The following is a 55732-nucleotide window of genomic DNA, read 5'->3' as shown; positions in this document are numbered from 1 at the left end:
CTTCATCGCGTAGTCGCTCGGGATGGCGAAGCCGATGCCGATGCTGCCGCCGTCGGCGCTCGAGGAGCGGATCGACGAGTTGATGCCCACCAGCGCGCCGGTGGAGTCGACGAGCGCGCCGCCGGAGTTGCCGTGGTTGATGGCGGCGTCGGTCTGGATGGCCTCGTAGGTCACGGGCGGCTCGCCGCTGTCGCCGCCGGCCGTGATCGGCCGGTCGAGCGCGCTGACGATGCCGGACGTCACGGAGTTCTGCAGCGCCAGCGGCGAACCGACGGCGATCACGGCGTCGCCCACCTGCAGGTCGGCCGACTTGCCGATCTGCATCACCACGGGGTTGGTCACGTTGACCTTCACCACGGCGAGGTCGGTCTTCTGGTCGGAGCCGACGATCTTGGCTTCGGTGCGCGTGCCGTCGTTGAAGATGGCGGTGATCTTCACGGTCGGGTCGGCGACGGCGGTGGTGACCACGTGCTCGTTGGTGAGGATGTAGCCCTGCGGGTCGATCATCACGCCCGAGCCCTGCTCACCGGAGTCGGCGCCGGGCTTGAAGACCTCGAGCGACACGACCGCGGGCGACACGCGCTTCGCGATGTCGGCGATCGACCCCGGCGGACGTTCCTTCGACGCTTCGGCCTCGGAGATCGTGGCGCTGCCGGTGAGCGCCGAACCCGTGTCGGCGATCCACCAGCCGACGAGCCCGCCGACCGCACCCACGAGCAGCGCGACCACGCCGAGCAGCGCGAGCGCCTTCGGCTTCACGCGACGGCCGAACAGCACCTCGGGCAGGCTCAGCAGCGCACCGGACGGGCGTTGGCCGGGCTTCTCTTCGTCTTCCGCCGGCATCGCCGGACCGGCCAGCACGGCACCGGCCGCGGGATCACGCCACGGGTCGCGCGTGTCCGTCCACAGCGGATCCTCGGGCGCGGGCTGCTCGCCGGTCGCCTCCCGCGGACGCTCCAGCACCACCCCTTCGGCCCCCGGCGGCCGGCGGAACGCCTCCGCCAGCGACTCGGGCGTGGGCGGGGCCAGGTCGAGGTTCCCCTTGCCGTTGGCGGCGGGCGTGTAGAGCTTGTCGAACGCCCCGTCGACGCCACGCGGCCGGCCGAACACCGCCTCCTGCGCCGGGTCCACGGCGGGGCGATCGAGCGGCCGTGGCCCCAGCCGATCGTCGCCCGCGGCAGGCGGCTGGGCGGAGTTCGCGTTCGGCTGCTCGGTCATCATTCCCCGGGGCTGAGATCAGGTGGCTGGGCGTGACGATACCCAAGCCTCGACGTCCGAGTCTGCCCAGACGACGGTGAAATGGCTGTTGCCCCGCGCTCCCGGCCCGATCTGGCGCAGTGGTCGGGGCCGCTCGTCGAGCCGATTCGCGACCGCCAGCATGGTCCGGGCGACGGCAGTTTGGCTCCGTTGCGGCGGGTCGGCTCGGAGAGCTCGAACGCGGGCAACCGCCCACGTGGCAGTCGGCGGCCGATGGCTGACTCCGCGTGCCGGACCGCCGGAGGCCGACCGGCGCAGTGTCGAACACACCGGCAGCACAGGCTGTTGCCCCGCACCGCTACCTCCCCCTGGAGAAGCGGTGCGGGCGGCTCAGCGAGCCGGGACCGGGGTCAGCCGGTCGACCACCGGCGTGGCTGTCGGCGACGTCGGGGACGGGGGTGGCAGCGTCGGCTCGGAGCGGGGTACGGCCATCTGGGCGGGCAGCAGGTTCGCGTTCGGCTGCGGCACGCCGCCGGTGTCCGGGGCGCCTTCGCCGCTGTCGGCGGTGGTGCCGACCAGGGCCAGGGCGCTCAGCACCAAGCCGGAGACGACGACGCCCGCGCCTTGGGCGGCGCGCTTACGGGTGAGGGTGAAACGGCCGCCGCCGAGCACGTGGGACGAGTGCCCGAGCGGCGTGGACGAGCCCAACGGGGCAGTACCTCCGAGAACCCCCGCGTCTCGCAGGCCCGCGACGCGGTCGGGGCGCTGGATGGCGACGAGCTGGCCGTCGGCCGTCATGGCCAGGTTGTCGGGGGTGCCGGGCAGTTCGGTGTGGTCCGGGATCGACCGCAGGCTCGCGAGGAACCCGGCCGACATCGACGGCTCGCCGGCGCGCTTCACGGCCTCGACGGCCTGCCGCTGGGCGGCGACCTCGGCCGCGCACCCCGGGCAACGGGCAATATGGGCCGACGCGCGGTCCTGCGCGCCGAGCGACAGCTCGCCGTCGACGAGCGCGACCACGACATCGGGAAGCAAGTGCGACTCGGGGAGACCCCACCCTCGCGCAGCGGTCATACCGACACCTTCGCAGACTCGTCGCGGAGCGCACGGCGGCGCTCCAGCGACGCACGCAACGCCTGCCGGCCGCGGTGGATGCGGCTGCGGACGGTGCCGAGCTTGACACCCAGCGTGGCGCCGATCTCCTCGTAGGAGAGGCCTTCGACGTCGCAGAGCACCACGGCGGCCCGGAACTCCGGGGGCAGCTCGTCGAGCGCCTCCTGCAGGTCGGGGTCGAGGTGCGTGTCGGTGTAGACCTGCTCGGGGCTCGGGTCGTCGCCGACGATGCGGTCGGTGTCGTCCGGCAGCCCCTCCATGCGCACGCGCGAGCGGCGGCGGGCCATGTCGAGGAACAGGTTCGTGGTGATGCGGTGCAGCCAGCCCTCGAAGGTGCCCGGCTTGTACGACGCGAGCGAGCGGAAGACGCGGATGAACGTCTCCTGCGTGAGGTCCTCGGCGTCGTGCGTGTTACCGGTGAGGCGGTAGGCCAGGCGGTAGACGCGGTCGGCGTGTTCGCGCACGACCTCGTCCCAGGACGGGGGCGTCCAGGTGGCCTCGCCCGAGTCCACGGTCACCGGCTCGGGTTCCGACTTGTCGGCGTTCTGCATCAGGGGAGCAGGCACCTCCATCTGCGACTCTCCTCTTCTGCTCAGCCAACGCTGCTCTCGGGCACGGTGTTCCCGCGCGGTCGAGATTGAGTTTGTCGGGTTTCCTTATGGTTCTAGTGAGACGGGACTGAGAGCAGCCTGAGAAGTTATTTCGGCGGGCTTACCAGGGAGCCTTCGCTGATTTATCGACAAGCAACGCTAACCTTCGCGCGTGAGTTCCGGGACGCATGCGGCCTCGGCGGCCGAGCCGGTCGGCGCCGAGTACGTCGACGGGTACCTTCCCGACGACGACGTACTGGCCGCGGCGCGGGCGCGCGCGGCCGACCTGGGCTGCGCGCCGCTGGCCTCGGGGGCGGGCGCGACCTTGCGTTTCCTCGCCGCGACGCTCGGCGCGCGGGCCGTGGTGGAGGTCGGCACGGGGGTCGGCGTGAGCGGCCTGCACCTGCTGCGAGGGATGGCTCCCGACGGCGTGCTGACGTCGATCGACCTCGAGCCGGAGTACCAGCGCGCGGCGCGCACGACGTTCCGCGAAGCGGGCATCCCGCCCGGCCGCACGCGGCTGATCGTCGGCCGCGCCCTCGACGTGCTCCCCCGGCTCACCCCCGGTGGCTACGACCTGGTGTTCGTCGACGCGGCGCGCCTCGAGTTCCCGAACTACTACGAGAAGGGCGTCTCGCTGCTGCGCCGCGGCGGGATCATCGCCTTCCACAACGTGCTGGCCGGCGGCCGCGTCGCCGATCCGTCGCGCCGCGACCCGGAGACGCTCGCCCTGCGCGAGGTCGCGCGGGCGATGCGGGAGGACGAACGCCTGGTCCCGGCCCTGTTGCCGGTCGGCGGCGGGCTGCTGGTGGCGGCGGTCGGCTGAGTTCTCACGTGTGCGCGAGCTCGCGCGGGCGGAGCCGGACGGTGGTGCCCACCCCGACGGCGGCCGCCGCGAGCACGAGCCACACGGCCACGGCGGCGATGAGCCAGGCCCAGCCGGCTTCGCCGTAGATCACCGCGCCGACCGCGCCGCCGACGCTGCTGCCGAGGTAGTACATGAGCGTGTAGAAACCGCCGGTCTGCCCGCGCGCGTTCTCCGGCGCCTCCGCGGCGGCCCAGCTGTTGGCGATGGCGTGGGCGGCGAAGAACGAGCAGGTCAGCACTACAAAACCGACGGCGACCATGGCCACGGAGTCCGGAATCGTGAGGGCCGCGCCGACGGCCATGAGCAGCAGCGCGCCGATGATGGCGCGACGGCGCCCGATCCTCGTCGCCAGGCGGTTGGCCGTCGCCGAGGAGACCGAGCCCAGCGCGTAGGCGAGGAAGACCAGTGACGCGATGGCCGGCGAGAGGTGCAGCTCACCGGTGAGGCGGAAGCCGGCGGCGTTATAGAGCGCGACGAACGACCCCATGGCCAGCAGCGCGACGACGTACTGGGCCAGGAGCACCGGTTTGCGCACGGCGTGGAGCAGGCCGATACCGACGTCACGCAGGGTTTGGCGGTCTTCCCGGTGCTGCCGGCCCCTCGGCAGCGCGACGACGGTGACGATCGCGCAGACCAGCGAGATGCCGGCCACGACGTACAGCGCGCCCCGCCAGCCCAGCGGGCCCGCGGTGAAGCCCGTCGCGAGACGGCCGGTCATGCCGCCGATGGAGTTGCCGGCGATCATCGCACCCACCGCCGCCGCCACCCCGACCTTGCCGAGCCGCTCGACGAGGTACGCCGTGGCGACGCCGGGGAACCCCGCGATCGCCACGCCCTGGACGGCCCGCAGCACGAGCATCACCGAGTACGACGGCACGAGCGGCAGCAGCAGCCCCAGCACCGCCGAGATCACCACCGACGCGATGATCACCGACCGGCGCCCGACCACCTCGGACAGCGCCGCGATGGGCAGCACGGAGATCGCCAGCGCCCCCGTCGCCACACTCACCGCGAGCGACGCGCCACCGGGGTCGAGGTGGTACTGCTGCGCGAGCTGCGGCAGCACCGGCTGGGGCGCGTAGAGCAGCGCGAACGACGTGAACCCGGCAGCGGCGACGGCGACCTTGACCCGGACGGTGGTACTGGCGGTAGTGGTCACATCTGCCGAAAGTAAGGAGAGCTAACCAATACGTCCAATACGGTTGTGCGCGATAATCCATACCGTGTCGCATGAAAGCCTGACTTCCCAGCTCGCGCCCCACCTGCTGCTCCTCGCGACCCTGCGGAGCACGAGGAACGTCACACGCACGGCCGAGTTGCTGGGGGTGCCGCAGCCCACAGTGAGCCGTCGGCTGGCCGCGCTCGGCGAGTCGTTGGGCGCGCCGTTGACGGTGCCGGACGGGCGCGGGATCCGGCTGACTCGGGCGGCCGAGTTGCTCGCGGAGGCTTCGGAGCGGGCGCTGGCTTCCGTCGACGCGGGGGCGCGGCTGGCGAGGGAGGAGATCGAGCCGGAGAGCGGACGGGTGGTGCTCGGGTTCCTGCATCTGCTGGGGAGGTCGTTGGTGCCGTCGTTGCTGCGGGGGTACCGGGCGCAGGTGCCGGGGGCGCGGTTCACGTTGGTGCAGGGGTCGCGGCAGGAGATGGTCGACCGGTTGGCGGGTGGGGAGCTGGATTTGGCGTTGCTGGCGCCGGTTCCCGACGATGTGGTGTTCGAGACGGCGGTGTTGTCGACGCAGCCGATTTTGTTGTCGGTGCCGTCCGGGCATCGGTTGGCACGGCGGGCGGGGGTGCGGATGGAGGAGCTGGCGGATGAGGAGTTCGTGATGTTGGAGCCCGGGTATGGGCTTCGGCGGATCACGGACGAGTTGTGTGCGGAGGCGGGGTTTTCGCCGAAGGTGGCGTTCGAGGGGCAGGAGTCGGACACCGTGCGGGGATTGGTGGCGGCGGGCTTGGGGGTGGCGTTGTTGCCGCACTTTGAGCCGGGGGCGCCGGCGGGGGTGGCGGAGGTGCCGATCGAGCCGGGGGTGGGGAGGACGATCGGGCTGGCTTGGCGGAGAGGGGAGCCGGTTAGTCGGGCTGTGGGGGTTTTTCGGGAGTTTGTGTTGGGTGGGGTGTGAGGGGTTCTGGGTCCTGCGCGGGGGCGTGTTGCGTTGGGAGTGCACCCCGAAGCTGGATTGTGTTGACGGCCGGTGAGCCGTCCGCAAGGAGGCTTCGGATCGGGGTGCCGGGGCGGGGCTGGGTGCAGGTTCCGTCGCGTAGGTGGCCGCGGTTGGTGGGGTTTGCGCGGCCTGGGCGGTCCGTGAGTTGGGCAGGCGAGTGGCGGTTGGGTGGAAGCCAGAGCGCCCCAATGCGGCGTTCGGTGCGTTGAGCGCAACCAACGCCGCATGGGGTGTGCGGCCTCGTGAGGGGTCAGGCTGAGTAGGAGGCGGCCAGTTCCACCAGGGTGCGGGCGGCGAAGCCGGAGGCGCCGGGGACCACGTCGTCGTAGGTTTTGTCGGCGCGGGCGGGGCCGGCGATGTCGAGGTGGGCCCAGGGCAGGCCGGCCGTGAATTCGCGGAGGAAGAGGGCCGCCATGATGCCGCCGGGGCCGCCGGGGGCTTGGCGGACGTCGCCGAGTTCGCCTTCGATGGAGGGGGCGTAGTCGTCGACCAGGGGCATGCGCCACCAGGATTCGCCGGCGCGGGTGCCGGCCGCGATGACGCGGGAGGCCAGGTCGTCGTCGGTGGAGAAGAGGCCGCCGGTGCGGAGGCCGAGGGACACCTTCATGGCGCCGGTGAGGGTGGCGGCGTCCACGACGAGGTCGGGTTTGTACGTCTGAATTCCGTAGGCGAGGGCGTCGGCCATGACCATGCGGCCTTCCGCGTCGGTGTTGCCGACCTCGGTGGTGCGGCCGCCGTAGTGGCGGACGATGTCGCCGGGGCGGTACGAACCACCGGAGACGTGGTTCTCGGCGGCGGGCACCAACGCCGTCACGCGCACGGCCAGACCCAGCGCGGCGATGGCGCGCACGGAGGCGATCACGGCCGCGCCGCCCGCCATGTCGGTGCGCATGAGGTGCATGCCGTCGGCGGGCTTGACCGACAGGCCGCCGGTGTCGAACGTGATGCCCTTGCCCACGAACAGCAGGTGGGTCTTGGCGCCGCGCGGAGAATACGAGAGCTCGATCAGGCGCGGCGGCGAGTCCGAACCTCCCCCGACCGCGAGCACGCCACCGAAGCCGTTGTCCGCGAGCCACTTCTCGTCGCGCACGTTCACGGTCACCGCGGCCGAGCCGACGACCTTCGCGGCGGTGTTCGCGAGCCACGCGGGGTTCTTGATGTTCGACGGCGCGTTGGCCAGGTCCCGCGTCAGCGCGGCGGCGGCCGCCAGCTCACGCACGCGCGCGACCTCGTCCGCGTAAGCCGCGGCCGAAGGGCTCACCAGCCGGACGGTCTGCACCGCGGGCTTCGGGTCCTCTGTGGTCACGACGAACCGGTAGCCGCCCAGGAGCAAACCCATCGCGAGCTCGCCGACGTGCGCGGCGGCCACGTCCTCGGGCAGCCCCACCTGGACGGTCCGAGCCGGCTGGTCCACGGAGGACACCGCGCGCGCCAGGGCCGCCCCCGCGCGGCGGTAGTCGCGCGGCTCGCCGGCGCCGAGGCCCGCGACCCAGCGGACCGCGCCGTCGGACGGGACTTCCTGCACGTCGCCCGCTTTGCCGGTCGCCTTCACCCCGCCGAGCTCCAGCTCCGCGGACGAAAGTGCCAGCACCACTTGCGGGGCGCCGCGCCGGAACGCGTCGGCGACCTCGATCTCGGGCAGCTTGGTCGGGACAGGCGGTAGTGAGTTACGCACGGTGAGCAACCTTTGGGCGCAGACGAACCGCGACCCCGGCCTCCATGAGGAGACCGGGGTTCGGTGAGTGGATGGGGAGGGGAGCCGGAATCAGCCGGTGACCTCCTGAAGTGCTGCGCCGAGGTCCTTCGCTTCTTCCGCGGAGAGCTCGACGACGAGACGGCCGCCACCTTCCAATGGCACTCGCATCACGAGGCCCCGCCCCTCCTTGGTCACTTCGAGGGGACCATCTCCGGTCCGGGGCTTCATGGCCGCCATAGCGTGCTCCCTCCGTCTCAACCGGCGCGCCCGGGTCGCGCACTCCCATGCCAGCCGGGTCTTGACCCCCATTGTCCCTCATCAGCGGCCGGGCGCGAACGCGGACCGATCATTTGCCGCCGTATCGGTGCTGGTATGCGCCACGCGGGGCTGAAAGACTCGGCGGAGGACCCACGATTACGCCAAGAGGAGCACCACAGTGACCACACCCGACGTCCTCCTGACCGCCGACGCAGACGGCGTGCGCACCCTGACCCTGAACCGGCCGGAGGCGTACAACTCGCTGACCGTCGAGCTCAAGGAACGGCTGCTCGCCGAGCTGCGCGCCGCGGCCGACGACGCGGACGTGCGCGCGATCGTGCTCACCGGCGCGGGCAAGGCGTTCTGCGCGGGACAGGACCTGAAGGAACACGTCGGGCTGCTGCAGGCCAACGACCCGGCCCCGCTGCACACGGTGAGCGACCACTACAACCCGATCGTCAAGGCCATCGTGGACATGCCGAAGCCGGTCATCGCCGCGGTCAACGGCACGGCCGCCGGCGCTGGCGCCGCCTTCGCCTACGCGAGTGACCTGCGGATCGCCGCCGAGTCGTCGTCGTTCCTCATGGCCTTCGCGAACGTCGGCCTCGGCCCCGACTCGGGTGCGTCGTGGACGCTGCAGCGGCTGATCGGCCTCGGCCGCGCCGCCGAGCTGATGCTGCTGGCCCGCACCGTCGACGCGAGCGAGGCCCAGCGCATCGGTCTGGTCGGCGAGGTCGTGCCCGACGAGGAGCTCGCCGCGCGCGCCCAGGCCGTGGCCGCGAAGCTGGCCACCGGCCCGACGGTGGCGTACTCGAAGATCAAGCACGTGCTGGCCGTCGCCGCGCAGTCCTCTCTGGACGAAGCGCTCGCGGCCGAGGACGAGGCCCAGACCGCGCTCGGCGCCACCGCCGATCACACCGAGGCCGTGGAGGCCTTCGTCGGCAAGCGCAAGCCGAACTTCCAGGGCAAGTAGTCCGCGGGGGTGTTCCGTCCGGCCGAAACCGGACGGAACACTCACGAGCGCTTGGCCCGGAAGCAGCCCGAGACGTGGTCGTCGACCATGCCGGTCGCCTGCATCAGCGCGTAACACGTCGTCGGGCCGAGGAACGCGAAGCCGCGCTTCTTCAGTTCCTTCGCCATCGCCTTCGACTCGTCGGTCACGGCCGGCACGTCGGCCATCGTCCGCGGCCGCTTGTGCTTCGCCGGGGCGAACGACCACAGCAGCTCGTCGAGCGGCACGTCCAGGTCCGCGATCGCGCGGGCGTTGTTGATGGCCGCGAGGATCTTCGCGCGGTTGCGCACGATGCCGGCGTCGGCCATCAGCCGCTCGATGTCGGCGTCGCCGAAGCGCGCGACCTTCGCCGGCTGGAACTTGCGGAACGCTTTGCGGAAGTTCTCCCGTTTGCGCAGGATCGTGATCCACGACAGTCCCGACTGGAACGACTCGAGGGTCAGCCGCTCGTACAGCGGGGCCTCGCCGTGCAGCGGCGTGCCCCACTCCTCGTCGTGGTAGGCCACGTAGTCCGGCGTCGAGTTCCCCCAGGAGCAGCGCTTGACGCCGTCCTGGCCCAGCAGTTCGGTCACTGCTCACCGACCGAATAGTCCTGCACGAACTTCGCGAACCGCTTCATCGACTGGTGCACCCCGAGCGAGAACGCCGGGCGCACCGCGGGCCAGCCGAGGCGCCCGATCAGCCCGAACGGCAGGTCGAGGTGCTCGGCCCAGACGAACGTGGAGCGCGTCGGCCCGTTGGCCACGACCTGGAACGCCGCCGTGCCGCGCACGAGGCTCCCGAGGTGGCGCATCGTCACCCGCAGCGGCGGCTCCCACGCGGTGACCTCCATGGTGTCGGTGAACCCGACGCCGGCGATCCCCGTGGTGGCCGCGATCTTCGAGCCGACACTGCGCCCGTTGCCTTCGAGCACGCGCACGGTGGTGCCGAGCACCCACTCGCTCTGGCGCGGCCAGTCGGTGAGCGCCAGCCACGTCGTGCCCGCCGGCGCCTCGACCTCGACGGACAGGATCAGGTCACTACTCACCCGCGGGCCTCGGCTCCGGCTGGGCCGCTTCGAGCTCCGCGACGCGGCCGCGCAGCTCGTCGAGCTCCACGCCGAGCCGGCGCATCACCCAGTCCACTTCGGACATCTTGTACCCGCGCAGCACGAGCTGGTAGCGCACGTGACGCACGTCCTCGCCGGTGATGTCCTCGGCGGGCAGGCGCGTGGGCGAGCTGCCCGGCGGCAGCGGGGCCAGCTCCTCGCCCCGGCCGAACACCACGGCGGCGAGCAGGAACACCACGGCGGCCACCAGCAGCATGACTACGAGGTAGATCAGCGCGGTCGTCACGCCACGATCGTGGCACACCGGCCCCAGGAACGTCGCGCGAGCACGACCAGACGCACCGACAGCAGTACATACGCCACCATCAGCAACACGCACGGAACGGACAGGAACAGCCGCGAGACGTCCACGAACCCCGTCGCCACCACGAGAGTGAGCACCGAGGCGAGGTTGATCCCGACGGCGCCGGCGATGAAGAACCCGCACGTGCGCGCCAGGCGGACACCGTCGACACGCCGGCTCAGCCACCGCGCGCAGACCAGCGCGACGAGCCCCACGGCCGGCACCACGAACACCGCGCCGTGGGAGAAGTGCGTGGCCACGCGGTACCACTCGGGCGTCGGGGTCGACAGGCGCGTCCAGTCGCCGAACGTGAGAATCCGGGCGAAGTCCCAGGAAAGCTGCATCGCGGGCACGCCGAGCACGAGCTTCCACAGCGTGCGCACGCCGCTGTGCATGGACAGCTCCGCCTGGTAGTCGCCGGCCACCACGTCGACGCCACCGAAGTCGGCCACCGCGCGGCGCTCGGCTTCGTCGTGCGGCCAGCCGCCTTCGCGGTACGCGTCCGCCGCGTCGCGCAGGCCGTCTCGCGCTTCGGCGAGCAGGTCGTCCTTCGTCGACCGGCAGCCGACGAGCCGCCGGTCGAGGTCGCTCAGGTACCCCTCGATCGCGTTCACGCGGACCTCCCCCGCCGTCATGCCTCCGCCCGCAGGACGCCGCCGATCACCGTGGTGAACTCCCGCCACTCGGCCCGCTCGGCAGCGAGCGCCTGCTGCCCGGAGCGGGTGAGCCGGTAGGTGCGGCGCTTGCGTCCCGACACCACGTCCCACTCGCTGGCCAGGTAGCCGGCCCGCTCCAGCCTGCGCAGCGCCGGGTACACGGTCCCGGTCGGCAGGTCGAGCGCGCCGTCGCTCCGCAGCGAGAGCGCCTCGATGATCGCGTAACCGTGCAGCTTCCGGCCGTCGAGCACAGCCAGCAGCAGCGCGTCGAGGTGCCCGCGCAACGTGTCCGCCTTCATAGGTGGGCAGTCTACTCATGTTGTCCCCGGAAGCGTAATCCCCCGTTCCTCCTAGGGGACCCGGGGAAAACCCTGAGATGACCCTGGTCTCATAGATTTCTCTACTACATGTAGCCGCACTACCTATACACTCGCTCGCCATGGACCCCCTACCCATCGCGAGACTCCAGTTCGCGACCACCACGTCGTTCCACTTCCTGTTCGTGCTGCTCACACTGGGTCTGGTGACCGTGACCGCGGTCATGCAGACGCGCGCGACGATCAGCGGCACGCCGCAGCTGCTCCGCATGACCCGGTTCTGGGGCCGGCTGTACGTGATCAATTACGCGCTGGGCATCGCGACCGGAATCGTGATGGAATTCCAGTTCGGGCTCACGTGGACCGGGCTCTCCGCATTCGCCGGTGACGTATTCGGCGCCCCGCTCGCGATCGAGACGCTGGTGGCGTTCTTCCTCGAGTCCACATTCCTCGGCCTGTGGATCTTCGGCTGGGGCCGGCTCAACAAGTGGCTGCACCTGTCGCTGATCTGGCTGGTCACACTCACCGCGTACGCGTCGGCGCTGTTCATCATGGTCGCCAACTCGTTCCTGCAGAACCCGGTCGGCAGCCACCTGCAGGGCGGCGTGCTGCGCCTCGACGACTTCGGCGCGCTGCTCACCAACCCGGCCCTCGTGGCGTCGCTGCCGCACGTGATCGGCGGCGCGCTGATGACCGGCGGCTTCTTCGTGACCGGCGTGAGCGCGTACCACTTCCTCAAGCGCACCGCGCAGGTCGACTTCTTCACCCGCTCGATGCGGTTCGGCGTGGTCACGGCGCTGATCGGCAGCATCGTCACGATCAACCAGGGCTTCGAGCAGTTCGGCGAGCTGGCGAAGTACCAGCCGGACAAGCTCGGCGAGAGCGCCGTCGGGGTGCCGCTGGCCGCGATGATCGGAATCGGGTTCGTCGCACTGCTGTGCTCACTGGCCGGCACGATCCTGCTGATCCGCGGCTGGCTGATGCGCGCCCGGTTCCTGCACTACCTGATGGTCCCGGCGATCGTGCTGCCGTTCGCCGCCGCGATCTGCGGCTGGCTCGTGCGGGAGCTCGGCCGCCAGCCGTGGCTGATCTGGGGCAAGCTGCGCACGGCCGACGCGGTCGCGGACGTGCCCGGCGGCCAGGTCCTGTTCTCCTTCATCGCCTTCGGCCTGCTGTTCGCGGCGCTCGCCGTGGCCGACTGGGTGCTGATGTCGCGGGTCGCGCGGCGCGGGCCCGAGCCGGAAGAGGCGCCCGCGGAACCCGAACTTCCCGTACTGAGCGGAGTCTGACGATGACGACCATCTGGTGGGGTGTGCTCGGGCTGCTGCTCGGTGGGTACTTCGCGCTGGCCGGCTACGACTACGGCGTCGGCTTCCTGCTGCCCGGCCTCGGCCGGGACGAGGCGAAGCAACGGCGGGCGCTGGGTGCGCTCGGGCCGTTCTTCCTGGCCAACGAGGTGTGGCTGATCGCGGCGGTCGGGGTGCTGTTCGGGGTGTTCCCGCACCTGGAGGGCCGGGTGTTCGCCGGCGCGTACGTGCTGGTGGTGGCATTGCTGCTGGGGCTCGTCACGTTCACCGCGTCGGTGCAGCTGCGCAGCCGCCGGCCGGATGGGCGCCGCGGACCGTGGTCGTTCGGCATCACGGCGGGCGCGCTCGTGACCACGCTGGCGTGGGGCCTGTTCCTCGGCAACCTCGTGCTCGGCCTGCCGGTCGACGCCCAGGGCAACCCGGTCGACGACGTGCTCGCGCTCTTCGACCCGTACGCCGTGCTGTGGGGCCTCGGGTTCGTGGCACTGTTCGGGCTGCAGGGGGCGGTGTTCCTCGCCGTGCGCGGGCCGGCGGAGCTCACCGGCCGGTCGGCGCGGCTCGCGAAGACGTTCACCACGCCGGTCGGCACGTTCCTGGTGGTGGCCACGGCGTGGGGTGCGCTTGCCGTTTCGGGGATCTCGTGGGCCGCGGTCGCGGTGACGGCACTGGCGTTCGCCGCGTTCGGCACCGTCCTGTTCGGACTGCGAGCCAAGCGGTACCGGCTCGCACTGCCCGCGGCGATGCTGCTGTCGGCGACCCCGGCGCTGGTGGTCGGTGCGCTGCGGTTCCCGACGATCCTGGTGTCCGCTTCGGACCCTGGGTACGCGCTCACCGTCTCCGACGCGTTCACCGCACCTGAGACGGCGTCGTTGCTGGTGTGGTTCGCGGTGCCGGTGCTCGTGGTGCTGGTGGTCGTGCAGTGGCTGACCTGGCGGGCGAACCGCGGGCCCGTCGACCGGCAGTCGCTGCTGCACTTCTAGAGGGGGAACGAAATGCCGTCACTGCCCGGCTTGCGCCGGTACCTGTTCCTGCTCGGGCTCCTCGGCGCGCTGACCGCCGGCGTGGTCCTGCTGCAGGCCGAAGGCCTCGCGACGCTGCTCACCGGCGGCGGCCTGGGTGTCACGTTGGTCGTCGCCGTGGCCCTGCGAGTGCTGCTGGCACTCGCGATGGGGGTGGTCACGGGGCGGTTCGCGGCCGGCGCCCAGGCCGGGCTGCGCCGGCGGCTGCTCGGGTCGACGGCCGATGCCGGCGTGGTCACCACGCAGGTCACGAAGGGCGTCGACGCGACCACGGCGTACCTCACCGGCTACCTGCCGGCGCTCGTCGCGTCGGTGCTCGTGCCGATCGCCGTGGTGGTGCGGCTGGTCACGACGGACCTCACGTCGGCGTTGATCGTGGTGGCCACGCTGCCGTTGATCCCGGTGTTCGCGGCGCTGGTCGGGGCTCGCGCGAAGGCGCGGACGGAACGGCAGTGGGCGCTGCTGACCCGGCTGGGCGGGCACTTCCTCGACGCCGTGCGCGGCCTGCCGACGTTGAAGCTCTTCGGCCGCGCCCGCGCACAAGCCCAGCACGTGCGCGCGATGGCCGACGCGCACGCCGACGCGACACTGGGCACGCTGCGCGTCGCGTTCCTGTCGTCGCTGGTCCTGGAACTGGTGGCGACGCTGTCGATCGCGCTGATCGCCGTGCCGATCGGCTTCCGCCTGCTGGAGGGCTCCCTCACCGCGCACACCGCGATGCTCGTGCTGGTGCTCGCGCCCGAGGCCTACCTGCCGCTGCGCGCGGCGGGCGCGAAGTTCCACGCAGCGGCCGAGGGGCTCACGGCTCTGCGCGAAGCGCTGGCCACGCCGCTTGCGACTCGACGCGGTGGCACGGTCACCAGGCCGGCGGGGCGGCCGGAGGTCGAGTTCGCCGGCGTTTCCGTGCATTACGGCGAAGTTTCCGCACTGTCCGAAGTGGACCTGGTGATCCGCCGCGGCGAACACGTCGCCCTCACCGGGCCGAGCGGTTCCGGGAAGTCGACGCTGCTGGCCGTGCTACTGGGGTTCGTCACGCCGTCCGCCGGCCGCGTGCTCGTGGACGGCGTGGACCTGCGGTCCCTCGACCACGCGGCCTGGCTGCGCGACACGGCGTGGCTACCGCAGCGGCCGACGTTGTTCAGCGGCACCGTCGCGGAGAACATCGCCCTGGGCTCATCAGCCGACGTGCGCACCGCCGCCCGCGCCGCCGCGCTCGACGACGTGGTCACCGACCTGCCCGAGGGCTACGCGACCCGCATCGGCGAGCTGGGCGCAGGATTGTCGGCAGGCCAACGGCAACGCGTCGGCCTCGCCCGCGCACTCGCCCGCACCGACGCCGGGCTGGTCCTGCTCGACGAACCCACGGCCCGCCTCGACCGCGGCACCGAACAGGCTGTACTCGCCGGAACAGCGGCGTTGCTGCCCGGCCGCACGGCGTTGTTCGTCGCCCACCACCCCGCGCTGGCCGCCATGGCCACCCGCACCATCCCACTCGCGGACGGCCGAGTCCCGCTGGAGGTCCGATGAACACCACACGCCTGCTGCGCGCCGCACTGCTCGCCGCCGGGGCCGAGGTCTCCGGGCTGGCGCTCACCGGCACGGCGGCGTGGCTGCTGATGCGGGCGGCCGAACGTCCGCCGCTCGCCGCGTTGACCGTCGCGATCGTGGCGGTGCGGGTGTTCGCCTTGGCGCGCGGCGGTTTGCGGTACGCCGAGCGGCTGGCCGGGCACGAGGTCGTGCTGCGGTACCTCGGCGCGTTGCGTGCTCGGGTCTACGCGGCGCTCGTGCCGCGGCGCGTCGCCGAGCACTCCGGCGCCGACCTGGTGACGAGGCTGGTGTCCGATGTGGACGCGGTGCAGGACGCGGTGCTGCGGCTGGCGCTTCCGGCCGCGGTGGCCGGACTCGTGGGCCTGGCGTTGGCCGCGGTCACGGCGTTCGTGAGCTTCCCGGCCGCGGCGGTGCTCGTGGCCGGGCTGCTCCTCACGGGCGGGCTGCTGCCGTGGCTGGCGGCGCGAGTCACGGCGAAGAGCCAGGCCCTCACTTCGCCGGCGCGGCAGCAGCTGGCCGAGCGCACGGTCGAGCTGGTCACCGGGCGCCACGAACTGGTGGCCTACGGCGTCGGGCCCCAGGCGACGAAAGCCGCCGGCGCCATCATCGACGGAATAGCCGCAAGGGCCCGCAGTGTCTCGGCCCGGCTGTCCGTGCTGACCGCGGCCGGCGCCCTCGTCCAGCTGGCGACCACCGCAGGCGTGGCTCTGCTCGCCGGCGCGAGCCTGCCGGTGACGGCCGCGTTGACGCTCGCTGTGCTGGCCCTGTTCGAGATCGTCCTTCCCCTGACCGCCGCGGCCCAGCGCGTCCCCGAACTGCGGACGTCGCTGGGCCGCGTGCGTGAACTGCTCGCGACCACCCCGCCGGAGACCCCCGAACACACCGGACCCGGTCACCTGAAGCTGGACAACGTCACAGTCCACCACCCGGGCCGGCAACCCGCTCTCCAGAACGTCGACCTCGACCTCCCGCCCGGCACCCGACTGGGCGTGCTCGGCCCGTCCGGCGCCGGCAAGACCACCCTGCTCCACGTCCTGCTCGGCTTCACCGCACCGACGTCCGGACAGGCCACAGTGGACGGTCACCCGATCCAGGGCCCCAGCCCCCGGGTGGTCTCCGGCGCCCTCGCCGACGCGCACGTCTTCGCCACCACCGTCCGCGAAAACCTCCTCATCGCCGCGCCCGAGGCGACCGACGACGAGCTCCGCACGGCCTGCGCCGTCACCGACCTCGACGTGCCGCTCGACCGCGACGCCACCACCCTGTCCGGCGGCCAGCGCCAGCGCCTGGTCCTCACCCGCGCCGTCCTCGCCGCCCCGCCGGTGCTCGTGCTCGACGAACCGGTGGAAGGCCTCGACGAAACACACGGCGACGAGGTCCTCGCCCGCGTCCTCGCCAACGCCCGAGGGACCGTCGTCCTCGTGACGCACCGGCCTGAGCACCTCGAAAACTTCGACCGCGTGCTCAGCCTCGAGGACGGACGGCCCGCACCTGCACCATCGGTGGCCGGTCCAGCACGGGGATCTCGCTGACGTCGGGCAGCCACTCCCCCGACACCTGCACGAACTGCGTCAGCCGCGCCTCGGCGTCGGTCGGCACGCCGCAGCGCGCCAGGGCCGTGCCGAGGATCTGCCGGGCCATCACGCCCAGCTGCAGCAGCGAGCGGTTGCGGTGCTTGCGGACGCCGAGGTTGACCTGGGCGAGCCCGTCGAGGCCGTAGCGCTGCTCGGCGTCGAGCAGCAGGCCGATCTCCACGCCGTAGCCGCCGGCGAAGGGCACCGACTCGAAGAACTCGCGCGTGCCCGCGTACTCGCCGCCGAGCGGCTGCACGAGCTCGCCCAGCGCCGGGCGCAGCGCGGACAGCACGGGCCGGGCCAGCAGCTCGGTGACCCGGCCGCCGCCCGTGCTCTCCAGCCGCAACGGGCGCCGGTAGAAGCCCTTGACCAGGTGCACGCCGGGTTCGGTGAGCAGCGGCCCGAGCAACGCCGGCACGAACGCCGGGTCCGGGTCGACGAGGTCCGAGTCGAGGAAGACCACGACGTCGCCGGTCGTCGCGGCCAGCGACCGCCACAGCGCCTCACCCTTGCCGGGGCGCGGCGGCAGGTCCGGCAGCACGTCCTCGCGGTGCACCACGCGCGCGCCGGCCGCGGCCGCGACCTCCACGGTGGCGTCGGTGGAGCCGGAGTCGACCACCACGAGCTCGTCGACGACGGTGCCGAGCAGTGGCCGCACCGACGCGACGACGTCACCGACCGTTCGCTCTTCGTCCAGCGCCGGAAGCACCACCGAAACCGTGCGGTCACGCTTGGCCGCGAGGATGTCCGCGGGCGTCCACGCGGGTTCCTGCCAGGTGCGACGTTCGAACCAGCTCATCGGCCGATCGTGCCATGCTGGTGACACCGACCTGCCCGCCGGAGGGAGACCCCTTGCTGCCCCTGCTCGTCCGTTTCGTGCTCGGCCCGCTGGTCCGCGCGATCTACCGCCCCGAAGTCGAGGGTGTGGAGAACGTGCCGACCGACGGACCGGTGCTGCTCGCCGCCAACCACCGCGCGGCACTGGACACCGGCGTGATCACCTTCACCACGCCGCGCAAGGTGCGTTTCCTCAGCAAGGCCGAGTACTTCACCGGCACGGGCCTGAAGGGCCGCTTCATCGCCAACTCGCTCGACGCGCTGGGCTATATCCCCGTCGAGCGCGGCAGCGCCTCCGCCGGCCTCGCCGCGCTGGAAGCTGGGCGCCGCGTGCTCGAAGACGGCGGCGTGTTCGCCATCTACCCCGAAGGCACGCGCTCGCTCGACGGCCGCCTGCACCGCGGCCACACGGGCGTCGCGGCGCTCGCGCTGTCCACCGGCGCGAAGGTCGTGCCCGTCGCGTTGTGGGGCACCGAGGGCATCCAGCCGAACGGCTCGAAGATCCCGCGCGTGTGCAAGATCAAGATCAAGTTCGGCACGCCGCTGGACTTCTCGCGCTACGAGGGCCAGGACTCGTCGTCGGCCATTCGGCGTTCCGTGACCGACGAGGTCATGTACTCGATCCTCGAACTGTCGGGCCAGGAGTACGTGGACACCTACCACAAGCGCCCGAGCGAGGGCGCTGCTTGAGCTGTCAGTTCCACTTCGGGGGCGCGGGCGGGGCGTACTCGGCGAAGCGGTCGAGCAGCGCCGACACGTCGGAGTCGATCAGCAGCAGGTCGCGGTAGCCGGCGCCGAGGAACCCTTCGGTGACCATGTGGTCGGCGAAGGACACGAGCGGGCCGTAGTAGCCGCCGACGTCCACGAGGCCGATGGGCTTCGAGTGCAGGCCGAGCTGGGCCCAGGTCCACACCTCGAACAGCTCCTCCAACGTCCCGGCGCCGCCGGGCAGCGTGAGGAAACCGTCGGACAGCGCCGCCATCTTGGCCTTGCGCTGGTGCATGTCGGGGACCACGTGCAGCTCCGTGAGGCCCGCGTGCGCGATCTCCACGCTGGACAGCGCCTCGGGGATCACGCCGATCACCTCACCGCCCGCCGCCAGCGCGGCGTCGGCGACCACGCCCATGGTGCCGACGCTCGCACCGCCGTACACGAGCCCGATCCCGCGCTGGGCCAGCAGCTTTCCCATTTCGGCGGCAGCCTCCGCGTACGCCGGGGAGAAGCCCATCGAGGACCCGCAGAAGACGCAGATCCGGCGCAACGAGCTCATCAGTGGGTGTCCTCCCAGGCCTGGTACGACTCCTCGACCACGCGCACGGCGTCGTCGATGTCGTCGGTGAGGTGCAGCAGGTCGAGATCCTTCTCGCTGATCTTGCCGCCGTCGAGCACCGACTTCGAGATCCAGTCGTAGAGCCCGCCCCAGTACTCGGTGCCGAAGAGCACCACGGGGAACTTGGTCACCTTCTTGGTCTGCACCAGCACCAGCGCCTCGAACAGCTCGTCGAGCGTGCCGAAGCCGCCGGGCAGGCAGATGAAGGCCTGCGAATACTTGATGAACATCGTCTTGCGCGCGAAGAAGTAGCGGAAGTTCACGCCCAGGTCGACCCACGGGTTCAGGCCCTGCTCGAACGGCAGCTCGATGCCGAGGCCCACCGAGAAGCCGCCGGCCTCGTTGGCACCGCGGTTCACGGCCTCCATCGCGCCCGGCCCGCCGCCGGTGATCACGGCGAAGCCGGCCTCGGCGAGCGCGCCGCCGATCTTGCGACCGAGGTCGTACTCGGGGTCGTCGCGCTTGGTCCGCGCGGAGCCGAACACGGTCACCGCGCGCGGCACCTCCGCGAGCGCGCCGAAGCCCTCCACGAACTCGGCCTGGATGCGGAGCACCCGCCACGGGTCGGTGTGCACCCAGTCGCTCGGGCCGCGCGCGTCCAGGAGCCGCTGGTCGGTGGTGCTGCCCTGGTCACGACGGTCGCGCCGCAGCACGACCGGGCCCTTGTGGCGCTCCACCGGGCGCTCGGGGTACTGGCCGTCCGGAAACTCAGACTGTTCACTCACCAACCCAGCCTACGGGCCGTCCCGCCAGGCAGAACCTCAGCGTCGCCACCATCGGGCGCCGCCGGTGACCGCGAGGTGAACGGTCCCTTGTGGACCACCGGTCCACACCTACCAACGGCCGGTTCACGGCAAGTCCCGACGAAAGTAGCCCCGCGTACCGCGGACCGGGAAACGCCCTGATGTTCAAGGGTTTTTCGCGGTTGATTAATGCCCGAGTAATGCTTTCCTAGGCCGTTCGGAGCATTGCCCGACCCTGTGGCGACTCCTTTACTCACGGTGATCATCCCCGTCCCCGAAGGGAACCCGATGACCGGCAGAAGAGGGATCACCGCAGGCCTGGCCACCGCCGGGCTCGCCCTGTCCGCGTTCACCGTCCCGGCTGCGCCCGCGTCGGCCGCACCCCCACCGGCCGACCCCCTGACCCTGGCCGCCACCGCGTCCGACCAGGCCACGAGCCTCTCCGCGCTGCGTTCGAGCGCCGACGAGGCGTTCCACCGCGTCGGCACCACCGCCGGCGGGGGCGGGCTCTACTACAGCGCGTACGAACGCACCTACCGCGGCCTGCGCGTGGTGGGCGGCGACGCCGTGGTCGTCGCCGACGGCACCGGGCGCGTCCGCGACACCACGGCGGCCGATACCGCGCCGCTGTCGGTCCCGACGATCGCGACGCTCGACGCCACGCGCGCCGCCGACACCGCGCGCCGGCAACTGACCACTGTGGACGGTGTGGCCAAGCCGGACCTCGTCGTCCTCGCCGGGAAGCAGCCCAAGCTCGCCTACGAGGTCGTGGTCACCGGCCGCACCGCGAAGGCGCCGAGCAGCCTGCACGTGTTCGTCGACGCCACCACCGGGGCGGTGCTCCAGCAGCGCGACGACTGGAGGTCGGAGGCGGGCGATCGGGAAGCGGGCACCACGGCGGCGGCCCCGCTCGCCGCCGGCAACAGCTTCTACGCCGGCAACGTCAGCATCGACACCACCGGCTCCGGCTCGTCGTTCTCGATGCGCGACCCCGGCCGTCCCGGCATCAGCTGCGGACGCGAGGGCGGCTCGGTGTTCACCGGCCCCGACGACAGCTGGGGCAACGGCAGCGGCACCGACCTCGAAACCGCGTGCGTCGACGTGCTCTACAGCGTGCAGACCGAGTGGAACATGCTGCGCGACTGGCTCGGCCGCAACGGCATCAACGGCACCGGCGGCGGCTACCCCGCGTCGGTCGGGCTCGACGACGTCAACGCCGGCTGGGACGGGCGCTCCACGCACTTCGGGCACTCGTCGGACAACCAGCGCCAGGCCACGTCGATGGACGTCGTCGGCCACGAGTTCGGCCACGGCATCTTCCAGACGACCCCGGGCGGCGCCGGCGGCAGCATCGAGAACGGCGGCATGAACGAGTCGACCGGCGACATCTTCGGCGCACTCACCGAGGCGTACGCGAACAACCCGAAGGACCGGCCCGACTACGAGGTGGGCGAGGGCGTGAACCTAGACGGCCAGGGCCCGATCCGCTACATGTACAACCCGTCGCTGGTGCGCGACCCCAACTGCTACTCGACGTCGCTGCCGCCCGAGGTGCACGCCGCCGCGGGGCCGCAGAACCACTGGTTCTACCTGCTGGCCGAGGGTTCCGCCCCGGTCGGCAAGCCGGCGAGCCCGACGTGCAACGGCAGCAGCGTGACCGGCATCGGCATCCAGAAGGCCGGCAAGATCTTCTACAACGCGCTGCTGAAGAAGACCTCGTCGTGGAACCACCGCGCCGCCCGCAAGGCGACGCTGGAGACGGCGCTCGCGCTGTACCCGGACAGCTGCGCGGAGTTCACCACCGTGAAGGCGGCGTGGGACGCGGTGAGCGTGCCCGCGGCGACCGGCGAGCCGACCAGCTGCGGCACGACCACCCCGCCCACCGACTGCGCCGCCGTCTCCAACGGCACCGACGTCGCGATCCCCGACGCGGGCGCGACCGTGGCCAGCAGCCTCACTGTTTCGGGTTGCGCTCGCGCCGCCTCCGCTTCGACCCGGGTCGAGGTGCACATCGTGCACACCTACGTCGGTGACCTCGTGCTCGACCTCGTCGCCCCCGACGGCACCGCGCGTACCGCCTGAAGAACTCCAGCAACGACTCCACCGACAACATCGACACCACCTACACCGTGAACGCCTCCACCGAAGCCGCCAACGGCACCTGGCAGCTGCGCGCCCGCGACGTCGCCCGCGCCGACACCGGCCGGCTCGACTCCTGGACGCTGACCGTCTAGCCCGCCCCGGAGGCCGCCGCTCCCCCGGGGCGGCGGCCTCCCCCGTGGAAGGGGAAACCATTGCTGTGGAAGAAAAAAGCCGTCGCGGGCCTGGCAACGCTGGCATTCGCGGTGGGCTCGCTGGCGCAACCGCCGGTCGCGTCGGCCGCGGCCGCGCCGGACATCTCGCTCGCCAATATCAAGACCCACCTCGGCCAGCTGGAGGCCATCGCCCGCCAGAACGGGGCAACCGGTCGGCCGGTGGCGGCTACGCGGCCTCGGTGTCCTATGTGGAGGGTCAGCTGCGCGCCGCCGGCTACACCGTGACGCGCCAGACGTGCACGAGCTGCGCCGGGCGCACGCAGAACCTCATCGCGGACTGGCCGAAGGGCGACTCGAACCGCGTGCTCATGCTGGGCGCGCACCTCGACAGCGTCAGCTCCGGGCCGGGCATCAACGACAACGGCTCCGGCAGCGCGTCAACTCTCGAAGTCGCACTGACGCTGGCCCGCGCCGACCCGGCGATGGCCCAGCGCGTGCGGTTCGCGTGGTGGGCCGACGAGGAGTCGGGCATGCGCGGCTCGAAGTTCTACGTGAACAGCCTCTCGGCGGCCGAGCGCGCGAAGATCACCGCGTACCTCAACTTCGACATGATCGGCTCGAAGAACTGGGGGTACTTCGTCTACGACGACGTGGCTCCGATCAAGAACGTGTTCGACCGGTACTTCGCGTCCGTCGGGATCCAGACCGAGGGCGACCGCGAGGGCGACGGGCGCTCGGACCACGCGTCGTTCAAGAGCGCGGGGATTCCCGTCGGCGGTCTGGCCACCGGCGCGGGTGACGTGAAGACCACCGCGCAGCAACGCAAGTGGGGCGGGACGGCGGGGGCGGCGTTCGACAACTGCTACCACCGCGCGTGCGACACCGTCGCGAACATCCCGGACGCGCCGTTGGAGCGCAACAGCGACGCGATCGGCTACGCGGTGTGGCAGCTGGCGACCACGTGAGGACAAGGCCGAGGGTGGCGACGCGGCGACAGCACCCTCGGCCGGCTTGTCCAGACCACCTATTTGTCTAGACCACCCGTTCGTAGGTAGTCAACTGCTCCATACGCCGCCTACCGTTCGTCGGAACGCCGCGTGCTGGGACAGCGTTGTCGCGAGACGGGAGCCGGGATGTTCGGTCGCAGGTCACGGATCTTCGGTGCGGTGGTGGCCGCCGCGCTCGCCCTGCCGTTGGCAGGGCTCACGGGGACCGCGGGCGCGTCGGTGCAGGCCGACACGTGTGCGGTGAAGTCGAAGCCCGCCGGGAAGGTGCTGCAGGGTTACTGGGAGAACTGGGACGGCGCCGCCAACGGTGTGCACCCGGGCCTCGGCTGGGTCCCGATCACCGACGCGCGCATCAAGTCCCACGGCTACAACGTGATCAACGCGGCCTTCCCCGTCATCCGCTCCGACGGCACGGTGCTGTGGGAAGACGGCATGGACGCCGGCGTGAAGGTGGCGACGCCGGCCGACATGTGCGCCGCGAAGGCCTCGGGCGCCACGATCCTGATGTCCATCGGCGGCGCGGCGGCGGGCATCGACCTGTCGTCGACGGCGGTCGCGGACAAGTTCGTGAGCACGATCGTGCCGATCCTCAAGAAGTACAACTTCGACGGCATCGACATCGACATCGAGACCGGCCTGACCGGCAGCGGGAACATCAACTCGCTCTCGGCTTCGCAGGCGAACCTCATCCGCATCATCGACGGCGTGCTCGCGCAGATGCCGTCGAACTTCGGCCTCACGATGGCGCCCGAAACCGCTTACGTGACCGGCGGCAGCGTCACCTACGGCTCGATCTGGGGCTCGTACCTGCCGATCATCAAGAAGTACGCGGACAACGGCCGCCTGTGGTGGCTGAGCATGCAGTACTACAACGGCTCCATGTACGGCTGCTCCGGAGACTCCTACGAGGCCGGCACCGTGCAGGGCTTCACCACGCAGACCAACTGCCTCGCCAACGGCCTGGTCGTGCAGGGCACAACAGTAAAAGTGCCGCTCGACAAGCAGGTGCCCGGCCTCCCGGCCCAGCAGGGTGCCGGCGGCGGGTATCTGGCGCCGAACCTCGTCTCGCAGGCGTATCGCGCTGTTTCGGGCGTGAAGGGCCTGATGACCTGGTCCATCAACTGGGATGGCTCGAAGAACTGGACGTTCGGCGACAACGTCCGCTCGCTCGAAGGCCGCTGAAATCCGGCGACGGGGCCCCGAACACCAGGCCTCGGCGCCGGAACCGCTCCCGGATACCGCTGTGGCCCAAGGCTTGTCGTTGACGTCGCTGATAACGTGCCCCGACAAAGTCGAGCAGAGGAGACGACGTGTTCGGGCGCAAGCGAAACAACGGACAGCGTGGCGGGCCCGTGACGTTCAACGCCGAAGCCGGACTCCTCAGCGTGCGGGTCGGTGACGAGCACGGCCGCCCGCTCCCGGGCACGCAGATGGTGATGCTGCACAAGCGCACCCAGCGGCAGACGAAGGCCGTCGCGGACGAGTTCGGCCTGGCGGTGAGCACCTTGTCGGCCGGGACGTACGCGGTGACCGTCAGCGCGCGCGGCTACCAGCCACGCAACAGCACGGTCGAGGTCGTGAGCGGCGACCACACCTCCCTCGAAGACCTGCGGCTCGTGCCGGACGACAACCGCCAGCTGCCTGACCCGGGCGAATGGGTGCTCGACCCCGACCACACGGCCATCCGGTTCATCGCGCGGCACATCGGGCTGTGCGAGGTCCACGGCCGGTTCCGCAGCTTCCAGGGCAGCATCGTCGTCGGCAAGCAGATCGAGGACTCCACCGTCGAGGTCGTGATCGACGCCGCGAGCATCGACACCTCCGCCGACAAGCGCGACGACCACCTGCGCTCCCCCGACTTCCTCGACGTGCGCCGCTTCCCGCAGATCCGCTTCCACGGCCACCGGTTCCGCCGCGCGCCCGGCGACCGCTGGAGCATCGACGGCACGCTCAACCTGCACGGCGCCAGCCGCGGCGTCCGCCTCGACGCCGGCTACCTGGGCCTGCGAACGTGGAACGGCGACCGCCTCGGTGCCGTCGCCACGACCGAGCTGCACCGCGAGGACTTCACGATCAACTGGCAGCAGACGCTCGCCAAGGGCCTGGTCATGGTCGGCTCGACGATCGAGATCCAGCTCGACATCCAGGCCGTCCGCGCGGGAACGGCCTAGCCACCCGGCTGCTCACCCCCGGCCACCGGGTCGCGGCGAGCACCCCAATGCGGCGTTCGGTGCACCCAACGCACCGAACGCCGCATTGGGGGCGCAGGACCGGCAAGCGGCCGGGGGTCAGCCCAGGAACTTGCGCAGGACGTCGGCCACCTGGCGGATCTCCGCGACGTGCACGTGTTCCTGCTGCGTGTGCGCGAGGCTCGGGTTGCCGGGGCCGAAGTTGACGGCCGGCATGCCCAGCGCGGCGAAGCGGGCGACGTCGGTCCAGCCCAGCTTCGCGGCGGCGCGGCCACCGGCGGCGGCCACGAGCTCGGCGGCCGCCGGGGCCGAAAGGCCAGGCAGCGCGCCCGGTGAGAGGTCCGTGAGCGTCACGGCGTAGCCGTCGAAGACCTCGCGCACGTGGGCCTCGGCCTGCGCGGGGTTGCGGTCCGGGGCGAAGCGGAAGTTGACCGTGAGCACGGCGGCGTCGGGCACGACGTTGCCGGCCACGCCGCCGGAGATCTTGGTGGCCTGAAGGCCTTCGCGGTAGGTGAGGCCGTCGATGTCGACCACGCGCGGCGCGTACTCGGCGAGCCGGCGCAGGGGTTCGGCCAGGGCGTGGATCGCGTTCTCGCCCATCCACGCGCGGGCGGTGTGCGCGCGGGTCCCGCTCGTGCGGATCTCGACGCGCAGCGTGCCCTGGCAGCCGGCCTCGATGACGCCGTTGGAGGGCTCGCCGACCACCGCCAGGTCGCCGGCCAGCCACTCGGGCAGCTCGCGCTCGATGCGGCCGAGGCCGTTCTTGACCGCTTCGACCTCTTCGTTGTCGTAGAAGACGAACGTCACGTCGTGGCGAGGCTCGGGCAGCGTGGCGGCGAGGTGCAGGAACACCGCGTCGCCGCCCTTCATGTCGACGGAGCCGAGGCCGTGGAGCAGCTCTTCGTCGCCGGAACCGGTGCGGTGCGACGGGAGGTTGGCGTTCTCCGGCACGGTGTCGAGGTGCCCGGCGAGGATCACGCGCGAGCTGCGGCCGAGGTTCGTGCGCGCGAGCACGGCGTCGCCGTTGCGGACCACCTCGAGGTGCGGCGCCTGCTCGGTGAGCGCGGCCTGCACGGCGTCGGCGAGCCGGGCCTCCTCGCCGGAGACGCTGAACGCGTCGACGAGGGCGGCGGTGAGGTCGGCGGGGTCGGCGCGCAGGTCCAGCGAGGTCATACCGGCACCGTACCGACCCGGCGCGAGGGCTACCGTGAGGGACGTGCGCACGCGAAGCTCTCTGGTCGCTCTCGGCGGCGTCCTCCTGTCCCTGGTCCTGACCGGCTGCGGCTCCGAGGCGGGCCCCACGCCCGGCCCGAACCCCGGGTCGCCGGGCCCTGACGCGCTGCCGATCAAGCTCGACGCGCTGTCCGCCGACGCCTGCTACACGAGCCCGCAGACGCAGCTGCCCAAGGGCTGCGAGAAGTTCGTCACGGAGGTCGGCGGCACGGCCGCGTCGGTGCACGAGCGCGCGGCGGCCGGCAAGACCGTCGACGTGGCGCTCGATCACGCGGCGGCCGCGCTCGACCAGGGCGTGAGCGCGTTCCGCGGGGCGGGCTGCACCACCGTGCCCACCGCGGGCGGCGCCTGCACGCAGGCGCTGATCACCATCTCGGCTGCGCTCACGTCGGTGAAGAAGCTCGTGAACCAGCAGGCCACCACCGGTTGAGGCGCGTGGCTCGACTACCGTGACCGGCGTGAGCGAGCAGACCCCTGACCCCGAAACGACCGGCGCCGTCGGCGTCGGGCTGGCCACCGTCGCGTCCGACGGGACGGTGCTGGACACCTGGTACCCGCACCCGAAGCTGACCGGCACCGGCACCAGTGGCACCGAGCGGCTGTCGGCCGCCGAGACCACCGAGCTGCTCGGTGACGCTGCGGCGGCGCTGCTCGGGCCCGACACCGACCGTGGCGTCGAGGTCGTCGCGGTGCGCGTGACGATCGGCAGCCTGGCCGCGGCCCCTGCCGACGCGCACGACGCCTACCTGCGGCTGCACCTGCTGTCGCACCGGCTCGTGCAGCCCCACGGGCAGAACCTCGACGGCATCTTCGGCAAGCTGGCCAACGTCGTGTGGACGAACCACGGCCCGTGCCCCGTCGAGGGCTTCGAGCAGACCCGCCTGCGGCTGCGCTCGCGTGGCGCGGTGGCCGTGTACGGCGTGGACAAGTTCCCGCGGATGGTCGACTACGTGCTGCCCTCGGGCGTGCGCATCGCCGACGCCGACCGCGTGCGCCTGGGCGCGCACCTCGCCTCCGGCACGACCGTGATGCACGAGGGCTTCGTGAACTTCAACGCCGGCACGCTCGGCGCGTCCATGGTCGAGGGCCGGATCTCGGCGGGCGTGGTCGTGGGCGACGGCAGCGACGTCGGCGGCGGCGCGTCGATCATGGGCACGCTCTCGGGCGGCGGCAAGGAGGTCATCGCGATCGGCGAGCGCTGCCTGATCGGCGCCAACGGCGGCGTGGGCATTTCCCTCGGCGACGACTCCGTGATCGAGGCCGGGCTGTACATCACGGCCGGCACGAAGGTCGTCGTCGACGGCAAGACCGTGAAGGCGCGTGAGATCTCGGGTATTTCGGGTGCGCTCTTCCGGCGGAACTCGGCGACGGGCGCGGTGGAGGTCGTGTCGCGCACCGGCGTCGGGATCGAACTGAACGAAGCGCTGCACGCGAACTGATCGTCTTGCCGAAAAGGGCGCGCCCCACCGGGGTGGCGCCCTTTTCGTCACGAGTCACATCCACTCTGCCTGCGTGTTCACTTACCATTCATGTCGTGACCACCGAATCGTTGCCCTCCTCGACCCGCCGCCGCGCACCTGAGCCGACGACCCCGGCCGAGCTCGGCCTGCCCGACGAGCCCGCGAAAGCCGGCCCCCGGGACCCGGCGGCCACTCACATCCGGGCCAAGCTGGACCACGAGCTGCGCGAGCTGCTGTCGCGCGAGCCCGGCACCCGCAGCGGCACGGACCCCGAAGACCTGCACCAGATGCGCGTCGCCCTCCGGCGCATGCGCAGCGTGCTGAAGACCTCCGGCTCGCTGCTGGGCGAGTCCGCCGAGCCCGTGCGCGCCGAGCTGGGCTGGCTCGGCCAGTCCCTCGGCGAGGTCCGCGACTACGACGTGCTGATCGGCCACCTACGCGAGGTGATCGCCACCTTCGAGGTCCGCGACCAGCCCGCGGGCCGCCGCCTGGTCTCGAAGTTCGTCACCGAACGCGGCGCCGCCCGCCGCCGCCTGACGCGCGCCCTGTCGAGCGCCCGCTACGCCACGCTGCTGCAGCGCATCGCCCAGCTCACGCGCATCCCGGACCACGAGCTCGACCCCACGCCGCTGGGCTCGGGCAGCCTGGCGACCGACGTCCGCAAGCCGTACCGCCGCCTGTCGAAGGCCGTCCGCGCCCTGCCCGCGGACCCGCCGGACGACGACCTGCACGCCCTGCGCATCTACGGCAAGAAGCTGCGCTACACCGCCGAACTGGCCCGCTCGTCGGCGAAGAAGAAGCAGGCCACCGCCCTCACCGAACTCGTCAAGTCGACCCGCAAACTCCAGACCGTCCTCGGCGACCACCAGGACGCCGTGATCGCCGCCGAAAGGGTGCGCGCGGTGCTGGCCAGCGTCGACAGCGAGGTCGGCTTCATCGCGGGCCGCATCGCCGAACACGAACTCCTCAAGCGCACCGAGGCCCGCGCGGCCTGGCCGGCGGTCTGGGCCCGCATCGACAAGGCGGCAGACACGGCTCTCTGACCCTCGGCCAGATCACTCCGCCGTGATCGACCAGACGTAGCCGTCCGGGCGGATCAGCACGCGGCGCCCCGCCGTGGCCTCGTAAGCCGCGTACGCGTGGCCGCCCGCGTCCACCAGATCCGAGCCCGAAGCCATCGACCCGGCGGGCAAGATCCGGTGCGCCTCCGGGGAGGAACCCACCGCACCCGAACCAAAGACGAGCTCCGTCGCGTGCGGGCCCCGGAACAGCTCGAACAGCCGCACCGGCTTCCCGTTCGCGTCCACCAACGGCGCGTCCGGAGCCCGGTCCCCAGCCCGAAGCGCGCCAGAACCAGCAGCGGCCAACGGCCCACCCCGATACCCGACATCCAGCTGCTGCGTCTCCGACCCCCGCCGATGGGCGTCCTCGTCGCCGTCGGCGTACTTCTCCATCAGAGCCGTCGAAATGCCCAGCACCCGCGCCGCCACCGCCCGCCGCTCGGGTTCGTAGGTGTCCAGCAGCGAGCGAGACCCGGAGGCCAGCTTCCAGCCCAGGTTGTACGCGTCCTGGACCCCCGTGTTCAGGCCCTGCCCACCCGTCGGCGGGTGCACGTGCGCGGCGTCCCCGGCGAGGAACACGCGCCCGACGCGGAAGGAAGCGGCCAGGCGGATGTTCGGCCGCCACACGGTCGACCAGGCCAGGTCGAACAGCCGGATCCCGCCGCCCGACACCGAGTCCAGCCGCGCCTGCAACGCCGGCAGCGAGGTCTCCACCGCCAGGTCCCCGTCCCCCAGCGGCGCCCCGAACTGGAAGTGCGGTGTGCCGGCCAGCGGCGTGAACGCCACCCCGCTCATCGGCGACGAAGCCGGCGCGAACCAGTACGACGAGTCGTGCGAGAGCCCCGAAGCCTGGACGTCCCCCAGCAACATCCGGATCGACTCGTCGGTCGTGCCCTCGAACGGAATCCCCAGTGCCTTGCGCACGAAGCTCTTCCCGCCGTCGGCACCGACCAAGTAGGAAGCCTCGACCGTCTCCCCCGTCGACAGCGAAGCCGTCACGCCCGAAGCGGACTGCGTGAACCCCGCCAGCCCCACCCCGAGCTCCACCCGCACCCCGAAAGACGACAGCCGCTCGCGCAGGATGCCCTCCGTCTGCGACTGCCCGAGGAACCAGATGTTCGGGTACGGCACCGCGGGCGTCGGCTCGACGGTGTCGCTCATCCAGCGCTCCTGCACGAACTCGCCGTCCAGGTAGACCTTCATCGGGTACTGCGGCGAGCCCGCCGCCAGCACCGCGTCGAGCACGCCCAGGTCCTCGAAAACCTCCAGCGTGCGGGGCTGCAGGCCGTCGCCTCTCGAGCCGTTGAAGAAGGCCGGGGCCTTGTCGACAATCCGGACCGCGACGTCGCGCCGGGCCAGTTCGATCGCCAGGGTCAGGCCGGTCGGGCCGGCTCCCGCGATCAGCACCGTGGTGTCCATTTCCCCTCCAGTGAATTCAAATTCAGTGAATCTGAATTCAGAATGCGCGCTGCTAGCGTTCCTGTCAAGGGAGGTGCCGAGATGACGGCGACGAGCCGCAAGGAGAAGGCCGCCGAGACGGAGACCGCGTTGAAGGAGGCCGCCAAGCGCGTGTTCGCGCGCAAGGGCTACCTGAACACGAAGATCACCGACATCACGGCGGAAGCCGGCCGGGCGGCGGGCTCGTTCTACAACCACTTCGCGAGCAAGGAGGAGCTGCTCGAGGCGCTCCTGGGCGACCTGGCGGCGGCGGGCGACGAGGAGGCGGCCTCCGAGGGCCACCTGTCGGACTTCAGCGACCCCGAGGCCGTACGCTGGCACGTGCGCCAGTACTGGGCCTTCTACAAGGAAAACGCGGCCACGATGCAGGCGCTGCGCCAGGCGTCGATGGTCCACGACGGGTTCGCGAGCACGCTCGCGAGCTTCGGCGTCACGCAGGCGGCCGACATCGCGGGACACCTCGAGCGGGTCACGGCGGCCGGGTACGAGCTGCCCGCGTCGACGCAGCTGAGCATCGTGATGATGTACCAGCTGATCGACAACTTCGCGCAGATGTGGCTCACCGCACCGGCGCCGACGGGCTGGACGGCACCGAGTGACGACGAGGCCGTCGAGGCGCTCACGAGGTTCGTCTACCGGGGCTTCACGGGACGGGATTTCTGAGCGGGCGCACCGAAGCGCGCCCGCTCAGGAATCAGGAGTTCAGCCGCTCCGCGGCGGCGTCGATGCGCTCGTCCGTGGCGGTCAGGGCCACGCGCACGTGGTTACCGCCGGCCGGGCCGTAGAACGTGCCCGGCGCCACGAGGATGCCGCGCTCGGCCAGCCACGCGACGGTGTCCAGCGCCGGTTCGCCGCGCGTGGACCAGAGGTACAGCCCGGCTTCGGAGTGGGAGATCTCGAAACCGTTGTCCTGCAATGCTTTCCGCAACACGAGCCGGCGGCGCAGGTACCGCTCGCGCTGCGCGGCGACGGCCTCGTCGTCGGTCAGGCCGGCCACCATGGCTTCCTGCACCGGACGCGGCACGATCATCCCGGCGTGCTTGCGGATCTCCAGCAGCTGCTTGACCAGCTTCGGGTCGCCGGCGATGAAGCCCGCGCGGTAGCTCGCGAGGTTCGCCGACTTCGACAGCGAGTGCACGGCCAGCAGCCCGTCGAGCCGTCCACCGTGGACGGACGGGTGCAGCACCGACACGGGCTCGGCGTCCCAGCCGAGCGAGAGGTAGCACTCGTCCGACGCCACGATCACGTCGCGCTCACGCGCCCACTCCACGACCTTGCGCAGGTGCTCGACCCCGAGCACCTTGCCGGTCGGGTTCGACGGCGAGTTGAGCCAGATCATCGCCGGCCGCTGCGGCCCGAGCTGCGTGAGCCCGTCCGCGCGGACGACGTCGGCGCCCGCCAGCAGCGCCCCCACCTCGTAGGTCGGGTACGCCAGCTCGGGGATCACCACGGTGTCGCCCTGACCGAGGCCGAGCAGCCGCGGCAGCCAGGCCACGGCTTCCTTCGACCCGATCGTCGGCAGCACCGCGTCCGGCTCGAGCCCCTCGACGCCGTAGCGCCGGCCCAGCGCCTCCACGGCGGTCGTCCGCAGCGCGGGCGTGCCGTGGGTGGCCGGGTAGCCCGGGATCTCCGAGACCGATGCCAGCGCGTCGCGGATCGAGGCCGGAACCGGGTCCACGGGCGTGCCGACGGAGAGGTCGACGATCCCGCCGGGATGCGCCTGCGCGCGGGCCTTGACCTCGGCGAGCGAATCCCAGGGGAAGTCGGGCAGGGGGCGGGTCGTCATTCGCCCTGCGGGGGCAGCGCCTTGATGAAGGCGGGGTCGTGGCTGGTCTTGCCGACCTTGGAGGCACCGCCGGGCGAGCCCAGCGTGTCGAAGAAGTCGACGTTGGCCTTGGTGTAGTCGGACCAGTTGTCGGGGACGTCGTCCTCGTAGTAGATCGCCTCGACCGGGCAGACCGGTTCGCAGGCGCCGCAGTCGACGCACTCGTCGGGGTGGATGTACAGCATCCGCTCGCCCTCGTAGATGCAGTCCACGGGGCACTCGTCGATACACGCCTTGTCGAGCACGTCGACGCAGGGCTCGGCGATCACGTAGGTCACTGCGTACTCCTGCTTTTCTCTGCTTAGCCAGTCCCTGCGGACATTACGCGCTTCCCGAGGCACCGGTGGTGCTTAGGCAACCCTTAGCCATACCCCTGGTATGGGGCCGAATGTCCCGCTCAGCGGTCCCGGCGGCGGGGCTTCGGGGCGTTGCGCGCGTCGCCGGTGATGGTGAACCCCGGGCCGGTGGGCTTGGTGTCGCCCTCGCGCTTCTCCTTGAGCGTGCGTTCGAAACCGTCGGCGATCTCGTCGACCAGGTCGTCGTTGTGCTTGTCGTCCCTGCGCACGTAGCTCATCGGTTCTCCCTGCGAAAATGGGGTGCCGCGTCAAGGACAATCTAACCGTGAACGACTCGGAAATGCTCGAACTCGTGTGTGCGCGGGCCTGGCCCCCGGTGGTCGACGAACCCCTCGGCGACTGGCGCCTGCGCTGGGCCGACGGCTTCACCGGGCGCGCCAACAGCGCACTCGCCGTGGGCGACCCCGGCCGGAGCGTGGCCGCCGCGTTGACGGCCGTCTGTGACTTCGCCCACGATCGGGGGATCCCACCTGTTGCGCAGGTGATCCAGGACAGCGCCACCGAGCGTGCCGTCGCAGCCGCCGGTTGGCGCGAGTGGACCGAACACGCCGCGGGCCACGAGGTGTCGGTGCTCGTCGGGCCGCTGCCGGCCGGGCCCGCGCAGGACGCCGAGATCCTCGACGAGCCGACCACGGCGTGGTGGGAGCTGGCGGCCGACAGCCCGTCGCCGGGCGCGGCCGAACGCCACGTGCTGAGCACGGGCAAGGTGGGTTATGGCGTGGTCGACGTGGACGACGTGGACGACGCTGCCGGTGTCACCGCCGGAGCCGTGCGCGGTGCCATCGTGGACGGGTGGCTCCACGTGTCGCGCCTGGCCGTGCGGCCGGAGTTCCGCCGGCGTGGGCTCGCGTCGGCGCTCATGTCCGCGCTGGCCGGGTGGGGTCGCGCGCACGGTGCGGAGAGGTGGGTGTTGCAGGTGGCCGTGGACAACGAAGGCGCGTTGAAGCTGTATTCCGCGCTCGGCTGTACGGAGCACCACAGGTACCGCTACTGGGGCCCGGGACCGGGCGCGTGCGAGGATCCGCAGTCGTGAAGATCGTCGTTTTGGTCGGTGGAGTCGGTGGCGCGCGCTTCCTGCTCGGCGTGAAGACCGCACTCGGGATGCCCGCGATCGGCGAGCCGGAGAGCCCGTCCCCGCACGAGGTCACGGCGCTGGTGAACACCGGCGACGACGTGTGGATGCACGGCCTGCGCATCTGCCCCGACCTCGACACCTGCATGTACACCCTCGGCGGTGGCATCGACACCGAACGCGGCTGGGGCCACGCGGGTGAGACGTGGGTCGTCAAGGAGGAGCTCGCCGCGTACGGCGCGGAGCCGACGTGGTTCGGGCTGGGCGACAAGGACATCGCGACGCACCTGATCCGCTCGCGGATGCTGCGCGCGGGCTACCCGCTCTCGGCCGTCACCGAGGCGCTGTGCGATCGCTGGCGCCCGGGTGTGCGGCTGCTGCCGATGTCGGACGACCGCGTGGAGACCCACGTCGTGATCGACGACCCCGACCAGCCGGAGCAGCAGAAGGCGATCCACTTCCAGGAGTGGTGGGTGCGCTACCGGGCCGACCGGCCGGCGCACTCGATCGTCTCGGTCGGCGCCGACGAGGCCAAGCCCGGGCCGGGTGTGCTCGAGGCGCTGGGCGAGGCCGACCTGGTGCTGTTCGCGCCGTCGAACCCGGTGGTGAGCGTCGGGACGACGCTCGGGGTGCCGGGTGTGCGCGAGGCGCTGCGCAAGTCGAAGGCCAAGGTCGTGGGGATCTCGCCGATCATCGGCGGCAAGGCGCTGCGCGGCATGGCCGACGCGTGCCTCACGGCGATCGGCGTGGAGACCTCCGCCGAGGCGGTCGGCCGGCACTACGGCGCCCGCTCCGACGGCGGGGTGCTGGACGGCTGGCTCATCGCCGAGGAGGACCACGACGTGACGGTGCCGGGCGTCGACGTGCGCGCGGTGCCGCTGCTGATGTCCGATGTGGACGCCACGGCCGCGATGGTGCGGGCGGCCTTCGACGTTGCGGGAGTGTCCGGTGTCTGAGTTCAGTGATCACGCTTCGGCCAAGGTCGAGATCCTGCCCGTGACCGGGCTGCCGGAGTTCCGCCCCGGCGACGATCTCACCGGCGCCATCGTCGCGGCTGCGCCGTGGCTGCGGTCGGGCGACGTCGTGGTGGTGACGAGCAAGGTGTTCTCGAAGGTCGAGGGCCGGCTCGTGCGCGTGCCGAGCGACCCGGAGGCCCGGGACGCGGCGCGCCGCGAGCTGATCGACCAGGAGACGGTGCGGGTCGTCGCGCGGGTGGCGCGCACGGTGATCACGGAGAACCCGCTGGGGATCGTGCAGGCCGCTTCGGGGATCGACGCGTCGAACGTGCAGGGCGACGAGGTCGCGCTGCTGCCCGCGGACCCGGACGCGTCGGCCCACGCGCTGCGCGGCGGACTGCGGGACCGGCTGGGTGTCGAGGTCGCCGTGGTCGTCACGGACACGATGGGCCGCGCGTGGCGCGTCGGGCAGACCGACGCGGCGATCGGCGCTTCGGGGCTGCGCGTGCTGCACGCGTACGCGGGGCAGGTCGACTCGCAGGGCAACGAGCTGGCCGTGACGGAGATCGCGGTGGCCGACGAGCTCGCCGCCGCCGCGGACCTGGTGAAGGGCAAGCTCGGCGGCCTGCCGGTGGCGGTCGTGCGCGGCCTGCAGCTCACCGACGACGGCTCCACCGCGCGGAACCTGATCCGGCCCGTCGACGAGGACCTGTTCCGCTTGGGCACCAACGAAGCGCTGGCGCAGGGCCGGCGGGAAGCCGTGCCGCACCGGCGTTCCGTGCGCACGTTCTCCGACGCGCCGGTGGATCCTTCGGTCGTCCGGCGCGCGGTCGCGGCGGCGTTGACCGCGCCCGCGCCGCACCACACACACCCCGTGCGGTTCGTGTGGCTGCGCGACGCCGGGCTGCGCGCGAAGCTGCTGGACGCCATGCGCGAATCGTGGCGAGCGGACCTTTCGAACGACGACTTCACGCCGTCGCAGATCGAGAAACGCTTGTCGCGCGGGGACATTCTGTACCGCGCGCCCGAGGTCGTGATCCCGTTCCTCGTGCCCGAGGGCGCCCACACCTACCGCGACCAGCGGCGCAACGACTGCGAGCACACGATGTTCACGGTCGCCGCCGGCGCCGCGGTGCAGGGCCTGCTGGTCGCCTTGGCGGCGGAGGACCTGGGCTCGTGCTGGATCGGGTCGACGATCTTCGCGGCCGACCTCGTGCGCTCGACGCTGGGCCTGGACTCGCGCTGGGAGCCGCTGGGCGCGGTCGCGATCGGGCACCCGCTCGAAACGCCTGCCGCGCGCTCGCTGGGTGAGCCGGGCGAAGGGCTGGTCGAACTGTGACGCTGCATGGGGACGCGGTGAAGACCCTGACGGCGTGGGCTCCTTCCCTGGGCTCGCAGGAGTCGCTGCGCCAGGCGTTCCTGGGTTTCCTGGCCACGCGGGACGACACCGTGCAACGCTCGTGCGCGGCCGGGCACCTCACGGCCTCAGCGGTGGTCCTCGACTCGACGGGTACGCAGGTGCTGCTGACGCTGCACCCGCGTGTCGGCCGCTGGCTGCAGCTGGGTGGGCATTGCGAGCCGTCCGACGTTTCGGTCGCCTCGGCGGCTTTGCGCGAAGCGACGGAGGAGTCGGGCATGACGGGCCTGGAGATCGGCGCCGAGCCGGTGCACCTCGACGTCCACCCGATCACGTGCTCCCTCGGCGTGCCGACGCGGCACTTCGACGTGCGCTACGCGGTCCGCGCGCCGGCCGGGGCGCTGCCCGTCCGCAGCGACGAGTCCGACGACCTGCGCTGGTGGCCGGTCGACGCCCTGCCCGCGGGGTCGGAGGATCTGGCCGAACTCGTGAACGCGGCCGTTTCGTCCCGTTAGCATGGTCGGCATGCCCTTGGTGCTCGCCAACCCGCACATCCACACCGGCGACGGCGGGTTCGTGAGCGGCTGGGTCGTGGCCGTGGGGTTCGGGGTGGCGTTCGTGCTGGTCGTCGTGGGTGTGGTCGTCAGCCTGCGCAGGAAGCGCCGGCGTTAGGGAGGTTTCGCGGTGACCGTGAGCTACGACAGCGCCTCTTCGGTGCCGCCGTTCGAGCAGGTGCGCTCGTCGATCGCCGCGCAGATCAACGCCGGCACCCTCGCCGTCGGCACCAAGCTCCCCACCGTTCGCGCGCTGGCCTCGGACCTGGGCGTCGCCCCGAACACCGTGGCTCGCGCGTATCGGGAGCTGGAGGAAGCCGGCCTGATCGAAACGCGCGGCCGCGCCGGCAGCTTCGTGGGTGCCTCGGGGGACGAGTCGCGTTCGCGGGCCCTGTCGGCGGCCGCCGACTATGCAGCAGTGACGCGACAGCTGGGCCTGTCGACGGACGAGGCGCTGGCCATCGTGACGGCCGCGCTGCGCTGACCGCTCCGGTCTCGCCCAGCCCCCGACGGCCACTCCCCCTACGATGACCATGGGCCGGGGAGAGGGGACTTTTGTCGTGAACGCCGTTCAGCCTTGGCATCTCATCATCTTGCTGCTGCTGGCAGGCATCGTCGCGGCCATCGTGGTGGGCGTGCGGTCTTCGAAGAAACGCCGTCAGCCGCCGATTCCGCCGCCGTGGCAAGGAATGCAACCGTCGGGTTACCCGGGCTACCCCGGTTATCCGCCCGGGCAGGCGGGGTATCCGGGTTACCCGCAACAGCCCGGCTACCCGCCGGGACAGCCGGCGCAGCAACCCGGCTATCCGCAACAGCCGGGATACCCGCAGGGCCAGCCCGGTTATCCACAGCAACAGCCTCCGGTACCCGGCCAGTACCCGCAGCAGCCGTATCCGCCGCAGCCGCCGGGTCAACAGCCGCCGTCCGGATTCGGGAACTGAGGCGACCGGTGAACATTCACAACCTGATCACGCCGATCCTGCTGGTGGCTCTGCTCGTGATCCTTCTCGTCCTGAAGCTCACGGTGTGGCGAAAGCCGAGGCAACCGTCGTATCCGCCGCAGCCCGGCCCTCAGCAGTACCCGGGCCAACCGCCATTTTCTTCGCAACAGCCGGGATATCCCCCGGGCCAGCCCGGTTATCCACAGCAACAGCCTCCGGTACCCGGCCAGTACCCGCAGCAGCCCTATCCGCCGCAGCAGCCGGGTCAAACACCGCCGTCCGGATTCGGGAACTGAGAAGGAGATTCAGCCGTCGTGTTGCGTTTTGTGCTCCCAGCGCTGCTGATCATCGTGCTGGTGGTCATCCTCGTGCTGAAGTTCACCGTGGGGCGGAAGCCGAAGCAGCAGCCTGGGCCGCAGTATCCGCCGCCACAGCAGCAGTATCCGCAGCAGCAGCCGATGCAGCCGGGGCAGTACCCGCAGCAGCCGGGGTATCCCGGGCAGCAGCCAGGGCCGTATCCGCAGCAGGGTTATCCGGCGCAGCAGCCGAATCAGCAAGCCGTGCAGAACTGGCAGCCCTACCCCTCACCGCAACAGCAGCAGTACCCGAACCAGCAGCCCCGCCAGGGTCAGCAGCCGCCGCAGTAGGTCACATCGCGCGGTAGTCGCGGAGTTCGATGCGGGGCCCGTACCGCGGCGCGCGGGCCCCGCCGACTTCCAGGTACCGAATCGCGCGCTGGCGATGGGGGGCGTAGGGCGCGAGCAACTCGGCCATGGTCTCGTCGTCGATGCGCCGGCCCAGCAGTGTGTGGCCGACCATGTTCGGGATGTTGTAGTCGCCGAAGCTGACGGCGTCCGGGTCGCCCCAGGCGCGTTGGGCGATTTCGGCGGCGGTCCACACGCCGATGCCCGACACTTTGCGCAGCAGGGCTCGGCCCGCGGAACCCCGGAGCGCCACGGCTTCCTCCAGCCGCGGAGCCACGCGGGCGGCGTTGATCAGCGCTGTCCGGCGTTTGAGGTCCACGCCGATGCGGTGCCAGTTCCAGTCCACAATGGACCTGATCGCCACCGGGGACGGGGGCACGCGCAGCGAAGCCGGTCCCGGGCCGGGTGCGGGCGTGCCGAACCAGCGGCACAGCTCGGCCCACGACCGGATGGCCTCCTTGCCCGAGACCTTCTGCTCCAGCACCGCGAGCACGAGCGAGTCCCACACGCGCCGCGTCGAGCCGAGGCGCAGGCCGGGGGCGTCGTGGCGCGCGCGGGCGACCACGGGGTGGTGCGCGACGAAGCCGGTGTCGTCGTCCTCGGCGCCGAGCAGCGCCGGCACGCCGTCGAGCAGGAACTCCGCGCCGGGGCCCCACGCGTCGGCCTCGACGACGCCGTCGGGCCGGCGCAGCAGCGCCAGCGTGCCCACGCCGGACGGCGTGTTGGCGGCCAGCCACCAGACGCCACGCTCACCGCGGAAGTTCAGCGAACCGCGCCCGCGGCTGAGCGGGCCCAGCACCGCGGCCAGGTCCAGCGGGAAGGGCGGTCGCCACTCGATCATGCGTCGCTCGAGAACCGGATGCCGCCGTCGGGCAGGGTGACGCCGGGCCAGACGCGGGCGCCGTCGAGGAGCTCGCAGCCGGCGCCGACGGACGCGCCGTCGCCCAGGACCACGCCCCGCAGCACCGCGCCCGCCCCCACGAACGCGCCGCGACCCAGCACCGAACGCTCCACAATGGCCCCGGCCTCGACCACGGCTTCGTCGAACACGACCGAACCGTCGACCGTCACCCCGTCGCCGATCACGGCCTTCTCCCCGATCGTCGTCCCGCCCGTCAGCTGAGCGGACGAAGCCACGGAAGCACCGTCGAGGACCAGCGACTCGCCGGTCGGGCTCGCCAGGGCGGACGTCGGCGCGATGCCGCGCACCAGGTCCGCGCTGCCGCGCACGAACGCCTCGGGCGTGCCGACGTCGAGCCAGTACGAGGAGTCGACAAAGCCGTGGAGGTGCGCGCCGGCTTCGAGGAGCCCGGGGAAGGTCTCGCGCTCCACCGACACGCGCCGGCCCGCCGGGATGGTCTCGACCACCGAGCGGCGGAAGACGTAGCAGCCGGCGTTGATCTGGTCCGTCGGCGGGTTGGGCGTCTTCTCGAGGAACGCCTGCACGCGGCCGTGCTCGTCCGTGGGGACGGAGCCGAACCGGCTCGGGTCGGGCACGCGCTGGAGGTGGAGGGTGACGTCGGCGCCGGTGTCCACATGGGTCTGGAGCTGATGGCGCAGGTCGGCGCCGGAGAGGATGTCGCCGTTGAAGATGATCGCGTGGTCCGCGCGCAACCTGTCGTACACGTTGCGGATGGCGCCGCCGGTGTCCAGCGGCTCGTCCTCGACCACGTACTCGAGTTCGAGGCCGTGGGCCGAACCGTCGCCGAAGTACTCCTCGAAGACTTCGGCGCGATAGGACGTGCCGAGCACGACGTGGCGGATCCCGGCCGCGCGAATTCGCGAGAACAGGTGACTCAAGTAGGGGGTCCCGGCCGTCGGCAACATCGGCTTCGGCGCGGACAGGGTGAGCGGCCGCAGGCGGGTGCCCTTGCCCCCGACCAGCACGACGGCGTCGACCTCGAGCTCGGACGTCACAGAAAACTCCTCTTGTATCACGCACCGCTGAGCGACAAGCCGCGGGAAACGCTGACGGCTGCGCCCCCGAGGGCCTACCCTAGACAGGAAACAGGTGGGCCTTTCCCCAGAGGCCCCGGGTCAGTCGGGAGGCCGAGGGGATGGACCCCCGCGATCGCGCGGACGCTTTGCTCGCACGCGCCCGTTCCCGCGGCGCCTTCGTGGTGACGCCGGACAACATGACGTCGCCGATGGACGCCTCCAACACGCAGCAGATCCCGAGATCCGTGGTCTCGGAGCTCGACCAGCAGGATCCCGACACGACGACGCAGCTCCCGGCGTCGTTGATCGAGGAGAACGACGAGCACCCGCTGGCGAAGCCGAGCACGACCACGCCGCTGGAGGTGCCGGCCGCGCAGGTGACCACTCCGCTGGTGCCGCGTCCGCAGGCCGCGCCCGTGCCGAGCCCGCTGCGGGAGCCGGCCGAGGAAGAGCTGACCGGGCTGGTGCCGACGATCAAGCAGAGCACCGGCCGGTCGAACCTCTCGCGGCGGCTCGACGGGCTGTGATCAGGCTCCTTCGAGCTTGACGCGCACGGCCAGCCCGAGCTTCACCGCCGCCAGCACGGGCTTCCACAGCACGCCCTGGTGCCGGTCGGCGAGGTAGCGGTAGGCGCTGGCGTGGTGCGCGCGCAGCATCTTCTTCGACACGCGCGCCGTCGACACGCCACCGATGTGCATCACGCTCGACGAGGGCGCGTAGACGTTCAGCCAGCCGGCCTTCGCCAGCCGGTCGCCGAGGTCGACGTCTTCGAAGTACATGAAGTAGCGCGTGTCGAAGCCGCCCACCGAGTCGAACGCCTCGCGCCGGAACAACTGGCACGAGCCACTCAGCCACTCCGACGTGCGCTCCTGCGGCGCGGCGTTCTCCTGGCGGTACTGGCGCGTCCACGGGTTGCCGGGCCAGACCTTCGAGAACACGGCGTGCCCGATCCCGCGCCCGAACGACGGCAGCAACCGCGCGGACGGGTAGACGGTCCCGTCGAGATCGTGGATCAACGGCCCGAACGCACCCCCACGCGGCCACCGCTTCGCCACTTCCAGCAGCGCGTCCAACGACCCCGGCTCCCACTCCAGATCCGGGTTGACCACGACGACCCACCCGTAGCCGTCGTCGAGCGCCGCCACGCCGCGGTTGGCGGCCGTGCCGTACCCGACGTTCTCGCCGATGCTGACCAGCTGCACGTTCTCGCGCTCCGCCGCCTTCTCCGGCCCGCCATCCGTGGACGCGTTGTCCGCGACCACCACGCGGACCTCCCGGTCGGTCGCCTTGTCCAACGTGTCGAGGAACTTCTCGAGCATGTCGCCGGGAAAGTAGGTCACGGTCACGACGGCGAGTTTGTCGCCGTAGGTGCGCTGCTGCTCGGTCACGGGCGCCATTGTCCCCCGCTCACGCACGGCTACGGGCGTGGATCAACCCCGTCACCGAGGGTGATGGCAGGGCGGCCAGAATGAGCGGATGTCTGTGCACGCTTTCGTCGACGAATCGGCGCGGAATCGCCAGTTCCTGCTGTGCGTCACCCTCGTCGAACCTGCCCACCTCCGCCCAACGCGGCGCGCGTTGACGGAGTTGCTCCTCCGTGGCGCGCGGGAGCTGCATTTCAAGAAGGAGAAGGAGCCTAGACAACTCATCGATCAAATGGCCAAGATGTCGGTCTCTGTTCGCATGTACACCGGGTCGTGCACACCCAAGACCGAAGAAGCCGTGCGGCAGCAATGCCTGCGCAGGACTGTCGAAGACCTGCTCGAAACCCGCGCGCACCGTCTCGTCCTGGACACCCGGAACGAGCGCGACGACCACGACCGCCGGACGATTCAAGAGACGCTGGGTACTCAACCGTCTAAGACCGAGCTGACCTACGAACACCTGGACTCAACGCTCGAGCCCCTGCTCTGGATCTCCGACGCCGTCGCCTGGTGCTTCGGCGCAGCCGGGAACTGGACGCACAAGATCGAAGGGTTGATCGAGGAGCACATTCGGCTCTGAAAAGGCGAAAAGCCTGTGAGACGACCGTCCGGACGCATCACAGGCTCTCTTCTCGGTCCCACCGGGACCTCGCACGATCATGGTAGCAGAACCTGGCAGAACCGGCTCAATGCATCCTGCGGTGCCGGTCCCACGCTTTCTCATACGCCTCGCGGTGACGTTCCGCCGTTGTGGCCCACGAGAAGTCCTTCGCGCGCTGCTGGGCGGCTGCGGAGAGGAAGGCGCGGCGGGGCGGGTCGGCGAGGAGTTCGGTGATCGCGGCGGCCACGTCGCCCGCGCCGACGCCGCAGTAGGCGACGGCGTCGCCGCCGACTTCCGGGAGGGAGAGGCGGCGGGTGGTCAGGACGGCGGCGCCGCAGGCCATGGCTTCGAGCACGGGGAGGCCGAAGCCCTCGCCCAGCGACGGGTAGGCGACCAGCTCGGCCCCGCCCAGGAAGCCCGCAAGGGTCCCGAAGGGCAGGTAGCCGGCGCGGATCACGCGCAGCCGGTGCGGCACGGCGTCCAGCGCGCGTTCGACCTGCGTGTCCCAGCCGGGCTGGCCGGCGAGCACCAGCGCGGGCGCGTCCGGCTGGCCGGCGACGGCGCGGGCGTAACCGCGGATCAGGGCCGGCACGTTCTTGCGCGGCTCAAGCGCCCCGAGGAACGCGATGTACGGCGTCCGCCCGATGCCGACGGCCGCGCGCGCCGCGGCGATCTCCTCGGGGGACGGTGGGTGAAAGCGTTCCGAGTCCACGCCGTGGTGGATGATTTCCAGTTCCGCGTGCCGCACGGGGGTCACGCGGCCGAGCTCCAGCGCCGTCGCCTGGCTCGGGACGACGCACAGCGTCGCGCGGCGCAGGGCGGCCACCGTCCACGCGCGGAAGAACCGCGCCTTCACCGACGAGTGCAACACGGGGTCGGTGAAGAACGTCGCGTCGTGCAGCGTCACGACCGAAGCCGCGGGGCTCGCGAGGGGCATCGTGTAGTGCGGCGAGTGGACGACGTCCGCCGCCAGGCGACGCACGAGCCGCGGCAACGTCGCCTGTTCCCAGGTCAGCCGGGCCGTCCGAGTGGACGTCGCGGGCGACGCGGGCACCACTCGCGCCCTCGGGGCGAGCCGGTCGTACAGCGACAGATCCCGGGGCTGGCACACGACCGTCAGCCGCGCCCCGTCCTGGTCCAACGCCGCGACGAGCGAGTCCACGTACCGGCCGACGCCACCCCGATCCGCGGGCACCGCGGTCGCGTCGATCAACACACGGGGATCACCGGTCACGTGAGCAGAGTACGGCGATCACCCAACGCATAGGTGAGGAACCGACGAACTGTGCTGTGTTGTCCGCCTCCGGCACTGTGTTGCCTGCCGACGCGGCAAGATCGCCGCAAACGATCTTGCGCGCCACTCACGTTCGCTGCCCAAGCTCAGGCAGCGCCGATGGGGCGCTCGCGCACCGCCCGGCCGTCCGCACTCACGCCGACTGGCGGCGAACCTACGTTCGCGTCGGGTAGCAGCTCACGAAAAGCGCTCACGCAGAGCGACGGTCCCCGCCGAGCCGACACCGGGTCGGCCGCCAGTTCCCACCACACGCCATCCAGCACCGGACCACGTCGATGACTGGCCCGTGTCCGGCTCCCAGCCGACTCCAGAGACCCGGCCCGCGGTCACGTCCGCTTCCGGTGCGCCGCCCACACCGCCTCCGCGGCGGATCGCCACGTGAACTCCCGCGCGCGGTCGCGGCCCAGCCGCGCCAGGTCCGCCGCGCGTGCAGGGGAGCCGAGGACCTCGCGCAGCCCCGCGGCCAAGGCGACCGCGTCGCCGCGCGGTACGACCACGCTCGCGCCGCCGGCGACCTCCACCAGGGCCGGCACGTCGGTGTGCACCACGGGGACCCCCGAGGCCATCGCTTCGAGCACCGGCAGCCCGAAGCCCTCCGCCAAGCTGGGCACCGCCAGCACGCTCGCGCCGCGCAGGGCCGTGGCCAGTTCCGCGTCGGTGACCTTGCCCAGCACGTGCACGTCGGTCAGGCCGCGTGAAGCGGCAAGCGCGACCGGGTCGATGCCGCCCCAGCCCGGCTGGCCGGCGAGCACCAGGGCCACGTCGCCCACCGCGGCGACGGCGTCCACGAGCACGTCGATGCCCTTGCGCGGCTCGATGGTCCCCACCGCGAGGACGTACTTCGACGGCAGGTCCAGCGCCGCCGAGCCCTGGGGCACGGTCACGCCGTGGGGCACCACGCGCACCGGCACGGTCACGTCCACCAGGACGGCCAGCTCGTCGGCCACCGCGCGCGTCGGCACGATCAAGGTCGACGCGCGGCGCGCGGCGCGGGCGATCATCGACCGGTGCCAGCTCACGCCGCGGGCGGTGAGGGTCTCCGGGTGGGTCCACGGCACGGTGTCGTGCACGGTCACGGTCAGCGTCTTGCCCGCGGGCGGGCGCGGCGGCGCGAACGGCGTCGGCGCGTGCACCGCGTCGCCGCCCGGCCACCAGGGCACGCCCAGCTGCCACAGGCCGACCAACGTGCGCGGCGGCACCGGGAGCGCACGCGGCCCCTCGACGCCTTCGACGACGGCGGCAGAAACATCCGCGTGGCGCGCGACCACGCTCGACACCGTCCAGCCCGGCGGCGCGGTGCGCGCCAGCGCGGGCAGCAGTTCGGCGGTGTACCGGCCCGTACCACCCGGGACGGGGGCGAGCAGCTGCTCGGCGAGCACTACCAGTTCGGGCACGCCGCTATTCTCACCCAGGTGACCAGCGCGGAAACCGGCAGCACCGTCGTCGTGGTCACCTGGCGTGGCGCGGCTCACGTCGAGGCCTGCCTCGACGCCCTCGCCGCCCAGACGCGTCCACATCGGACGCTCGTGATCGACAACGCCTCCGACGACGGCACGGCCGCCCTCCTCCAGGCGCACCCGTCGAAACCGCAGGTCATCCGCCTCAAGCGCAACACCGGCTACGCGGGCGCGATGGCCGTGGCCCTCGACCACACCACCACCCCACACGTGGCCTGGCTCAACGACGACGCCGCCCCCGAACCCACCTGGCTCGCCGAGCTCGAAGACACCCTGGCCGAACAGCCGCTCGCCGCCGCCGTCACGAGCCGCCTGGAGCTGGCCGACGGCACCACGCAGTCGACCGGCGTCCGCCTCACCGCCGACGGCCACGGCGCCGACCTCACCGAACCCGCCGACGAGGTCTTCGGCTTCTGCGGCGGCGCCGCCCTCCTGCGCACGGACGCGCTCAAAGCCGTCGGCGGCGTCCCCGCGAGTTTCTTCTGCTACTACGAGGACACCGACACCGCATGGCGCCTGCGGCTGGCCGGCTGGCACGTCGTCTCGGCCCCGAAGGCCCGCGTCCACCACCTCCACGGGGCCAGCACCAAACCCGGCTCTCCCCTGTTCCACCGCTGGAACGAACGCAACCGCCTCCTCATGCTCCTCCGCTGCGCCCCGGCCGCGATCGCCGTGCGCGAAATCGTCCGGTTCGCCCTGATCACCGCGCTGCTCCCGCTGCGCCGCAACAAGCCCGCCGCCGCCAACTTCCGCGTCGGCCTCCGCGCTCGCGTGCTGGCCGAAGTGGCCCTGAGACTCCCCGCCACCCTGCGCGCCCGCAGACGCACAGGCGAGATCACCACCCTCGGTCGAGGGGCGATCTGGGACGCCTGGGCGGGCCTTTAAGCTGGGCGAGGCCCGACATCACGGACAGGAGCTCGTTTTGGCGCTGGGGGAACCGCAACCGCTCGTCTCGGTGATCGTGGTGAACTACCGCGGCGCCGAAGACACGATCACTTGCCTTCGCGCGCTGTCCGACCTGGACTACGAGCACGTCGAGCTGATCTGCGTCGAGAACGCCTCCGGCGGCGACGACGCCGAGCGCATCCGCGCCGCCGTGCCGGCCGTGAAGCTGATCGAGTCGCCCGTGAACAGCGGCTTCGCCGGGGGCTGCAACCTCGGCGCGAAGCACGCCAACGGCACCGTGCTCGCCTTCCTCAACAACGACGCCCGCCCGGCGCCCGCGTGGGTCTCCGCGGCCGTCGCGGAGCTGCAGGCGCAGCCGACCGTCGCCGCGGTGGCCAGCAAGGTCGTCGACTGGGACGGCACCGGCACCGACTTCGTCGACGCGGGCCTGACCTGGTTCGGCATGGGCTACAAGCGCCACGCGGGCAGCCCGCTGGCCGACGTGCCCGAGGCCGAGCGCGAAGTCGCCAAGGACGTGCTCTTCGGCACCGGCTCGGCGATGTTCGTGCGCGCCTCGGTGTTCGCCGAGCTCGGCGGATTCGACGAACGATTCTTCATGTTCTACGAGGACGTCGACCTCGGCTGGCGGCTGAACCTGCGCGGCTGGCGCGTGCGCTACGTGCCGGAATCGCTGGCGTACCACCGTCACCACGGCACGATGTCCGCCGTCGACGCGCCCGAGACCGGCCGCGAGACCTTCCTCCTGGAACGCAACGCGCTCGCCGCGCTGTACAAGAACCTCTCCGACGAGTCGCTCGCCAAGGCGCTGCCCGCGGCGCTCGCGCTGGCCGTCCGGCGCGCCACCGCCCGCGGCGGCCTGGACCCCGAGCAGCTGAACCTCGAAAAGGGCGTCGGCCCGGTCGAGACGGGTGACCTCGCCGTGCCGCGGACGACGGTCGCGGGCGTGCTGGCCATCGACCGGTTCGTGGAAATGATGCCCTCGCTCGCCGAGTCCCGCGCCGAGGAGCAGGCCGCGCGCGTCCGCACCGACGCCGACCTGCTTCCCTTGCTACGCAAGGCTTTGGAGCCCGCATATCCCCTGCCGGACTACCTGCGGGCCCACGAAATCCTCGTCGAGGCCTTCGGCATCGAGGCCGTGTTCGGGCAGCGCCGCAAGATCCTCGTGCTCACGGGCGATTCGATCACCGAGCGCATGGCCGGCCCCGCGATCCGCGCGTGGAACATCGCCTCGACGCTCGCCGCCGAGCACGAAGTGCACCTGATGACCACCAACCCGCTGCTCTCACCGCCGGCCGCGGCGTTCCGCATCAGCTCGGGCAAGTTCCGCGACCTCGACGCCCCCATCGAGTGGGCCGACGTGATCATCCTGCAGGGTCACGTGCTGGAATTGGCGCCGACGCTGAAGAAGCAGCACGCCAACAAGATCGTGGTCGCCGACGTCTACGACCCCATGCACCTCGAGCTGCTGGAGCAGGGCAAGGGCGTGGCCGACGACCAGCGCGCGCTCGACCTCGCGGGCGTCACGAAGGTCCTCGACGCACAGCTGGAGCGCGCCGACTTCTTCCTCTGCGCCTCCGAACGGCAGCGCCACTTCTGGCTGGGCCACCTCGCCGCGCTGGGCCGGCTCTCACCGCGGCTCTACGACGCCGACCCGACCACCCAGTCGCTGCTGGCCGTGGTGCCGTTCGGTCTCTCGCCGCAGGAACCGGTGCGCACCGGCCCTGGCCTGCGCGCGTCGCTGGGCCTCGGCGAGTCCGACCACGTGGTGCTGTGGGCCGGCGGCGTGTACAGCTGGTTCGACCCGCTCACGCTCATCCGCGCCGTGGATCTGCTCCGCCGGAACCGCGACGACGCACGGCTCGTGTTCCTGGGTATGAAGCACCCGAACCCCGAGGTCGCCGAGATGGACATCGGCGCCCGCACGGTCCGGCTGGCCGACTCGCTCGGCCTCACGGACAAGCACGTGTTCTTCAACGAGCAGTGGGTGCCCTACGGCGAGCGCCAGAACTGGCTGCTCGACGCCAACTGCGGCGTGACCACGCACTACGAGCACGTCGAGACCACGTTCGCCTTCCGCACCCGCGTGCTCGACTACCTGTGGGCGGGCCTGCCGATCGTCACCACGGACGGCGACGCGTTCGCCGACCTGGTCCGCACCGAGCGGCTCGGGGTCGTCGTGCCGGCCGAGGACGCGGAGGCGCTCGCGGCCGCGCTGGAGAAGTCGCTGTACGACGAGGAGTTCGCGGCCGGCTGCGTCGAGCGGATCGCCGAGGTCGCGCGCCGCTACGCGTGGCCGGAGGCACTGAAGCCGCTGGTGGAGTTCTGCCGCAACCCGCGCCCGGCCGCCGACCGGCTGCCGGGCGGCGCAGACCTTACAACCACCGCCCCCGTCCGCGGCACGGCGCTGGTCCGCCGCGACGTCGACCTCGTCCGCGAGTACCTCGCTCAGGGCGGCCCGAGCGAGCTGGCCCGCCGCGTCGGCGGCCGCGTCGTGAAGGTCGCCCGGCAACGGTTGCGCCGTGGCTGACCGACCGCTGCGCGTGCTGCTCGACGGCACCCCGCTGCTCGGCTCCCGCACGGGCATCGGCCGCTACACGGCGGCGTTGAGCGAGGAGCTCGCGTCGATGTCCGAAGTGGACCCTCGCGCGGTGGCGTTCACGTTGCGCGGCTGGCGAAAGCTGCGCGGCGTCCTGCCCCACGGCGCGCGGGCGCGCGGGATGCCCGTGCCCGCGCGGTTGTTGCGACGCGCGTGGCTGCGGTCCGAGCTGCCGCCGGTCGAGCTGTTCGCCGGCCCCACCGACGTCGTCCACGGCACCAACTTCGTCCTCCCCGGCCGGCTGCGCGCCGCCGGCGTGCTGACCATCCACGACCTGGCGTTCCTCGACGAACCCGGCGAGCTCGCGCCGTCCGACCGGACGCTGCCGGAGCTGGTCCGCCGCGGCGCCCGCCGCGCCGACGTGATCTGCACCCCCACCGCGGCCGTCGCCGACTCGGTGGCCGAGCGCCTGGACGTTGCTCGCGACAAGATCGTCGTCACCCCGCTCGGCGTGAACCCGGCGTGGTTCACTGCACGTCCGCCGGACGACGGCCAGCGCGCGAAGCTCCGCCTGCCGGAGAAGTACCTGCTGTTCGCCGGTGCCGCCGGGCCACGCAAGGGCCTCGACTGGCTGGCCCGCACGCACGCGTCCGCGCCGGATCTGCCGCCGCTGGTGTTCGCCGGGCCGGGTCCGTTCCCGCGGCTGCCGCGTTCCGGGCAGACGGGTTATCTGTCCGATGTGGACCTCCGGACCGTCGTCGCCGGGGCGGCGGCGTTGGTGCTGCCCTCGCGCGACGAGGGCTTCGGGCTGCCGGTGCTGGAGGCCATGGCGTCGGACGTTCCCGTGGTCTGCACGGACATTCCGGCGCTGCGGGAAGTGGCCGGTCCGTGTGCGACGCTCGTGCCCTACGACGACGTCGACGGCCTGGCGACGGCGTTGCGGCAAGCAGTGCTCGATCCCCACGCGACGGCCACGTCGACGGCCCGCCGCACGCACGCCGCCGGCTTCACCTGGCGCAACTGCGCGACGCTCACCGTCGAGGCCTACCGCCGGGCCGCCAAGCGCTAAACCGCCGGTGAGGGCGCACCGCGCCCTCACCGGTCAGCTCCGGAAGTACTCCGCGAGCGCCTCGCGCCACGGCCGCAACGGCGTCAGCCCCGCCTCGCGCCAGGACGCGTTGGACAGCACCGAATACGCGGGTCGCGGCGCCGGCCGCGGGAACTCTTCGGTCGTGCACGGCCGCACCCGCTCGGGGTCCGCGCCGATCTCCTCGAAGATCGCCTTCGCGAACCCGCACCACGTCACCTCGCCCTCGCCGGTGCAGTGCAGCACCCGCGACGACGGACCTTCGCCGGCCGCGATCGGCCCGGCCAGCTCCACCACCCCGGCGGCCAGGTCCGCGGACCACGTCGGCGACCCGGTCTGGTCGTCCACCACGGTCAGCTGGTCCTTCTCGCCCTCCAGCCGCTGGATGGTCTTGACGAAGTTGGCCCCGCTCTTGCCGTAGACCCAGCTCGTGCGCACCACCCAGGCCGACGCGCCGGACCCGAGCACCGCGTCCTCGCCGGCGGCCTTGGTCCGCCCGTACGCGCTCTTCGGTCCCAGCTCGTCCGTGACCTCGTACGGCCGCGAAGCGTCGCCCGGGAACACGTAGTCCGTGGACACGTGCACCAGCGGCACCCGCCGCGACGAGCACACGGCGGCGAGCACCCGCGGCCCGTCGGCGTTCACCCCGAACGCGCGGACCTCGTCCTGCTCGGCCGCGTCGACCGCCGTGTACGCCGCCGCGTTCACGACCACCGGCGCCGCACCCGAGGCGGCGGCCCGGGAAACCAGCGCGTCGAGCGCCCGGACCACCTCACCGGCCGAGCGGACGTCGAGCTCCGCCGAAGCCGGCGCGACCACCTCCACCTCGGGACCCGCGAGCGCTGCCAGGTCGCGGCCGAGCTGGCCGGAACCGCCGGGGACGAGCAGAGCGAGCCGCACCGTCTTACCTCCACACGAAAAGCACGAAAAATCCTCAGGACGTACCGAGCGCGGCGCGGCCCTTCAGCGGCTCCCACCACGCGCGGTTGTCGGCGTACCAGCGCACCGTACCTGCCAGACCGTCCTCGAAGGACACCCGCGGCGCGTAACCGAGCTCGGAGCTGATCTTGGTGATGTCGACGCTGTAGCGCCGGTCGTGGCCCTTGCGGTCCGCCACCGGCTCCACCCGCTCCCAGCCGACGCCCACCGCGTCGAGCAGCCGTCCGGTGAGCTCGCGGTTGGTGAGCTCCGTGCCGCCGCCGATGTTGTAGATCTCGCCGGCGCGCCCGCCGTCGGCGACGAGCTGGATGCCGTGGCAGTGGTCGTCGACGTGGAGCCAGTCGCGCACGTTGAGGCCGTCGCCGTAGAGCGGCACTTTCAGCCCGTCGAGGAGGTTGGTGGTGAAGAGCGGGATGACCTTTTCAGGGAACTGGTACGGGCCGTAGTTGTTCGAGCACCGTGTGACGCACACGGGCAGGCCGTGCGTGCGGAAGAAGGAGCGCGCGATCAGGTCCGACGACGCCTTCGACGCGGAGTACGGCGAATTCGGCTCCAGCACGTGGTCTTCCGACCACGAACCGTCCGCGATGGACCCGTAGACCTCGTCGGTGGACACGTGCACGAACTTGCCGACGCCCGCCTCCAGCGCGGCCTGCAGCAGCGTCTGGGTGCCCAGCACGTTGGTGAGCACGAAGTCGGCCGAGCCCAGGATCGAACGGTCCACATGCGACTCCGCCGCGAAGTGCACCACCAGGTCGATACCCCGCATCAAGTCCGAGACCAGCGGCGCGTCGCAGATGTCGCCGCGGACGAACCGCAGGCGGGGGCTGTCGGCGACCGGGTCGAGGTTCGCCTCGTTGCCGGCGTACGTGAGCTTGTCCAGCACCACGACCTCGGCGTCACGCAGCGTCGGGTAGGCACCCGAAACCACCTGCCGGACGTAGTGCGATCCGATGAATCCCGCACCGCCCGTGACCAGGACTCGCATCCTTCTCCACCCTTCGTGCCCGCTTCTCGTGCCCGACCGGGCAATCCGAGCACCAGACTACGGATGACCCACCCGAGACTCGGTAGAGTCTCCCGAAGGCACTCCGGTGCCCACGGGGCATGGGTGGGGGAGGAACGCGTGACCGAGTGGCCTGGGTCTCCGCTGCCGTCGCAGCGGGTACCGGCAGCGCACGGCCGCGGCGTGCTCGTCGGGCTGCGCCGCGGTGGCAAGGTCGTGCTCTCGATCCTCTCGATCGTGATCCTGGCCCTGACCTGGTACGGCTGGCAGTTCATCGGCGACCCGCAGACCGGGTTCACGACCACGCAGATCTTCGACCAGCCCGAGGCGCACGCCAAGCCGCTCGACGGCGCCGTCGACATCCTCCTCGTGGGCCAGGACAGCCGCACCGACGCGCAGGGCAACCCGCTGCCGCGCGAGGTGCTCGACATGCTCCACGCCGGCATCGCGGACGGTGAAAAGCAGACCGACACGATGATCCTGGTGCACATCCCCCAGAACGGGCAGCACGCCGTCGCCATCTCGTTCCCGCGTGACTCGTGGGTGGAGATCACCGGCGGCTTCGGCAAGCACAAGCTCAACAGCGCGTATGTGTACGCCTACAACGACACGTTCAAGACGCTGCAAAACCAGGGTGACACCGACCTCAAGGACGTCGACCAGAAGTCCAAGGTGGCCGGTCGCAAGAACCTCGTGGCCACGCTGGAGAAGTTCATCGGCAAGCCGGGCATGATCGACCGCTACGCCGAGGTGAACCTCGCGAGCTTCTACGAGATCACGAAGGCCATCGACGGCGTGGACGTGTGCCTCAAGGCGCCGGTGAAGGAGAAGAAGTCCGGCGTGGACCTGCCGGCGGGCCGCCAGAGCATCTCGGGCGTGCAGGCGCTCGCGTTCGTGCGCCAGCGCTACGGCCTGCCCAACGGCGACCTCGACCGCATCGCGCGCCAGCAGGCGTTCCTCTCGGGGCTGGCGAACAAGGTCCTCTCCGGCGACGTGCTCACCAACCCGGCCAAGATCGCGCAGCTCGTGGCCGCGGTGAAGAAGTCCGTGGTGCTTTCCGAGGGCTGGGACCTCACCGAGTTCGCGGAGCAGATGCGCGGCCTGACGGGTGGCAACGTCGAGTTCCACACCATCCCCACGCAGGGCAACGCGGTGATCGGCGGCGCCGACGTGCTGCGCGTCGACCCGGCCCAGGTGCAGGCGGAGGTCGACCGGCTCACCTCCGACGGCACGCCCGACACCCCGACCTCGACGCCCGCCACGCTGCCCGGCGCCGGCGCCGTGACGGTCGAGCTGTTCGACGGCAGCGGCGCCGACGTCGCGACCCAGACCCACACCCTGTTGCAGGGCAAGGGCTTCAAGCTCGCGGGTGACACGAAGCTGTCCGCTCGGGCGAGCACCGTGATCCGCTACAACCCGGCCGACGACGCCGCGCTCGCGCTGGTCCGCCAGGCCCTCGGCGGCGACCTCGAGGCCGAGCCCGACTCCGACGTCACCGCCGGGCACGTGCGCGTGCTGCTGGGCAAGGACCGGCGCGGCGCGGGCGCCGGGTCGGGATCGACGGTCACGACCACCCCGACAACGCCCACCGCGCCCACCGCGCCGGCCGCACCACCCGCTCCGCCGATCACGGCCGGCGGAGTGCCCTGCGTCAACTAGAGTCGGGCACTCAGCGTGGCGGCCGGGGCGGGCCTCTAGGCTGGGCTATGGGGAGGTACTTGGGGTGGACGAGAACGAGGACAAGCCGGACCGGGTCGAGGGCGAGGAGCCGGCAGAGCCGTCGCCGGAAGAAGCCGTCGAGCCGGCTGAGGCTGACGAGACGCCGGAATCGGACACGGACAGTGACGAATCCGCGGAGTCTTCCGAGTGGAAGCCGTCGCCCTACCCCCGGTTGGACCTGCCACAGCCGACGGTGCGGACCCCGCGTGTCCGCCCGGGCCGCGCCGGCCGCATCACCCGGCGGATCGCGCTGGGGCTCGTGTCGGTGCTGGCGCTGGGCGCCACGGGCTACGCGTACGTGACGAAGGACCAGCTGCAGAGCAACGTCCCCACCACCGACGTCCTCACCCCCCGCGCGGGTGAACCGCCGGCCCCGCCCGCCGACGACGGCGCCACCGACATCCTGCTCGTCGGCAGCGACGCGCGGACCGACGCGCAGGGCAACCCGCTGCCGACGAGCATGCTGAAGTCGCTGCGCACCGAGGAGAAGGCGGGGATCAACACCGACACGATCATCCTGCTGCGCTTCCCGAAGGACGGCAGCAAGCCGTCGGGCGTCTCGATCCCGCGCGACAGCTGGGTCAACATCCCGGGCCGCGGCCAGGCGAAGATCAACTCGGCGTACGGCGTGGCGAAGGCCCAGTTCGCGGACGCCGAGCGCGCCAAGGGCGAGCGCGACCAGGCGAAGATCGAGCGTGACTCCGACAGCGAGGGTCGCCGGGTATTGGTCCAGACCGTGCAGGACCTCACGCAGATCCGCGTGGACCACTACGCCGAGATCAACCTGCTGGGCTTCTACCTGCTCACCGAGGCCCTCGGCGGCGTGAAGGTGTGCCTGAACCACTCGACGTCGGACAAGGACTCGGGCGCGGACTTCCGCCGCGGCGTGCAGACGGTGTCCGGCGGCGAGGCGCTGTCGTTCGTGCGCCAGCGCAAGAACCTGCCCCACGGCGACCTCGACCGGATCGTGCGGCAGCAGGCGTTCCTGTCCTCGGCGCTGCACCAGGTGCTGTCGGCGGGCACGCTGACCAGCCCGTCGACGATGAGCAGCCTGATGGACGCCGTGCACCGCTCGATCACGCTCGACGACGGCCTCGACGTGCTCGACTTCGCGCAGCAGGTGAAGGGCGTGGCGTCGGGCGACCTGAACTTCACGACCGTGCCGGTGATCACGGCCAACGGCCGCAGCGCCGACGGGCAGAGCATCGTCGAGGTCGACCCGACGGCGGTGCGCAAGTTCGTGGCCGGCCTGGTCGGGCGCGCGCCGATGGGTGGCGGCGGGGCCGCGGCGGGTGCGCCCGCACTCCAGTTGCAGTCGGGCATCCCCGGCGTGCCGTGCGTCGACTGAGGCCCCGGCTAGCCTGGACTGCATGAGCCTCACCGAACAGCTGCTGCGCCCGCTGCTGGCGTCGCCCGCGAAACCGCTGATCACGCACTACGACGACCAGCTCGGCAGCCGCGTCGAGCTGTCGGTGGCGACCACGCTGAACTGGGCCGCGAAGACGGCCAACTGGCTCGTCGACGAGTTCGACGTCGAGCCGGGCGACGACGTCGCCGTGCAGCTGCCCGCCCACTGGCAGACCGCGGGCATCCTGCTCGGCGCCTGGTGGTGCGGCGCCCGCGTCGTCCCCGAGCCCAACGGCGCGCGCGTGGTGTTCATCGGCCCCGACGCTTCCGTCGACGCCCCGGCCGTCGCCGTGGTCTCCCTCGACCCGATGGGCCGCGGCCTGTCCACTCCCCCGGCGGGCGGCGCGCTCGACTACCTCACCGAGGCGCGGATGTCGGGCGACCAGTTCACCCCGATGTCGGCCATCCCGGGCGACACTCCCGCGCTCGGCTCGTCCACTGTGGACGAGATTCTCTCGGAAGCCCGTGCGCGCGCCGAAAAGCTGGGCCTGACCGCCGCCGACCGCGCTCTGTCCACCTTGGACTGGACCATCCCCGACGGCGTCCTCGACGGTTTCCTCGTGCCTCTGGCCGCGAGCGCCCACCTCGTCCAGGTCACCCACGCGGACCCGGCGAAGCTCGACCGCAAACGCGACGCCGAACGCACCACGACCGACCTCGGCTGACGGACGTCAGACGGTTTCCAGCTCGGCCGGCCGCGTCTCGCGCTTGCGCCAGAACAGCACGTGGTCCACCGACAGGCGGCCGCCGTTGAAGCCGAGGGCGAGGGCGGCCAGGCCGAGCACCAGCACGAGTTCGTAGCCGTTGTCGCTGGTGAGGCCGTTGGACACGTGGACCGAGAGCAGCGCGCCCGTCATGTCGACGACGTAGCCGAGGGCGATCACCGGCAGCAGGAAGCCGGCGACGAAGGCGATCGAGCCGAGCACCTCGAGGATGATCACGAACACCGCCGCGACCGAGGGCAACGGGACACCGACCTGGCTGAAGAAGTTCGCGGTCGCGCCGACGCCACTATCCCACTTCTGCACCCCGTGGGCGAAGAAAACCACTGCCACGCCGATCCGGCCGAGCAGCAGGGCGACATCCTTGACTCGAGTGTCCATCAAAAACTCCTGATCGGTGATCTTCCCACTGTCCCGGCACACAGTAGGTCGGCGCGCACCACCGAAGCCCGCTTCGGCGAGTGATCGACAGGAAACCGACAGGCACCGGAAAATACTCGCTGTACGCGTCCGTCACCGAGCGGTATCGTGCCGACCGCCCTGTCCGAGACGGTGAGGAGACCCCGATGCGCCGACAGTCCGACCGACCCCAGTTCGGCCTGTCCATCGCATCGATGAGGACCTCACCCACCCATGAAGACCCTCACCCTTGG

At 71.5% G+C, this 55732-nt stretch carries 59 protein-coding genes and 1 pseudogene (2 of these 60 only partly in view); 33 read left to right on the top strand and 27 right to left on the bottom strand.

Annotated elements, in window-relative coordinates:
• The 3 genes from ACQPXB_RS05905 to sigE form a co-directional block, all read right to left on the bottom strand.
• Positions 1-1218, bottom strand: the 5' portion of a protein-coding gene (locus ACQPXB_RS05905) for a S1C family serine protease (protein WP_386946706.1). 306 nt of this gene lie to the left of the window's left edge; the window shows 1218 of its 1524 coding nt (coding positions 1-1218); the start codon lies at positions 1216-1218; the stop codon falls past the left edge of the window.
• Positions 1219-1587: 369 nt separating this feature from the next.
• Entirely contained in the window at positions 1588-2271 is a 684-nt protein-coding gene (locus ACQPXB_RS05900; RefSeq protein ID WP_386946705.1) for an anti-sigma factor family protein, read from the bottom strand.
• Positions 2268-2882, bottom strand: coding sequence for an RNA polymerase sigma factor SigE (gene sigE, locus ACQPXB_RS05895; RefSeq protein WP_366575248.1), 615 nt, complete (start codon positions 2880-2882; stop codon positions 2268-2270). Before sigE ends, ACQPXB_RS05900 begins: the two co-directional genes overlap by 4 nt.
• A 190-nt stretch (positions 2883-3072) precedes the next feature.
• Between sigE and ACQPXB_RS05890 the strand changes: the two genes are divergently transcribed.
• A complete protein-coding gene (locus tag ACQPXB_RS05890) occupies positions 3073-3726 on the top strand; it encodes an O-methyltransferase (RefSeq protein ID WP_366575250.1) in 654 nt (217 codons plus the stop codon).
• A gap of 4 nt (positions 3727-3730) precedes the next feature.
• Here the strand turns inward: ACQPXB_RS05890 and ACQPXB_RS05885 are convergent, their stop codons facing one another.
• Positions 3731-4927 carry an MFS transporter gene (locus ACQPXB_RS05885; RefSeq protein ID WP_432849970.1) on the bottom strand — a complete coding sequence of 399 codons (1197 nt, stop codon included), beginning with the start codon at positions 4925-4927 and terminating at the stop codon, positions 3731-3733.
• Between the two features lie 64 nt (positions 4928-4991).
• Between ACQPXB_RS05885 and ACQPXB_RS05880 the strand changes: the two genes are divergently transcribed.
• A complete protein-coding gene (locus tag ACQPXB_RS05880; RefSeq protein WP_386946699.1) occupies positions 4992-5885 on the top strand; it encodes a LysR family transcriptional regulator in 894 nt (297 codons plus the stop codon).
• Between the two features lie 292 nt (positions 5886-6177).
• On the opposite strand, the gene ACQPXB_RS05875 is transcribed toward ACQPXB_RS05880, so the two are convergent.
• A complete protein-coding gene (locus ACQPXB_RS05875; RefSeq protein WP_432849968.1) occupies positions 6178-7602 on the bottom strand; it encodes a leucyl aminopeptidase family protein in 1425 nt (474 codons plus the stop codon).
• Positions 7603-7692: 90 nt separating this feature from the next.
• A complete protein-coding gene (locus ACQPXB_RS05870) occupies positions 7693-7860 on the bottom strand; it encodes a DUF3117 domain-containing protein (RefSeq protein WP_005155393.1) in 168 nt (55 codons plus the stop codon).
• Between the two features lie 199 nt (positions 7861-8059).
• Here ACQPXB_RS05870 and ACQPXB_RS05865 point away from each other — a divergent pair, with 199 nt between their 5' ends.
• The gene (locus ACQPXB_RS05865; protein ID WP_432849964.1) at positions 8060-8854 is read left to right on the top strand and encodes an enoyl-CoA hydratase-related protein; all 795 of its coding nucleotides are present in this window, start codon (positions 8060-8062) and stop codon (positions 8852-8854) included.
• 41 nt (positions 8855-8895) lie between these two features.
• On the opposite strand, the gene ACQPXB_RS05860 is transcribed toward ACQPXB_RS05865, so the two are convergent.
• Genes ACQPXB_RS05860 through ACQPXB_RS05840 form a run of 5 tightly spaced genes read right to left on the bottom strand, consistent with a single transcriptional unit; the run spans position 8896 to position 11239 of the window.
• Positions 8896-9465 carry a DNA-3-methyladenine glycosylase I gene (locus ACQPXB_RS05860; protein ID WP_366575262.1) on the bottom strand — a complete coding sequence of 190 codons (570 nt, stop codon included), beginning with the start codon at positions 9463-9465 and terminating at the stop codon, positions 8896-8898.
• Entirely contained in the window at positions 9462-9920 is a 459-nt protein-coding gene (locus ACQPXB_RS05855; protein WP_366575264.1) for an SRPBCC family protein, read from the bottom strand. The genes ACQPXB_RS05860 and ACQPXB_RS05855 overlap by 4 nt, the downstream gene beginning before the upstream one ends.
• Complete coding sequence (locus ACQPXB_RS05850) at positions 9913-10227, bottom strand: DivIVA domain-containing protein (protein ID WP_360603028.1); 315 nt, start codon at positions 10225-10227, stop codon at positions 9913-9915. The genes ACQPXB_RS05855 and ACQPXB_RS05850 overlap by 8 nt, the downstream gene beginning before the upstream one ends.
• Entirely contained in the window at positions 10224-10898 is a 675-nt protein-coding gene (locus ACQPXB_RS05845; RefSeq protein WP_432849961.1) for a permease prefix domain 1-containing protein, read from the bottom strand. The genes ACQPXB_RS05850 and ACQPXB_RS05845 overlap by 4 nt, the downstream gene beginning before the upstream one ends.
• A 17-nt stretch (positions 10899-10915) precedes the next feature.
• The gene (locus ACQPXB_RS05840) at positions 10916-11239 is read right to left on the bottom strand and encodes a helix-turn-helix transcriptional regulator (RefSeq protein WP_220246405.1); all 324 of its coding nucleotides are present in this window, start codon (positions 11237-11239) and stop codon (positions 10916-10918) included.
• A gap of 140 nt (positions 11240-11379) precedes the next feature.
• Here ACQPXB_RS05840 and ACQPXB_RS05835 point away from each other — a divergent pair, with 140 nt between their 5' ends.
• Genes ACQPXB_RS05835 through cydC form a run of 4 tightly spaced genes read left to right on the top strand, consistent with a single transcriptional unit; the run spans position 11380 to position 16663 of the window.
• A complete protein-coding gene (locus ACQPXB_RS05835) occupies positions 11380-12546 on the top strand; it encodes a cytochrome ubiquinol oxidase subunit I (RefSeq protein ID WP_386946691.1) in 1167 nt (388 codons plus the stop codon).
• A gap of 2 nt (positions 12547-12548) precedes the next feature.
• Positions 12549-13544, top strand: coding sequence for a cytochrome d ubiquinol oxidase subunit II (locus ACQPXB_RS05830; RefSeq protein ID WP_386946690.1), 996 nt, complete (start codon positions 12549-12551; stop codon positions 13542-13544).
• Between the two features lie 12 nt (positions 13545-13556).
• On the top strand, positions 13557-15110 hold the full coding sequence (gene cydD, locus ACQPXB_RS05825) for a thiol reductant ABC exporter subunit CydD (protein ID WP_432849958.1): 1554 nt from the start codon (positions 13557-13559) through the stop codon (positions 15108-15110).
• Complete coding sequence (gene cydC / locus ACQPXB_RS05820) at positions 15107-16663, top strand: thiol reductant ABC exporter subunit CydC (RefSeq protein WP_432849956.1); 1557 nt, start codon at positions 15107-15109, stop codon at positions 16661-16663. The genes cydD and cydC overlap by 4 nt, the downstream gene beginning before the upstream one ends.
• On the opposite strand, the gene ACQPXB_RS05815 is transcribed toward cydC, so the two are convergent.
• Positions 16596-17504, bottom strand: a complete 909-nt coding sequence (locus ACQPXB_RS05815) for a glucosyl-3-phosphoglycerate synthase (protein WP_432849954.1) — start codon at positions 17502-17504, stop codon at positions 16596-16598. The two genes, cydC and ACQPXB_RS05815, sit on opposite strands and share 68 nt — an antisense overlap.
• Before the next feature lie 53 nt (positions 17505-17557).
• Here ACQPXB_RS05815 and ACQPXB_RS05810 point away from each other — a divergent pair, with 53 nt between their 5' ends.
• Positions 17558-18232 carry a lysophospholipid acyltransferase family protein gene (locus ACQPXB_RS05810; protein WP_432849952.1) on the top strand — a complete coding sequence of 225 codons (675 nt, stop codon included), beginning with the start codon at positions 17558-17560 and terminating at the stop codon, positions 18230-18232.
• A 4-nt stretch (positions 18233-18236) separates the two neighbouring features.
• Here ACQPXB_RS05810 and ACQPXB_RS05805 read toward each other — a convergent pair whose 3' ends face one another.
• Positions 18237-18812 (bottom strand): TIGR00730 family Rossman fold protein, encoded by a 576-nt coding sequence (locus tag ACQPXB_RS05805; protein WP_432849950.1) that lies wholly within the window; start codon positions 18810-18812, stop codon positions 18237-18239.
• Positions 18812-19597 carry a TIGR00730 family Rossman fold protein gene (locus ACQPXB_RS05800; RefSeq protein WP_354871266.1) on the bottom strand — a complete coding sequence of 262 codons (786 nt, stop codon included), beginning with the start codon at positions 19595-19597 and terminating at the stop codon, positions 18812-18814. Before ACQPXB_RS05800 ends, ACQPXB_RS05805 begins: the two co-directional genes overlap by 1 nt.
• 306 nt (positions 19598-19903) lie before the next feature.
• Between ACQPXB_RS05800 and ACQPXB_RS05795 the strand changes: the two are divergent.
• The 4 genes and pseudogenes from ACQPXB_RS05795 (at position 19904) to ACQPXB_RS05780 (ending at position 25048) form a co-directional block, all read left to right on the top strand.
• A pseudogene (locus ACQPXB_RS05795) lies at positions 19904-21849 on the top strand (M4 family metallopeptidase).
• A 260-nt stretch (positions 21850-22109) separates the two neighbouring features.
• Positions 22110-22835 (top strand): M20/M25/M40 family metallo-hydrolase, encoded by a 726-nt coding sequence (locus ACQPXB_RS05790; RefSeq protein WP_432849947.1) that lies wholly within the window; start codon positions 22110-22112, stop codon positions 22833-22835.
• A 168-nt stretch (positions 22836-23003) separates the two neighbouring features.
• Positions 23004-24059, top strand: a complete 1056-nt coding sequence (locus ACQPXB_RS05785; RefSeq protein ID WP_432849945.1) for a chitinase — start codon at positions 23004-23006, stop codon at positions 24057-24059.
• A 128-nt stretch (positions 24060-24187) separates the two neighbouring features.
• Positions 24188-25048 carry a YceI family protein gene (locus ACQPXB_RS05780; RefSeq protein WP_366575286.1) on the top strand — a complete coding sequence of 287 codons (861 nt, stop codon included), beginning with the start codon at positions 24188-24190 and terminating at the stop codon, positions 25046-25048.
• Positions 25049-25165: 117 nt separating this feature from the next.
• On the opposite strand, the gene dapE is transcribed toward ACQPXB_RS05780, so the two are convergent.
• Complete coding sequence (dapE, locus tag ACQPXB_RS05775) at positions 25166-26239, bottom strand: succinyl-diaminopimelate desuccinylase (RefSeq protein ID WP_432849942.1); 1074 nt, start codon at positions 26237-26239, stop codon at positions 25166-25168.
• Positions 26240-26282: 43 nt separating this feature from the next.
• On the opposite strand from dapE, the gene ACQPXB_RS05770 reads away from it, so the two are divergent.
• The 3 genes from ACQPXB_RS05770 to ACQPXB_RS05760 all read left to right on the top strand — a co-directional run bounded on the left by ACQPXB_RS05770 (position 26283) and on the right by ACQPXB_RS05760 (position 28802).
• Positions 26283-26729, top strand: a complete 447-nt coding sequence (locus tag ACQPXB_RS05770) for a hypothetical protein (RefSeq protein ID WP_366575290.1) — start codon at positions 26283-26285, stop codon at positions 26727-26729.
• Positions 26730-26757: 28 nt separating this feature from the next.
• Entirely contained in the window at positions 26758-27738 is a 981-nt protein-coding gene (dapD, locus tag ACQPXB_RS05765; RefSeq protein ID WP_366575292.1) for a 2,3,4,5-tetrahydropyridine-2,6-dicarboxylate N-succinyltransferase, read from the top strand.
• Between the two features lie 95 nt (positions 27739-27833).
• Complete coding sequence (locus ACQPXB_RS05760; RefSeq protein WP_432849939.1) at positions 27834-28802, top strand: CHAD domain-containing protein; 969 nt, start codon at positions 27834-27836, stop codon at positions 28800-28802.
• A gap of 12 nt (positions 28803-28814) precedes the next feature.
• Here the strand turns inward: ACQPXB_RS05760 and ACQPXB_RS05755 are convergent, their stop codons facing one another.
• On the bottom strand, positions 28815-30239 hold the full coding sequence (locus ACQPXB_RS05755) for an FAD-dependent monooxygenase (RefSeq protein WP_432849937.1): 1425 nt from the start codon (positions 30237-30239) through the stop codon (positions 28815-28817).
• 81 nt (positions 30240-30320) lie between these two features.
• Here ACQPXB_RS05755 and ACQPXB_RS05750 point away from each other — a divergent pair, with 81 nt between their 5' ends.
• The gene (locus tag ACQPXB_RS05750) at positions 30321-30941 is read left to right on the top strand and encodes a TetR/AcrR family transcriptional regulator (RefSeq protein ID WP_366575297.1); all 621 of its coding nucleotides are present in this window, start codon (positions 30321-30323) and stop codon (positions 30939-30941) included.
• Positions 30942-30972: 31 nt separating this feature from the next.
• On the opposite strand, the gene dapC is transcribed toward ACQPXB_RS05750, so the two are convergent.
• The 3 genes from dapC to ACQPXB_RS05735 all read right to left on the bottom strand — a co-directional run bounded on the left by dapC (position 30973) and on the right by ACQPXB_RS05735 (position 32677).
• Positions 30973-32064, bottom strand: a complete 1092-nt coding sequence (gene dapC, locus ACQPXB_RS05745; protein WP_386946674.1) for a succinyldiaminopimelate transaminase — start codon at positions 32062-32064, stop codon at positions 30973-30975.
• The gene (gene fdxA / locus ACQPXB_RS05740; protein ID WP_220246384.1) at positions 32061-32381 is read right to left on the bottom strand and encodes a ferredoxin; all 321 of its coding nucleotides are present in this window, start codon (positions 32379-32381) and stop codon (positions 32061-32063) included. The genes dapC and fdxA overlap by 4 nt, the downstream gene beginning before the upstream one ends.
• 119 nt (positions 32382-32500) lie before the next feature.
• On the bottom strand, positions 32501-32677 hold the full coding sequence (locus tag ACQPXB_RS05735; RefSeq protein ID WP_366575302.1) for a hypothetical protein: 177 nt from the start codon (positions 32675-32677) through the stop codon (positions 32501-32503).
• A gap of 47 nt (positions 32678-32724) precedes the next feature.
• On the opposite strand from ACQPXB_RS05735, the gene ACQPXB_RS05730 reads away from it, so the two are divergent.
• The 8 genes from ACQPXB_RS05730 (at position 32725) to ACQPXB_RS05695 (ending at position 37986) form a co-directional block, all read left to right on the top strand.
• Positions 32725-33492, top strand: a complete 768-nt coding sequence (locus tag ACQPXB_RS05730) for a GNAT family N-acetyltransferase (RefSeq protein ID WP_432849934.1) — start codon at positions 32725-32727, stop codon at positions 33490-33492.
• Positions 33489-34487: a 2-phospho-L-lactate transferase gene (gene cofD, locus ACQPXB_RS05725; RefSeq protein WP_432849932.1), complete on the top strand. Its 999-nt coding sequence runs from the start codon at positions 33489-33491 to the stop codon at positions 34485-34487. Before ACQPXB_RS05730 ends, cofD begins: the two co-directional genes overlap by 4 nt.
• A complete protein-coding gene (locus ACQPXB_RS05720) occupies positions 34423-35826 on the top strand; it encodes a coenzyme F420-0:L-glutamate ligase (RefSeq protein WP_432849930.1) in 1404 nt (467 codons plus the stop codon). Before cofD ends, ACQPXB_RS05720 begins: the two co-directional genes overlap by 65 nt.
• Positions 35823-36359, top strand: a complete 537-nt coding sequence (locus ACQPXB_RS05715) for an NUDIX hydrolase (RefSeq protein WP_432849928.1) — start codon at positions 35823-35825, stop codon at positions 36357-36359. Before ACQPXB_RS05720 ends, ACQPXB_RS05715 begins: the two co-directional genes overlap by 4 nt.
• 10 nt (positions 36360-36369) lie before the next feature.
• A complete protein-coding gene (locus ACQPXB_RS05710) occupies positions 36370-36516 on the top strand; it encodes a hypothetical protein (RefSeq protein ID WP_366575310.1) in 147 nt (48 codons plus the stop codon).
• A 12-nt stretch (positions 36517-36528) separates the two neighbouring features.
• Positions 36529-36882, top strand: a complete 354-nt coding sequence (locus ACQPXB_RS05705) for a GntR family transcriptional regulator (RefSeq protein WP_366575312.1) — start codon at positions 36529-36531, stop codon at positions 36880-36882.
• A 76-nt stretch (positions 36883-36958) separates the two neighbouring features.
• The gene (locus tag ACQPXB_RS05700; RefSeq protein WP_432849925.1) at positions 36959-37339 is read left to right on the top strand and encodes a hypothetical protein; all 381 of its coding nucleotides are present in this window, start codon (positions 36959-36961) and stop codon (positions 37337-37339) included.
• 314 nt (positions 37340-37653) lie between these two features.
• Positions 37654-37986, top strand: a complete 333-nt coding sequence (locus ACQPXB_RS05695) for a hypothetical protein (RefSeq protein ID WP_432849923.1) — start codon at positions 37654-37656, stop codon at positions 37984-37986.
• Between the two features lies 1 nt (position 37987).
• Here the strand turns inward: ACQPXB_RS05695 and ACQPXB_RS05690 are convergent, their stop codons facing one another.
• Positions 37988-38881 carry a DNA-3-methyladenine glycosylase family protein gene (locus ACQPXB_RS05690; protein WP_366575928.1) on the bottom strand — a complete coding sequence of 298 codons (894 nt, stop codon included), beginning with the start codon at positions 38879-38881 and terminating at the stop codon, positions 37988-37990.
• Complete coding sequence (locus ACQPXB_RS05685) at positions 38881-39960, bottom strand: sugar phosphate nucleotidyltransferase (RefSeq protein ID WP_432849921.1); 1080 nt, start codon at positions 39958-39960, stop codon at positions 38881-38883. The genes ACQPXB_RS05690 and ACQPXB_RS05685 overlap by 1 nt, the downstream gene beginning before the upstream one ends.
• A 140-nt stretch (positions 39961-40100) precedes the next feature.
• On the opposite strand from ACQPXB_RS05685, the gene ACQPXB_RS05680 reads away from it, so the two are divergent.
• A complete protein-coding gene (locus ACQPXB_RS05680) occupies positions 40101-40508 on the top strand; it encodes a hypothetical protein (protein WP_386946660.1) in 408 nt (135 codons plus the stop codon).
• Here ACQPXB_RS05680 and ACQPXB_RS05675 read toward each other — a convergent pair whose 3' ends face one another.
• On the bottom strand, positions 40509-41378 hold the full coding sequence (locus tag ACQPXB_RS05675) for a glycosyltransferase family 2 protein (protein WP_432849918.1): 870 nt from the start codon (positions 41376-41378) through the stop codon (positions 40509-40511). It lies immediately after the preceding gene.
• A gap of 79 nt (positions 41379-41457) precedes the next feature.
• On the opposite strand from ACQPXB_RS05675, the gene ACQPXB_RS05670 reads away from it, so the two are divergent.
• Entirely contained in the window at positions 41458-41985 is a 528-nt protein-coding gene (locus tag ACQPXB_RS05670; RefSeq protein ID WP_432849916.1) for a DUF3800 domain-containing protein, read from the top strand.
• Between the two features lie 106 nt (positions 41986-42091).
• Here ACQPXB_RS05670 and ACQPXB_RS05665 read toward each other — a convergent pair whose 3' ends face one another.
• Together ACQPXB_RS05665 and ACQPXB_RS05660 are read right to left on the bottom strand one after the other, a co-directional pair.
• Positions 42092-43222 (bottom strand): glycosyltransferase family 4 protein, encoded by a 1131-nt coding sequence (locus ACQPXB_RS05665; RefSeq protein ID WP_432857318.1) that lies wholly within the window; start codon positions 43220-43222, stop codon positions 42092-42094.
• 404 nt (positions 43223-43626) lie between these two features.
• Complete coding sequence (locus tag ACQPXB_RS05660) at positions 43627-44694, bottom strand: glycosyltransferase family 4 protein (RefSeq protein ID WP_432849914.1); 1068 nt, start codon at positions 44692-44694, stop codon at positions 43627-43629.
• An 18-nt stretch (positions 44695-44712) separates the two neighbouring features.
• Between ACQPXB_RS05660 and ACQPXB_RS05655 the strand changes: the two genes are divergently transcribed.
• From ACQPXB_RS05655 to ACQPXB_RS05645, 3 genes are read left to right on the top strand one after another with little or no spacing between them, the layout of a single operon-like run.
• Positions 44713-45642: a glycosyltransferase family 2 protein gene (locus ACQPXB_RS05655; RefSeq protein ID WP_432849912.1), complete on the top strand. Its 930-nt coding sequence runs from the start codon at positions 44713-44715 to the stop codon at positions 45640-45642.
• Between the two features lie 37 nt (positions 45643-45679).
• The gene (locus tag ACQPXB_RS05650; protein WP_432849910.1) at positions 45680-48190 is read left to right on the top strand and encodes a glycosyltransferase; all 2511 of its coding nucleotides are present in this window, start codon (positions 45680-45682) and stop codon (positions 48188-48190) included.
• Positions 48183-49268 carry a glycosyltransferase family 4 protein gene (locus tag ACQPXB_RS05645; RefSeq protein WP_366575329.1) on the top strand — a complete coding sequence of 362 codons (1086 nt, stop codon included), beginning with the start codon at positions 48183-48185 and terminating at the stop codon, positions 49266-49268. Before ACQPXB_RS05650 ends, ACQPXB_RS05645 begins: the two co-directional genes overlap by 8 nt.
• Positions 49269-49301: 33 nt before the next feature.
• Here ACQPXB_RS05645 and rfbD read toward each other — a convergent pair whose 3' ends face one another.
• Both rfbD and rfbB read right to left on the bottom strand, forming a co-directional pair.
• Positions 49302-50186 (bottom strand): dTDP-4-dehydrorhamnose reductase, encoded by an 885-nt coding sequence (gene rfbD, locus ACQPXB_RS05640; protein ID WP_432849907.1) that lies wholly within the window; start codon positions 50184-50186, stop codon positions 49302-49304.
• A 34-nt stretch (positions 50187-50220) separates the two neighbouring features.
• Positions 50221-51213, bottom strand: a complete 993-nt coding sequence (gene rfbB / locus ACQPXB_RS05635) for a dTDP-glucose 4,6-dehydratase (RefSeq protein WP_366575332.1) — start codon at positions 51211-51213, stop codon at positions 50221-50223.
• A gap of 138 nt (positions 51214-51351) precedes the next feature.
• On the opposite strand from rfbB, the gene ACQPXB_RS05630 reads away from it, so the two are divergent.
• The 3 genes from ACQPXB_RS05630 (at position 51352) to ACQPXB_RS05620 (ending at position 55022) form a co-directional block, all read left to right on the top strand.
• Positions 51352-52890 carry an LCP family protein gene (locus tag ACQPXB_RS05630; RefSeq protein WP_432849905.1) on the top strand — a complete coding sequence of 513 codons (1539 nt, stop codon included), beginning with the start codon at positions 51352-51354 and terminating at the stop codon, positions 52888-52890.
• Between the two features lie 64 nt (positions 52891-52954).
• Positions 52955-54298 (top strand): LCP family protein, encoded by a 1344-nt coding sequence (locus ACQPXB_RS05625; protein ID WP_432849903.1) that lies wholly within the window; start codon positions 52955-52957, stop codon positions 54296-54298.
• Between the two features lie 22 nt (positions 54299-54320).
• Positions 54321-55022 carry a TIGR03089 family protein gene (locus ACQPXB_RS05620; RefSeq protein WP_386946646.1) on the top strand — a complete coding sequence of 234 codons (702 nt, stop codon included), beginning with the start codon at positions 54321-54323 and terminating at the stop codon, positions 55020-55022.
• A 6-nt stretch (positions 55023-55028) separates the two neighbouring features.
• Here the strand turns inward: ACQPXB_RS05620 and ACQPXB_RS05615 are convergent, their stop codons facing one another.
• On the bottom strand, positions 55029-55460 hold the full coding sequence (locus ACQPXB_RS05615; RefSeq protein ID WP_432849900.1) for a DoxX family protein: 432 nt from the start codon (positions 55458-55460) through the stop codon (positions 55029-55031).
• 252 nt (positions 55461-55712) lie between these two features.
• On the opposite strand from ACQPXB_RS05615, the gene ACQPXB_RS05610 reads away from it, so the two are divergent.
• Positions 55713-55732 carry the 5' end (the start) of a GTP-binding protein gene (locus ACQPXB_RS05610; protein ID WP_432849898.1) on the top strand. The gene runs 1831 nt beyond the window's last position, so 20 of the gene's 1851 nt are visible here — the first part of the coding sequence; the start codon lies at positions 55713-55715; the stop codon falls past the right edge of the window.

Origin of the sequence: Amycolatopsis sp. CA-161197 (genome assembly GCF_050942255.1) — a bacterium.
GTDB lineage: Bacteria > Actinomycetota > Actinomycetes > Mycobacteriales > Pseudonocardiaceae > Amycolatopsis.
This window is presented reverse-complemented; position numbering and strand designations above follow the sequence as displayed.

Excerpts from the sequence above, each read along its gene's own strand:
- dapC (WP_386946674.1), bottom strand. The coding sequence starts at position 32,064 with ATGACGACCCGCCCCCTGCCCGACTTCCCCTGGGATTCGCTCGCCGAG.
- ACQPXB_RS05720 (WP_432849930.1), top strand. The coding sequence starts at position 34,423 with ATGTGGACGCCACGGCCGCGATGGTGCGGGCGGCCTTCGACGTTGCGG.
- cydC (WP_432849956.1), top strand. The coding sequence starts at position 15,107 with ATGAACACCACACGCCTGCTGCGCGCCGCACTGCTCGCCGCCGGGGCC.
- cydD (WP_432849958.1), top strand. The coding sequence starts at position 13,557 with ATGCCGTCACTGCCCGGCTTGCGCCGGTACCTGTTCCTGCTCGGGCTC.
- ACQPXB_RS05750 (WP_366575297.1), top strand. The coding sequence starts at position 30,321 with ATGACGGCGACGAGCCGCAAGGAGAAGGCCGCCGAGACGGAGACCGCG.
- ACQPXB_RS05785 (WP_432849945.1), top strand. The coding sequence starts at position 23,004 with ATGTTCGGTCGCAGGTCACGGATCTTCGGTGCGGTGGTGGCCGCCGCG.
- ACQPXB_RS05840 (WP_220246405.1), bottom strand. The coding sequence starts at position 11,239 with ATGAAGGCGGACACGTTGCGCGGGCACCTCGACGCGCTGCTGCTGGCT.
- ACQPXB_RS05900 (WP_386946705.1), bottom strand. The coding sequence starts at position 2,271 with ATGACCGCTGCGCGAGGGTGGGGTCTCCCCGAGTCGCACTTGCTTCCC.
- ACQPXB_RS05615 (WP_432849900.1), bottom strand. The coding sequence starts at position 55,460 with ATGGACACTCGAGTCAAGGATGTCGCCCTGCTGCTCGGCCGGATCGGC.
- ACQPXB_RS05675 (WP_432849918.1), bottom strand. The coding sequence starts at position 41,378 with ATGGCGCCCGTGACCGAGCAGCAGCGCACCTACGGCGACAAACTCGCC.
- ACQPXB_RS05680 (WP_386946660.1), top strand. The coding sequence starts at position 40,101 with ATGGACCCCCGCGATCGCGCGGACGCTTTGCTCGCACGCGCCCGTTCC.
- rfbB (WP_366575332.1), bottom strand. The coding sequence starts at position 51,213 with ATGCGAGTCCTGGTCACGGGCGGTGCGGGATTCATCGGATCGCACTAC.
- dapE (WP_432849942.1), bottom strand. The coding sequence starts at position 26,239 with ATGACCTCGCTGGACCTGCGCGCCGACCCCGCCGACCTCACCGCCGCC.
- ACQPXB_RS05735 (WP_366575302.1), bottom strand. The coding sequence starts at position 32,677 with ATGAGCTACGTGCGCAGGGACGACAAGCACAACGACGACCTGGTCGAC.
- ACQPXB_RS05755 (WP_432849937.1), bottom strand. The coding sequence starts at position 30,239 with ATGGACACCACGGTGCTGATCGCGGGAGCCGGCCCGACCGGCCTGACC.
- sigE (WP_366575248.1), bottom strand. The coding sequence starts at position 2,882 with ATGGAGGTGCCTGCTCCCCTGATGCAGAACGCCGACAAGTCGGAACCC.
- ACQPXB_RS05670 (WP_432849916.1), top strand. The coding sequence starts at position 41,458 with ATGTCTGTGCACGCTTTCGTCGACGAATCGGCGCGGAATCGCCAGTTC.
- ACQPXB_RS05805 (WP_432849950.1), bottom strand. The coding sequence starts at position 18,812 with ATGAGCTCGTTGCGCCGGATCTGCGTCTTCTGCGGGTCCTCGATGGGC.
- ACQPXB_RS05710 (WP_366575310.1), top strand. The coding sequence starts at position 36,370 with ATGCCCTTGGTGCTCGCCAACCCGCACATCCACACCGGCGACGGCGGG.
- ACQPXB_RS05620 (WP_386946646.1), top strand. The coding sequence starts at position 54,321 with ATGAGCCTCACCGAACAGCTGCTGCGCCCGCTGCTGGCGTCGCCCGCG.
- ACQPXB_RS05835 (WP_386946691.1), top strand. The coding sequence starts at position 11,380 with ATGGACCCCCTACCCATCGCGAGACTCCAGTTCGCGACCACCACGTCG.
- ACQPXB_RS05870 (WP_005155393.1), bottom strand. The coding sequence starts at position 7,860 with ATGGCGGCCATGAAGCCCCGGACCGGAGATGGTCCCCTCGAAGTGACC.
- ACQPXB_RS05815 (WP_432849954.1), bottom strand. The coding sequence starts at position 17,504 with ATGAGCTGGTTCGAACGTCGCACCTGGCAGGAACCCGCGTGGACGCCC.
- ACQPXB_RS05830 (WP_386946690.1), top strand. The coding sequence starts at position 12,549 with ATGACGACCATCTGGTGGGGTGTGCTCGGGCTGCTGCTCGGTGGGTAC.